This window comes from sulfur-oxidizing endosymbiont of Gigantopelta aegis, from assembly GCF_016097415.1.
Lineage (GTDB): Bacteria > Pseudomonadota > Gammaproteobacteria > GRL18 > GRL18 > GRL18.
Genome location: NZ_JAEHGE010000001.1, coordinates 254,817 through 312,487 on the forward strand (window position 1 = coordinate 254,817; position 57,671 = coordinate 312,487).

Annotated in this window: 50 protein-coding genes and 5 pseudogenes (2 of these 55 cut by a window edge); 17 read left to right on the forward strand and 38 right to left on the reverse strand. The window is 41.5% G+C overall.

Annotation, left to right across the window (positions count from 1 at the left end):
- Positions 1-420: the start of an alanine/glycine:cation symporter family protein gene (locus tag JEU79_RS01370; protein ID WP_198262656.1), read on the reverse strand. Its footprint begins 936 nt before the window's first position; the window shows 420 of its 1,356 coding nt (coding positions 1-420); it begins with the start codon at positions 418-420; its stop codon lies off the left edge, out of view.
- 305 nt (positions 421-725) lie between these two features.
- Here JEU79_RS01370 and nadC point away from each other — a divergent pair, with 305 nt between their 5' ends.
- Positions 726-1,577, forward strand: coding sequence for a carboxylating nicotinate-nucleotide diphosphorylase (gene nadC, locus JEU79_RS01375; protein ID WP_198262657.1), 852 nt, complete (start codon positions 726-728; stop codon positions 1,575-1,577).
- Positions 1,578-1,923: 346 nt separating this feature from the next.
- On the opposite strand, the gene JEU79_RS01380 is transcribed toward nadC, so the two are convergent.
- From JEU79_RS01380 to rplU, 23 genes and pseudogenes are all read right to left on the reverse strand, one after another.
- A complete protein-coding gene (locus tag JEU79_RS01380; protein ID WP_198262658.1) occupies positions 1,924-3,087 on the reverse strand; it encodes an ATP-binding protein in 1,164 nt (387 codons plus the stop codon).
- Between the two features lie 80 nt (positions 3,088-3,167).
- Positions 3,168-4,313, reverse strand: a complete 1,146-nt coding sequence (thiO, locus tag JEU79_RS01385) for a glycine oxidase ThiO (protein ID WP_198262659.1) — start codon at positions 4,311-4,313, stop codon at positions 3,168-3,170.
- A gap of 34 nt (positions 4,314-4,347) precedes the next feature.
- Positions 4,348-4,809, reverse strand: coding sequence for a type IV pilin protein (locus JEU79_RS01390; RefSeq protein ID WP_198262660.1), 462 nt, complete (start codon positions 4,807-4,809; stop codon positions 4,348-4,350).
- Between the two features lie 96 nt (positions 4,810-4,905).
- Positions 4,906-8,820 (reverse strand): pilus assembly protein, encoded by a 3,915-nt coding sequence (locus tag JEU79_RS01395; protein ID WP_198262661.1) that lies wholly within the window; start codon positions 8,818-8,820, stop codon positions 4,906-4,908.
- A gap of 130 nt (positions 8,821-8,950) precedes the next feature.
- On the reverse strand, positions 8,951-9,664 hold the full coding sequence (locus tag JEU79_RS01400; protein ID WP_198262662.1) for a hypothetical protein: 714 nt from the start codon (positions 9,662-9,664) through the stop codon (positions 8,951-8,953).
- Between the two features lie 3 nt (positions 9,665-9,667).
- Positions 9,668-10,222 (reverse strand): pilus assembly PilX family protein, encoded by a 555-nt coding sequence (locus JEU79_RS01405; RefSeq protein WP_198262663.1) that lies wholly within the window; start codon positions 10,220-10,222, stop codon positions 9,668-9,670.
- Positions 10,223-10,235: 13 nt separating this feature from the next.
- Positions 10,236-11,141, reverse strand: a complete 906-nt coding sequence (locus JEU79_RS01410) for a PilW family protein (RefSeq protein WP_198265799.1) — start codon at positions 11,139-11,141, stop codon at positions 10,236-10,238.
- Positions 11,138-11,614 carry a type IV pilus modification protein PilV gene (gene pilV, locus JEU79_RS01415; protein WP_198262664.1) on the reverse strand — a complete coding sequence of 159 codons (477 nt, stop codon included), beginning with the start codon at positions 11,612-11,614 and terminating at the stop codon, positions 11,138-11,140. The genes JEU79_RS01410 and pilV overlap by 4 nt, the downstream gene beginning before the upstream one ends.
- A gap of 20 nt (positions 11,615-11,634) precedes the next feature.
- Entirely contained in the window at positions 11,635-12,207 is a 573-nt protein-coding gene (locus JEU79_RS25890) for a GspH/FimT family pseudopilin (RefSeq protein ID WP_281400811.1), read from the reverse strand.
- 135 nt (positions 12,208-12,342) lie between these two features.
- Positions 12,343-13,281, reverse strand: a complete 939-nt coding sequence (ispH, locus tag JEU79_RS01425) for a 4-hydroxy-3-methylbut-2-enyl diphosphate reductase (protein ID WP_198265800.1) — start codon at positions 13,279-13,281, stop codon at positions 12,343-12,345.
- A 410-nt stretch (positions 13,282-13,691) separates the two neighbouring features.
- Complete coding sequence (locus tag JEU79_RS01430) at positions 13,692-14,147, reverse strand: FKBP-type peptidyl-prolyl cis-trans isomerase (protein WP_198262665.1); 456 nt, start codon at positions 14,145-14,147, stop codon at positions 13,692-13,694.
- 205 nt (positions 14,148-14,352) lie between these two features.
- Positions 14,353-14,826 (reverse strand): annotated as a pseudogene (gene lspA / locus JEU79_RS01435) (signal peptidase II); the annotation flags it as partial.
- A 39-nt stretch (positions 14,827-14,865) separates the two neighbouring features.
- Complete coding sequence (gene ileS / locus JEU79_RS01440; RefSeq protein WP_214660654.1) at positions 14,866-17,625, reverse strand: isoleucine--tRNA ligase; 2,760 nt, start codon at positions 17,623-17,625, stop codon at positions 14,866-14,868.
- A gap of 187 nt (positions 17,626-17,812) precedes the next feature.
- Positions 17,813-18,829 carry a bifunctional riboflavin kinase/FAD synthetase gene (gene ribF, locus JEU79_RS01445; RefSeq protein ID WP_198262667.1) on the reverse strand — a complete coding sequence of 339 codons (1,017 nt, stop codon included), beginning with the start codon at positions 18,827-18,829 and terminating at the stop codon, positions 17,813-17,815.
- A 62-nt stretch (positions 18,830-18,891) separates the two neighbouring features.
- The gene (gene murJ / locus JEU79_RS01450; protein ID WP_281400812.1) at positions 18,892-20,445 is read right to left on the reverse strand and encodes a murein biosynthesis integral membrane protein MurJ; all 1,554 of its coding nucleotides are present in this window, start codon (positions 20,443-20,445) and stop codon (positions 18,892-18,894) included.
- A gap of 292 nt (positions 20,446-20,737) precedes the next feature.
- The gene (gene rpsT, locus JEU79_RS01455) at positions 20,738-21,001 is read right to left on the reverse strand and encodes a 30S ribosomal protein S20 (RefSeq protein WP_198262668.1); all 264 of its coding nucleotides are present in this window, start codon (positions 20,999-21,001) and stop codon (positions 20,738-20,740) included.
- 129 nt (positions 21,002-21,130) lie between these two features.
- Complete coding sequence (locus JEU79_RS01460) at positions 21,131-21,937, reverse strand: hypothetical protein (RefSeq protein ID WP_198262669.1); 807 nt, start codon at positions 21,935-21,937, stop codon at positions 21,131-21,133.
- 34 nt (positions 21,938-21,971) lie between these two features.
- Entirely contained in the window at positions 21,972-22,310 is a 339-nt protein-coding gene (locus tag JEU79_RS01465) for a hypothetical protein (protein ID WP_198262670.1), read from the reverse strand.
- 8 nt (positions 22,311-22,318) lie between these two features.
- Entirely contained in the window at positions 22,319-22,585 is a 267-nt protein-coding gene (locus JEU79_RS01470) for a hypothetical protein (protein ID WP_198262671.1), read from the reverse strand.
- 278 nt (positions 22,586-22,863) lie between these two features.
- Complete coding sequence (proB, locus tag JEU79_RS01475) at positions 22,864-24,009, reverse strand: glutamate 5-kinase (RefSeq protein ID WP_198265803.1); 1,146 nt, start codon at positions 24,007-24,009, stop codon at positions 22,864-22,866.
- Between the two features lie 20 nt (positions 24,010-24,029).
- Entirely contained in the window at positions 24,030-25,160 is a 1,131-nt protein-coding gene (gene cgtA / locus JEU79_RS01480) for an Obg family GTPase CgtA (RefSeq protein ID WP_198262672.1), read from the reverse strand.
- Between the two features lie 147 nt (positions 25,161-25,307).
- Positions 25,308-25,565: a 50S ribosomal protein L27 gene (rpmA, locus tag JEU79_RS01485; protein ID WP_198262673.1), complete on the reverse strand. Its 258-nt coding sequence runs from the start codon at positions 25,563-25,565 to the stop codon at positions 25,308-25,310.
- A gap of 49 nt (positions 25,566-25,614) precedes the next feature.
- Complete coding sequence (gene rplU / locus JEU79_RS01490) at positions 25,615-25,926, reverse strand: 50S ribosomal protein L21 (RefSeq protein WP_198265804.1); 312 nt, start codon at positions 25,924-25,926, stop codon at positions 25,615-25,617.
- 369 nt (positions 25,927-26,295) lie between these two features.
- Here rplU and ispB point away from each other — a divergent pair, with 369 nt between their 5' ends.
- Complete coding sequence (gene ispB, locus JEU79_RS01495; protein ID WP_198262674.1) at positions 26,296-27,288, forward strand: octaprenyl diphosphate synthase; 993 nt, start codon at positions 26,296-26,298, stop codon at positions 27,286-27,288.
- Here ispB and folX read toward each other — a convergent pair.
- From folX to ycaO, 3 genes are all read right to left on the reverse strand, one after another.
- Positions 27,285-27,659, reverse strand: a complete 375-nt coding sequence (gene folX, locus JEU79_RS01500) for a dihydroneopterin triphosphate 2'-epimerase (RefSeq protein WP_198262675.1) — start codon at positions 27,657-27,659, stop codon at positions 27,285-27,287. The genes ispB and folX overlap by 4 nt on opposite strands.
- A gap of 13 nt (positions 27,660-27,672) precedes the next feature.
- Positions 27,673-28,212, reverse strand: coding sequence for a GTP cyclohydrolase I FolE (gene folE / locus JEU79_RS01505; RefSeq protein WP_198262676.1), 540 nt, complete (start codon positions 28,210-28,212; stop codon positions 27,673-27,675).
- 229 nt (positions 28,213-28,441) lie between these two features.
- Positions 28,442-30,184 (reverse strand): 30S ribosomal protein S12 methylthiotransferase accessory factor YcaO, encoded by a 1,743-nt coding sequence (ycaO, locus tag JEU79_RS01510; protein WP_198262677.1) that lies wholly within the window; start codon positions 30,182-30,184, stop codon positions 28,442-28,444.
- Between the two features lie 36 nt (positions 30,185-30,220).
- Between ycaO and JEU79_RS01515 the strand changes: the two genes are divergently transcribed.
- Complete coding sequence (locus tag JEU79_RS01515; RefSeq protein ID WP_198262678.1) at positions 30,221-30,850, forward strand: protein N-terminal glutamine amidohydrolase; 630 nt, start codon at positions 30,221-30,223, stop codon at positions 30,848-30,850.
- Positions 30,851-30,889: 39 nt separating this feature from the next.
- On the opposite strand, the gene JEU79_RS01520 is transcribed toward JEU79_RS01515, so the two are convergent.
- Positions 30,890-31,570: a thiopurine S-methyltransferase gene (locus tag JEU79_RS01520; protein WP_214660469.1), complete on the reverse strand. Its 681-nt coding sequence runs from the start codon at positions 31,568-31,570 to the stop codon at positions 30,890-30,892.
- A gap of 448 nt (positions 31,571-32,018) precedes the next feature.
- Between JEU79_RS01520 and topA the strand changes: the two are divergent.
- Positions 32,019-34,631: pseudogene (gene topA / locus JEU79_RS01525) on the forward strand (type I DNA topoisomerase); the annotation flags it as partial.
- A 121-nt stretch (positions 34,632-34,752) separates the two neighbouring features.
- Positions 34,753-35,967, forward strand: coding sequence for a flavodoxin-dependent (E)-4-hydroxy-3-methylbut-2-enyl-diphosphate synthase (gene ispG, locus JEU79_RS01530; RefSeq protein ID WP_198262681.1), 1,215 nt, complete (start codon positions 34,753-34,755; stop codon positions 35,965-35,967).
- A 123-nt stretch (positions 35,968-36,090) separates the two neighbouring features.
- On the opposite strand, the gene JEU79_RS01535 is transcribed toward ispG, so the two are convergent.
- On the reverse strand, positions 36,091-38,337 hold the full coding sequence (locus JEU79_RS01535) for a hypothetical protein (protein ID WP_198262682.1): 2,247 nt from the start codon (positions 38,335-38,337) through the stop codon (positions 36,091-36,093).
- Between the two features lie 96 nt (positions 38,338-38,433).
- Between JEU79_RS01535 and JEU79_RS01540 the strand changes: the two genes are divergently transcribed.
- Complete coding sequence (locus JEU79_RS01540; protein ID WP_198262683.1) at positions 38,434-39,489, forward strand: ChaN family lipoprotein; 1,056 nt, start codon at positions 38,434-38,436, stop codon at positions 39,487-39,489.
- A 133-nt stretch (positions 39,490-39,622) separates the two neighbouring features.
- On the opposite strand, the gene JEU79_RS01545 is transcribed toward JEU79_RS01540, so the two are convergent.
- The 3 genes from JEU79_RS01545 to fusA form a co-directional block, all read right to left on the reverse strand.
- Positions 39,623-40,870: a TraB/GumN family protein gene (locus tag JEU79_RS01545; protein WP_198262684.1), complete on the reverse strand. Its 1,248-nt coding sequence runs from the start codon at positions 40,868-40,870 to the stop codon at positions 39,623-39,625.
- 96 nt (positions 40,871-40,966) lie between these two features.
- Positions 40,967-41,221, reverse strand: a complete 255-nt coding sequence (locus tag JEU79_RS01550) for a YkgJ family cysteine cluster protein (RefSeq protein ID WP_198262685.1) — start codon at positions 41,219-41,221, stop codon at positions 40,967-40,969.
- A 165-nt stretch (positions 41,222-41,386) separates the two neighbouring features.
- Positions 41,387-43,477: an elongation factor G gene (gene fusA / locus JEU79_RS01555; protein WP_198262686.1), complete on the reverse strand. Its 2,091-nt coding sequence runs from the start codon at positions 43,475-43,477 to the stop codon at positions 41,387-41,389.
- A 501-nt stretch (positions 43,478-43,978) separates the two neighbouring features.
- Here fusA and JEU79_RS01560 point away from each other — a divergent pair.
- Positions 43,979-45,134: pseudogene (locus tag JEU79_RS01560) on the forward strand (IS3 family transposase).
- A gap of 37 nt (positions 45,135-45,171) precedes the next feature.
- Here the strand turns inward: JEU79_RS01560 and JEU79_RS01565 are convergent.
- Entirely contained in the window at positions 45,172-45,336 is a 165-nt protein-coding gene (locus JEU79_RS01565) for a hypothetical protein (protein WP_198262687.1), read from the reverse strand.
- A 223-nt stretch (positions 45,337-45,559) separates the two neighbouring features.
- Here JEU79_RS01565 and istA point away from each other — a divergent pair.
- The 7 genes and pseudogenes from istA to JEU79_RS01595 all read left to right on the forward strand — a co-directional run bounded on the left by istA (position 45,560) and on the right by JEU79_RS01595 (position 51,166).
- Positions 45,560-47,052 (forward strand): annotated as a pseudogene (istA, locus tag JEU79_RS01570) (IS21 family transposase).
- Between the two features lie 55 nt (positions 47,053-47,107).
- Positions 47,108-47,587 (forward strand): ATP-binding protein, encoded by a 480-nt coding sequence (locus JEU79_RS27250; protein ID WP_281401023.1) that lies wholly within the window; start codon positions 47,108-47,110, stop codon positions 47,585-47,587.
- On the forward strand, positions 47,571-47,801 hold the full coding sequence (locus JEU79_RS27255) for an ATP-binding protein (protein WP_281400813.1): 231 nt from the start codon (positions 47,571-47,573) through the stop codon (positions 47,799-47,801). Before JEU79_RS27250 ends, JEU79_RS27255 begins: the two co-directional genes overlap by 17 nt.
- Positions 47,801-48,007, forward strand: a complete 207-nt coding sequence (locus JEU79_RS01580) for a hypothetical protein (RefSeq protein WP_198262688.1) — start codon at positions 47,801-47,803, stop codon at positions 48,005-48,007. The genes JEU79_RS27255 and JEU79_RS01580 overlap by 1 nt, the downstream gene beginning before the upstream one ends.
- A gap of 482 nt (positions 48,008-48,489) precedes the next feature.
- Positions 48,490-48,843, forward strand: coding sequence for an START domain-containing protein (locus JEU79_RS01585; RefSeq protein WP_198262689.1), 354 nt, complete (start codon positions 48,490-48,492; stop codon positions 48,841-48,843).
- Positions 48,844-48,953: 110 nt separating this feature from the next.
- Positions 48,954-50,098 (forward strand): annotated as a pseudogene (locus tag JEU79_RS01590) (IS3 family transposase); the annotation flags it as partial.
- 300 nt (positions 50,099-50,398) lie between these two features.
- On the forward strand, positions 50,399-51,166 hold the full coding sequence (locus JEU79_RS01595; RefSeq protein ID WP_281401024.1) for a putative bifunctional diguanylate cyclase/phosphodiesterase: 768 nt from the start codon (positions 50,399-50,401) through the stop codon (positions 51,164-51,166).
- Between the two features lie 109 nt (positions 51,167-51,275).
- Here JEU79_RS01595 and JEU79_RS01600 read toward each other — a convergent pair whose 3' ends face one another.
- Together JEU79_RS01600 and JEU79_RS01605 are read right to left on the reverse strand one after the other, a co-directional pair.
- Positions 51,276-52,271: a VTT domain-containing protein gene (locus tag JEU79_RS01600; RefSeq protein WP_246539887.1), complete on the reverse strand. Its 996-nt coding sequence runs from the start codon at positions 52,269-52,271 to the stop codon at positions 51,276-51,278.
- 3 nt (positions 52,272-52,274) lie between these two features.
- Entirely contained in the window at positions 52,275-53,144 is an 870-nt protein-coding gene (locus JEU79_RS01605; RefSeq protein ID WP_198262691.1) for a sterol desaturase family protein, read from the reverse strand.
- Positions 53,145-53,337: 193 nt separating this feature from the next.
- On the opposite strand from JEU79_RS01605, the gene JEU79_RS01610 reads away from it, so the two are divergent.
- Positions 53,338-54,009: an ArsR/SmtB family transcription factor gene (locus tag JEU79_RS01610; RefSeq protein WP_198262692.1), complete on the forward strand. Its 672-nt coding sequence runs from the start codon at positions 53,338-53,340 to the stop codon at positions 54,007-54,009.
- 4 nt (positions 54,010-54,013) lie between these two features.
- Here the strand turns inward: JEU79_RS01610 and JEU79_RS01615 are convergent, their stop codons facing one another.
- Entirely contained in the window at positions 54,014-54,760 is a 747-nt protein-coding gene (locus JEU79_RS01615) for a DUF1499 domain-containing protein (protein WP_198262693.1), read from the reverse strand.
- Between the two features lie 281 nt (positions 54,761-55,041).
- Here JEU79_RS01615 and JEU79_RS01620 point away from each other — a divergent pair, with 281 nt between their 5' ends.
- Positions 55,042-55,620 (forward strand): hypothetical protein, encoded by a 579-nt coding sequence (locus tag JEU79_RS01620; RefSeq protein WP_198262694.1) that lies wholly within the window; start codon positions 55,042-55,044, stop codon positions 55,618-55,620.
- The gene (locus JEU79_RS01625) at positions 55,560-56,243 is read left to right on the forward strand and encodes an IS4 family transposase (RefSeq protein WP_198265806.1); all 684 of its coding nucleotides are present in this window, start codon (positions 55,560-55,562) and stop codon (positions 56,241-56,243) included. Before JEU79_RS01620 ends, JEU79_RS01625 begins: the two co-directional genes overlap by 61 nt.
- Before the next feature lie 254 nt (positions 56,244-56,497).
- On the opposite strand, the gene JEU79_RS01635 is transcribed toward JEU79_RS01625, so the two are convergent.
- Together JEU79_RS01635 and JEU79_RS01640 are read right to left on the reverse strand one after the other, a co-directional pair.
- Positions 56,498-57,253 carry a BamA/TamA family outer membrane protein gene (locus JEU79_RS01635; protein WP_246539889.1) on the reverse strand — a complete coding sequence of 252 codons (756 nt, stop codon included), beginning with the start codon at positions 57,251-57,253 and terminating at the stop codon, positions 56,498-56,500.
- Positions 57,254-57,671 carry the 3' portion of an FTR1 family protein gene (locus JEU79_RS01640; protein ID WP_198262696.1) on the reverse strand. The gene runs 389 nt beyond the window's last position, so the window shows 418 of its 807 coding nt (coding positions 390-807); its start codon lies beyond the right edge, outside the window; its stop codon occupies positions 57,254-57,256. It lies immediately after the preceding gene.

Genomic DNA, 57,671 nt, shown 5'->3' on the forward strand with positions numbered 1-57,671 from the left:
AATATAATACATAGGTCCACCGAGATAACTGCCATTTTCATCCACCTCTCGATAATGCACCGCGCAAACCGCTTCAGCATACTTAGTCGCCATACCAATCAAGGCCGTCAACCACATCCAGAACAAAGCCCCCGGCCCACCAATAAAAATAGCCGTGGCCACCCCGGTAATATTACCCGTGCCGATCGTTGCCGATAAAGAGGTCATCAAGGCATTAAAAGGCGAAATTTCCCCTTCTAGCTTAGCCGATGCATCCGACCTGCCCTGCCAAAGCAATTTAAAACTCTTAAACAAATTGAGCAAGGGCATGAATCTAAGCCCTAACATCAAAAACAGCCCCGTACCAAAAATCATCACCAGCATAGGCTTGCCCCATACAAATGAATTCAACTCACTCAAAAACCCCGTTATCAACTCCATCTTTTACCCTTAGATTTTTAATTTTTAAAAACACAAAAGCGGCTTAAATCTTCTTCGTGGGTTGGTGCTGAGCATAGCGATGCCCAACAAAGGTGCTTGATTCTACTATTGTTGGGCATCGCTACGCTCAGCACCAACCTACAAAGTTGTCGTAACATTAAGCTTGAAAAAGGTCGCATTATTGTGAAGAACCATAGGCTAACACAGTCAATTTAGAAATCACTCAAATTTCATTTAGTATTAACTTTGAAATCCATCCCCGAAGCAGATAAAATCACCTAACCCAAACCAGTTCAGGACATGACATGCTCCCCCACTCAATTATTCAATCCCAAGTTAGACAAGCACTCGCCGAAGACATCGGTTCAGGCGATCTCACCGCAGCCCTCATTCCTGAAAATAAGCAATCAACCGCCCATCTCATCTGTAGAGAATCCGCAATACTTTGTGGTACACAATGGTTCAATGAAGTATTTCAACAATTAAGCACAGCGAATGCAAGCACCCATATTGATTGGCATGTAAAGGATGGCGATAGCATTGTAGCAGAGCAATGTATCTGTACCCTCAGTGGTAACGCCCGACTCTTGCTCACGGGCGAACGCACTGCTATGAATTTTTTACAAACACTGTCCGGCACGGCCACAGTCACCGCCAGTTATGTTAAACAATTACAAAACAGCCCAATCAAATTACTCGACACCCGAAAAACCATTCCTGGACTCAGAGCAGCACAAAAATATGCAGTCACCTGTGGCGGTGGCAACAATCATCGTCACGGCCTATTTGATGGTATCCTAATCAAAGAAAATCACATCATGGCAGCAGGTTCGATTGGCCAGGCCATACATGCAGCCCGAGAAAACAGCCCTCATACCCTAAAAATTGAAGTGGAAATTGAAACACTGGAAGAAATAGAAGAAGCACTGCAAGCAAAGGCTGACATTTTACTCTTAGACAATATGAACAATACCCTGCTACAACAGGCCGTTGCCCTTAATCACCAACACGCACATTCCGCCAAACTAGAAGTGTCCGGCAATATCACCCATGAACGTCTTAACGAGCTTGCTCAAATCGGTATCGACTATATTTCAACGGGCGCGATTACCAAGCACCTGAGAGCCATTGATTTTTCCTTACGTTTTGAAAAATAGTGGCGACTCAGTGACCGCTAAACTTGCTTTACACTTCAAATGTAGGATGTGGTGAGGAACGAACCGCATCAATGGCTTTAAACCTAAAAAAATCAGTTGAACCTACTGCGACCGCCTTATGCACTGAATCTTAAGGGTTTTCCAGAACATTTTGACTTCACCCGTAGGGTGACTACGAATAAAGCCAAAATAACCTGTAAAACCCTTAATCTTTAGCACCTAAGTCGCTCTCGCTACGATTCAACTGATTATTTTAGGTTAAACAAACGTTTTTGATGTGCTTCGTTGCACTCATCGCATCCTACAAGTGTAAAGATAAATAAGCTTATTTGATCTGTCCAGCGACTCAAGCACCTGTATTTAGTATTTCAGGTAGCGTCATTAAGGCTTTTTCCATGGGCAATACAGTGATCTCTCCTTCATAAAAGCTGTCTTTCCCACCATAAATAAGATAAGCCTTGACCATGGGATAGTCTTTTATAAATGCTTTAAGCCCTTTGAGATCATTGCGACTATACTTAGACTTACGCTTTACCTCAAAGGCCAAAAGTCCCCTTTCACCATACAAAACAAAACCAACTTCAACTTGATCCGCTGTTCGCCAATAATAAATTTCATAAGCTAGTTTATGATACGCATTGATTGCTCTGAGCTCTTGAAGAAATAAGGTTTCTAATGCCGCACCGTCAATTTCTTCAGGCGAATCCAAGGGACCCTTAGGACGAATACTGCGATAAATTCCCACATCAAAATAATAAAATTTAGGGTGCTGCAATAGTCGACGTTTCGCTTTTTTAGTAAAAACGGGCACGCGTATAGCAAGCAGTAAGTCTTCTAAAATAATAAAATAACTTTCAACTAATTTACGATTTAAACCACACTCTCGTGCGACCGCAGTGATATTCAGCGTTTCCCCCTGAGAAAAGCTCGCCACTTGCAGAAAACGCGCATAAGCCTCTAAATTTCGAGTTAAACCTTCTTGTAATACTTCTTCTTTGAGATAGGTTGAGACATAAGAATACAAATAATCACGACTACTTTCCGCATCAGTACTCGATTCATGATAAAGACTCGGTAAGTGTCCATATTGCAATGAATGCTTTAAATTAAATTGTGAGCCCAGCTCCGCCACAGTCAAGGGATACATAAAATAAGTCAATGCTCTTCCTGCCAATAAATTAACACCCTGTTTGCGCAGCTTCCTAGCACTAGAGCCGGTCAAAATAAAGCGTATCGAGGTCGCTTCAATCAGACGATGTACTTCATTTAACAATGCAGGAATGCGTTGAATTTCATCAATAATCACGTCACCTTGATAATTAGGGGGGATATAGGAATTGAGTTGCTCAGGGGCAGCCAGCAAGCGAAAATAATGTTCAGAATCCAATAGATCGATATACACACTATCGACACATTGTTGTTTTAACCAAAACGATTTTCCCGTGCCTCTAGGACCCAGTAAAAAACAACTTTTTGATGGCGAAAGCTTAATGAGGCGCTCAAATTCCATATCAATATGACCTATGGCGTTAAAAACTCCATAATACACCTATTTATTGACTTATCAACTCCATTTTACAGACTTTAACATCAAATAGCCGTGCGTAAATCTATTTGACTGCAATCATTTACTAGGCGCTCTTCACTTAACAAGTAAGGCTTGGGATCCACAATACTCGCTTGAGATAAAAGCTGGTTGACCAATAGCTGACAGGAAGCTAGGCCAATGACAACGCCATTGCGAAAATGACCGGCATTGAGATAAAGGTTTTTAAGCTCTGGATGCTCGCCAATATAGGGAACACCATCAATAGAACCCGGGCGAAGACCCGCCCATTGTTTTTCCACTGGGTAATCACGCAAAGCAGGAATAATACGATAGGCTTCCTGCTTTAACTCCTCTAAAACTGTATCGCTGGTGGTTTTATCAAAGTCATTAAATTCCAGAGTGCTGCCCAAAACCACTCGACCATCTTTGCGGGGGATCACATAGCGGCCTTTACTCAGTACAATACGTGATACTACACCGGGTTTGGCTTTAAAGACGATCATTTGACCTTTGACCGGGGCAATTTTGGGTGCTTTCACCCATTGCTCCAACAAACGTGCGCTCCAGGCACCACCGGCAACTACTACTTGATCGGCATAAAAAGAGCCCTTATCCGTCAGCACACCTTTAACCACCTCCCCTTCAGAGATAAAAGATAAAGCTTGAGTTTGTTGTTCAATGGTTACGCCCAAAGCCAGCAAGTCTTCTCGTAAAGCTCTCACCAGTCGTGGATTACGCACTTGTCCGATAGAAGAAGTAAGCCAGCCCTGCTTATTCCCTGATAACGACACATCACTTAAACCTGGTTCAATGGCTTTTAAAGCATCGCCAGACAAGCATTCAAAAGGATAGTGAAACTTTTTTTCCCAGGCAAGCGCCTGCTCCAGTTCATCCTCAATGTCCAAATACAATAAACCGCTTTGTAAATATTCCGGATCAATCCCGGAGTTTTGCTGAATGTCCGCTAATACATCAGGATAGTGAGCTTGCCCCCATTGCGCCAATGCCGTTACCGGATCGCTATAACGCCAGGGGTAAAGAGGAGACAGGATACCGCCGCCAGCCCAGGAAGATTCCTGACCCGCATAGCCCTGTTCAATGATGGTGACAGAGACACCCGCCTGGCGAAGCAAACGGGCAGTGAGCATGCCGATAATGCCGGCACCGATAATAAGAGTTTTATTCATAGAGGATAGAATATCAGAAATCCTCCCCTTAAATCTAGCGCCAACAATCTGCCAAGGACGCTGTATTATTAGTAATCCCCTGAAAATTGGTATGCGTCAGGGTAAAATCACCACAATCATCTCCAGCCATTGAGCCCGCTCGTGCAGCCTCTAACGTATAAGTGTTGGCCGTCACTAATGAAATAGTCAAATCATAATAAGCAACTCCCCCATCAACAGGTACAGTGGCTGAGAAAGATCCTGGATCACCACCAGCAACACAAGTGCCTACAACTCCCCCATTTTCTGAACCACAATAGGTATTATTTTCTGTGTAAAAACGTTCCATGGTACTGGCTAACCCATATAAAGCCCCCTGAGCATCAGCACGTTTAGCTTTTCGTATATACTCTTGATAGGCTGGTGCTGCAATTGCCGCCAATATAGATATAATAGCAATAACGATCATCAGTTCAATCAAAGTAAAACCCAATACTTTATCTAATTTTTTTTTCATGTTAAGTAATCACTTCTTATATCAAATAAACATTAATCAAACTCAAAAATAGCTTCTAAATTAATCCAAATTTACTTAACTTAGAAGCATAGCACCTTAGAAGCTCAACTGTTTCCAGGAAACACGTCCCTCATAGCCTGGCCCTGGATTTTCACCCGTCACCATAATTCCCCCAGAAGAACCACTATTGTATTTATACTCAATACCATCACCGGCAATAATACCCGGCGTCGAAATAATACCTTCGTTTGAATGCTTACCACTGGCAGGCACTTTGATGGTAGTTGGAGTACCATTAATGATGACAGAAATAGTCACAAAGTCTGCTTGTCCAAAGGTACCACTGCCGTCAAAATCAAAAGGCGAGTAAGGTAGGCGAGCACCCGAAACGGCATCAACTTCCATTAACCAGCCTCCACCGCCATTATCACAAACATTAGCAGAAGGATGTAAGGTAGTGAAAATAATACGACCATTTCTTAATATGGAATCGCTGACCTGGCGTTCACCATGATTATTGGTATTACCACCTTCCTTATTATAGAGATCCATAAACCAGCCCATGTCCTCCGGTATTGCTGGTGCAGCAGAAGGATCACCTTCCCAGTCAATCGCATTGTCCGTCGTTACACGGGCATCAATAATCGAGTCACCATCAATATCAACTTCCTGAGTGATTTCCTGCTCCAGTAGGTCAGCCGCGACTATTTCGCCTTTGGCAGGGTCATTTTGATCCCAAATACCATAGTATGATTGATCAAGTTGGCCGCTCACAGCATTATCCGTGGTTTCGATATATTGACCAGTACCAAAATAAACCAGAAATCCCGATTGGTTAGGGTGAAAATTAACTTCTGGTCGGGTAGTAATCGGTTGACGACGAAAGGTATCAATACACTCAGTGGCAGTATTAATCGAACCATCAATAACCGACCCATCACTACCATCGACACAGTAACCATTTGCGGTTGTTTCACCCTGAGTAATAAATAAAGGCTTATCATTAGTAGGTGCTACGCTAGTACCACCATGGAAAATATTCCAATCGGCAATAGTGCCACTGTTCACATCAAACTTCCAAAGATTACCGTAGAGATCACCACCATAAATATAGTCTATTTTAGAATCACCATCCACATCAACCGGTGATACAGAGGCTAAGCCATTAGGACGTCCACTGACAGTGATATTACCCGCAGCATCAGTCGCCTTACCACTGGCAGGGTCACTTAAGCCAACCCCCGTATCGATTTTTTTAAGTAACACACCATCAGACAATCTGACGATATATAAAACCGCGTTACCCGTAGTGCTCACATTAGCATCTGAAACTGTATTATTGTAGCCATTGCCAAACACTGCGGCCCAGTCGCCATTTTGCATACGGACAATGTTGGGGCGACTATAGGTATAACCTAAGTCTTGGTCATCCGCATCATTAAATTCCCATAGCACTTTAGCAGCCAAATCAGCTTCTGAGGTGATTGCACCTGGATCGGTTACATCCAGTGCATAAAGCCCCTGACCACCGGCTCTCAAGCCTCCGACCAAAACAGTATGCCATGCGCTACTAAAAAAAGCATCGACAACCACTGGAGAACCATCCACCGTGTATTGATGGCTATAATTAGGTTGTGCCAGCGCGGGTAATTTTTTCAGCACATCACTGGGTACATAGGCAAATAGTTCTGAACCAAAATTAGACGAGTCAATCACATCGTTTTCATCGCAATCCAAACTATTGGCATTAAAGGCATGTAACATGCCATCGTTTGAACCCACATAAATCACCGGTAGGCGGCCATCAGAGGTAATGGGTGTGCCACACTTCTTACCATCATTTTGCGCAACAACACTCGCCACAAAAGTTGAATACAAATTACTATTGCCTTCTAAGTTATCAGGATAATTAAAATCAGGCTTACCACTGACATAAACCGGCGATGAATTCACCATATCACCTAAAGGAATTCTGTCCTTTAAGCCACTATTGAGTGTGGCATTACTTTTAGAAATGCTATTTTCCACCTTAGGACGGTCTCGATAAGTGCCGCCATTGCTCTGTTCATTTGAATCATCACCGCGTAGATAGTCCAGTAAATCACTACTGACTAATAATGTCGATTGTACCGTAGTCAGCTCAGATGGAGTCGGGCTTGCGGTATTAGCTGGCCAACGAAATGGAACACCAATCGTGCCATTATGCGTAGCAATAATGCGAGCCCCATGAGTAGTAGGCAAATAACTGGCAGTGATACCCGTGCCCAGAGTACCGTCATTGGGGTTAACCAAAAAGGCCAGCATTTCACCTGTCCAGTCATTACTGGAAAAACGTGCCTGGAACACCGTAGTATCACTGCTTAAACTACCCGTATTGACACTGACCGCAGAAGACGAACTGTCATTGATTGCGGCCGTAAAAGCGGCTGTTAATGCGGTTTCTAAGGCCGCACCATCACCCGCTAAATAGGCTATACCACCGGCATTATCCGCCGTATCCTGTAATACTTGTGGAATACTATTAGCACCAAAGGCAACGGTATAGACTTTAACAAATTGATCACCAGCAATATCAGTACGTAAATCTCGATCGCCATCACCGGTTACCGGGTCAGCACAATTGCCTGAACCACCACCTACAGTCGCACAAAAGCCATAATAGGCAACATCATCGAGTAAGTCCGATTTGTTAGTAATCAAGTCATCAGCATTTGAATCACCATCAAAATCAAGCGGTGTAAAACCTGGTACCGTTGAATCTTGGTATGGTTCACCATCAGTGAAAACAATGACACTGGTATCAATACATTCCAGCGTTCTTCCTTCAGTGACATCATAATAGGGATCATCCACAGTATTAGGATCAGGATCAAAGTCATTCACTCCACCAACAGCAGTATACCTTGGAGGCTCCTGTTCTAGGTAACGAATTACTTCCCATAAGTTCTCAGCTAAAGGCGTGGTTCCCCATACCAGCGGGTAATTTTCCAATAAGTCAGCGGCAGCATTGGCACTCATACCCATGCGATTAGAGACATCCCTATAGCCTTGCTCTGCTGCGGGCATACTCGTGTTGGTTGGTTTTTTTACAAAGGGATTATTAGGCAATTTAAAGTTCATCGTACCGCCATTGACATTCTGATTATATATGTCATTAGCATTCGGATTATAACGATAGAACGATACACCTAAGCGTACCTTACTCTCAATATCATGCAATAAGCCTTCAGGCTTATTAGCCACAACTAATGCCATATTAAATTCTTTTATGCCTCCGGAGAATGCAAAAAAGCCAACCTCTTCGTTACCATGAGTCACTTCAGAATCACATGATTTTTCTTCTTCTACAAACACTTTTGCAGACGTCGCACTGAGCGATTTTAATCTCAAAACAGCCGTATCCTGATCATTATCTGTTTGCATTGAAGAAATAAAGAATGGTGCACTTGGAAAAGCAGGGCTAATAGCAAAGGTATTTGTCTTATCGGCATTACTCACACCGCTAAACTTAGCCACTTCAAGCTGCCAATTAGGTAGATTGCTCGTGTCATTCACGATCCCCTTTTCAATGGCAATGAAATTGACATCAGTCAAGCCGCGACCACCTAATTTTTCCTCTTCTTGTAAAAAAAGCTTAAAATTCGAACTGCCTACAGAGTGTACTCTAGAGGTAACAGTTCGAGTATTGCTATAACCAATAACGGATGAAACAACAATGGGATCTGTCAGCGTATTACCATAATTAACTGTTACACTATTCGTATCGTCAATAAGACAGGAGCCATCGAAAGTATATTCTTTATCGGTATTCTCCTTGCCCGCAACAGCCTTTATACCGCCAGGCAAATCATGAGACCCTAACTCCATCACCGTATAGTAAACGGTTTCCTTGATATGATTACCATCCTTGTAATACCATTCTTGCATATTCACTTCAAATCCCGTCGGCGTAATATTTCGAATACGTACAACACTGGGATCTCCACCATTAACCGTAGGGGTTTTAGCCACTACTATCGGATTAGAATAACTATTAACAAATGAAACAGACTTCCACGAAGCGTTAGTAAGCACTTTGCCCGCACCGACTTTCGGATCTACAGTAGCAGAGCCAAATTCACCAATGGTATTACCCGAATCATTATATATAAGCCCCCCCTCCAGCAGTCGTTAACTTGGCATAGGGATCATAACTTGTTTTAATGCCTCCACCTGCAGCAGGTGAAATCATTTCCATACTTGAACCATTTGGTACTGGTGAAAATTGGCTACTAATACTTGAGCTCCGGCTAATGGTACTACCACTGTTATCATCTCTGGGCTCATTATTAGCAATGAGTTTAAAATTCAAGCCTGAACCATAGGTATAAGACGTACTGGATTCAAGCTTCCCCCCCATTAAGACCTTACGACTGGCATCAATCCGTCGAGTCGTCATCCAGTTTAAAAAATTACCACTCCAACAGGTGAAATTATTAGTCGCTGGGGTACAGCTAGATTCTTTAAACGCACCCGTTTTAGTGGTATCAATGGTTGTCATTGGCGCATAGCCTGCGGCATTAACCGGAATTGACGGATCATATTCATAGTTTTGCGTACTTTCAAAAATGCCATAATAAGCAATACTATTATTAAAGCCTCCACCATACATTTTAGATTTCATACTGCCTGAGTTATCCAGCATCACTATTACATTCGGTTTTGCACCGGTGGTTAAGAACAAGGGTTCTTCAGCCAGGCCAAGAGGAACGGCACGCACCGGTGTTGGAATTAAAGCCGATAAACTCACAACCAGCCCTATTAAGACAAGACTAGTGTGTTTCATCATCAATGGTTTTATATTTAGTCTATTCATCGTTTAATACCTTCTTGTAAAAGAGGTTTGTAATAACATTCGGGTTAAATCACTACCACCGGTACCCTTCGAGGTCACACGATAGAAGGTGCGACCTGCCTGTTTACCCTGCCCCGTCGATAAGCTATCCGGAACAAATTCCTGCTCTTCAATCACATACCGGGGAGCAGTAGCAACTAGGCTGGAGCTTAAGCCGGTAGCCGCTATTGAGTTGGTCGCTGTTGCCCACCAGGAATTAGCACACTGACGCCACCACATATCATTACCCGTGCAAACAGCACCGGCTTCCATCAACGACCAGACCTGGGATGTGGATGGCGATGAATTATCATCAGGCCTGTTGACCTGGCTTTGCAACCAACCTTCACCAACACGCACTGCAAACTCAGCTGCCTGAAAGGCTCGATTTGAATCGTTAAAATTGCCCGCCATTTTTTCTTCCAAAATGGTTGTTTGCATACCACTAATACCCAGAAGGGTTAGAATTAAGAGAAAAATCAAACTGACAAAAAGCGCCACGCCCCGTTGATTAGCAGTCTTTACATTAATTGTTCGCATAAATATAAACGTCCTAATTTAATCGATTTCGTAGTGCAATGGTGGCCGAATAGTCTTTACTAATTCGATTATCTGTCGCACCATTATAAGCACGGGAATTGAGTGCAACATTATCATTAATTGTTCGTAGCGTTAGCGTTAGTTTAACGCTAACAACCGTAGACATATCTAAGCCTGCTGTGCCTGCAGCTACATAATAATCCGCGACCATATCTGAATTACTATCACCGCCGAATAAGATTTGCATATTTTCCACGCCTTCAATTAAGGGCTGCGCGCCTGTCCCATCATTCATAAAGAGAGTTGGAACGCCCCCACTCACACCGAGAGCATAGGTCGTTTGTTGTAATTTATGCACTGAGGCAATCGTATAGGACTGTTTCAGTGCATCTGCAATCGTCAATGTATTGCCTGACACATTAGTAATTGAAGTAATTTGTGCAGATTTACAATTATTAATCATGATATCATCCCCCACAGCAAAGCCGCTGGCATCATCCATCACAATAGAAGAACCACTTGCACTCACAACACTACTGGCATCTTCAGAGGCCGAAATCAAACGAATAGTATCACTATCTACTAATCCTGTTACTGGTTGATCATCTTGCGCAGATAAGCCGGGGGAAGATTCTGTGGCTGTCCCGCCGCCATAACCCGCCACTAAAAAACCTGCATCAGCCACATTATCCCAACGTCCTGCACAGCCCCAGTGGTCAGCGCCACGAATTGAGCGCGTCATAAACCCAATAGCAAAGCGGGCATTTTCCTGCATTCTTGACATGGCTTCTGTCACACGATAGGTTTGTTTATTTGAAATATATATTTGCCCAACACCGGCCAATAAAATCAAACTGATGGTCATAGCAATCATAATTTCAATCAGCGATAAGCCCTTTTGGGATACTCTATTTTTCATGGCTGAAACTCCGTTATAAATGCCACTGTGGCGTTGTTATTTCTATCATCCAACCAAGTTATTGTCACTGTAAAAATATCACCGGTACGAGCAGTCGTGCCTACACCATCGGGTAGTCTCGCTGCCACATCAGTTCCCCAATCGACAATACTGGTATCCGCCATTTCAGTGGTTGAACAAGTACCATTTATGGTTCTACAATTCGGTTCCACTGAAATGCTTAAATTTGAAGTATCAAACGGCCCATCAAAATCACCGGCATCAACAGCCGTTTTGTTGCTCCTTAAAATATCTCCAAATTCAGAGGCTAAAATCGATGCCTGAGTTCTTAAATTAGCACTATTATTGTTGCGCATCCCTGTGACTTGCAAACCTGCCACTCCTAGCAAGCCAATTGATAAAATGACGACAGCAACAAGCACTTCAATCATTGTCAGGCCAGCACTTGCCTTGGTATTATTTAAATTTTTCATTATGATTAATTAATTCCTTACTAACAATTACTGGATGACACATTGGCTCGACCCGTTGGACTCACTGTAATAGCACGTTGCTCACCTGCCCCACAGCCGGTTGCATTTAATGTCAGCGTTAAAGTGCTCTGTGGCAAACCTCTTGCGGTATAGATAATACGAGTGGCACTGCCCGTTAAGCTCAAAGCACCATTCAAAGCTTTATAACTTCTTAATAAGCAGTCTTCAGAGGCCTCATTATTGCTAACTTCACATAAATTCACATCGGCATCATCATCAAAAGTGCCGTTAGCATTCAAATCCTGAAAAATTATCCAGCCGACACTCCAATCATTTGCGCCACTACATGAACGTGGTGAGGTCTGATCATTGCTGGCACAAACAGTGACCGCCGAAGAACGTTTAATCGCTTCCGAACGTGCTATATTTAAAGCAGTATGTACTGAATTTGCCTGTGTTGTCGTACGATTTGTACGAAGAGTCCTATCAAAAGATGGCAGGGCTAATGACAACAAAATTGCTGCAATTGCAATCGTTATCATCAATTCAATCAGAGTAAAGCCATTTATGTTTTTATGTGATTTTATATTCATAGTTTATTTATATACTTAAGGTTTTAAAAAGTCATCCTGATTACGACCAATGCCAAGCTATCACAGACAAACGGTTAAAAATAATATTATTTTGTAAACAGCTTCACATACTGCGATTCAACAAATCTTCCATGATTAAATATTCTGTAATTCTTTGGGCAAAGAAAAAACAACCGTTTCTTTTTCTCCTATCTCAACACTATCGGCTTCAACTCCTTGTTTTTTTAGAAAATCAACCACTTCTTCTACCAAATATTCTGGTGCTGAGGCTCCTGCTGTTACACCAATTTTAGCTCCATCCACTAGCCATTGAGTTTGAATTTCATCAGCAGAATCAATCAAATAGGCTCTAGCGCCCTGTTTTTCTGCCACTTCACGCAAGCGATTTGAATTTGAACTATTGGGCGAGCCTACAACTAAGACCAAATCTGAACTTTGTGATAAAGTTTTTACTGCATCTTGACGGCTTTGTGTGGCATAGCAAATATCATTCTTCTTTGGCCCGGCAATTTTAGGGTAACGTTCTTTCAGAGCATTAATCACCTCCGAGGTATCATCCATGGACAGTGTTGTTTGGCTCACATAAGCCAATTTATCCGGATTTTGCACCGCTAAATGCATAACATCAGCAGGCGTTTCAACTAAATAAATTCCTCCGCCCTGCTTATCGTCATACTGCCCCATAGTACCCTCTACTTCGGGGTGACCTGTATGGCCAATAAGAATACACTCTGTACCTGACTGACTAAACCTCGACACTTCCAGATGTACTTTGGTGACTAATGGGCAGGTCGCATCAAACACTTTCACATCTCGACTCTCTGCTTCTTTTTTTACCGCTTTAGACACACCATGGGCACTGAAAATAACAATCGTACCATCGGGCACATCCTTCAACTCTTCGACAAAAATAGCACCCCGGTTTTTTAAGGATTCAACAACAGCTCGGTTATGAACAACTTCATGGCGCACATAAATAGGCGCACCAAATAGCGTCAGGGCACGATCAACAATTTCAATAGCACGATCAACACCGGCACAAAATCCTCGCGGATTGGCTAATTTTAATTGCATCTCTTTAGCAGACATTTTTTTTCCTTTATTATGACTATCTTTTTCTGTACTCATTTCTGTAAGCACTTTCCGACATTTGAATCAGAAAATTCTTACAATTCTATCAGATGTTTCTTGCTGTGTAATACCACACATAAGATTATACTCTTTATCAGCTTGAAAAGAGCCTGAAGGAACAGGACAGATTAAGCAAGGAGCATACTGCAACAGGTTAAGATGCTTGAAATAAGAATAGTAAGCCAGGGAGGTTTGCTTTCGTAGTATCGTGAAATGATATAATTTTATTAAAACTTGAAAATGGACTTGAATTGCGGGAATTTTAGAGGGAACTCATTTTTTTTGGCAGGATGCCATTACTTTAGAAAAAGGATATTATTGAAGTAATAATATCCTTTTTTTATGCCCATGATTTACTTTACAGCCACAACCTCAACAGCAAAAACCACTTCATGACCGGCCAATGGATGATTAAAATCCACTAGCACTTTATCTTCTTTTATCTCCATCAAAATACCGGGAATTTGTTCACCTGATGGGGTGCCAAACTCAACCAGCAAGCCTTCTTCAAGCTCAACATCTAGATCAAACTCAGCTCTCTCCATCCAATGCTTATTGGCTTCATCGGGAAAACCAAAGGTATCACGCGGGTCAAGACTGACCTGTTGCTTGTCGCCTACCGTTAAATCCATTAGCACTTCTTCTAAGGCGGCGATCATAGAACCATCACCCATAGTAAAGGTCATCGGCTCACCATCTTGGGTGCCATCAACGGCTGAACCATCAGCCAGAGTAAGGCTGAAATGCATCGTTACTGTGCTATCAGCGGTTATTTTTTTTTCAGATGTTGAATTTGTCGAATTTGTCAATGTCAGACCTTTATTTTAAAAGAAAGGGATTAAATAGGAGAATTAATTAATGGGGGGTGTTTTTTGGCTCTTCTTTTGGCTCTTCTTTTGGCTCTTCTTTTGGCTCTTCTTTTGGCTCTTCTTTTGGCTCTTCTTTTGGCTCTTCTTTTGGCTCTTCTTTTGGCTCTTCTTTTGGCTCTTCTTTTGGCTCTTCTTTTGGCTCATCTTTAGAAAAAATGGCATCAATGATCAGCATAAATGCCCCCACACTGATCGCCATATCAGCCACATTAAATGCCGGCCAATGTTTGGCAGGGCTTTGAGGATTGGCCTGGTAATAAAAATCCAGAAAATCGACTACATAGCCCAGAGTCAGTCGGTCCCACAAATTACCTAAGGCACCGCCTAATACCAGCGCCAGTGAAATAGCCACCCAGCGCTCATGATCTTGCAAGCGTTTCAGCCAGAGCAAAATCACTACACTGACCACAAAGGCTATGATGGCAAAAAACCAGCGCTGCCAGCCAGACTCTTCCGCTAGAAAACTAAAGGCTGCACCGGGGTTATGCGCCAAGGTCAAATTAAACCAACCCGGAATAACGGTCAACGTTTCATACAGCTCAAAATTTTGACTCGCCAGTGCCTTAGTGCCTAGATCCAGGATCACAACCAATAAGGTCAGCCATAACCACTTTAACATCCGGCAATCACTCGTCTAAGCTTATGTATAACGACGCACTTATGCATAACGACGTACTTCGCCGTCACCGGAGACATTATCCACACAGCGACCACATAATTCCGGATGTTCGCTATGGCTACCAACATCTTCAAGGTGATGCCAGCAACGCACACATTTCTCATGCCCTGAGGCCTTAACGTTGAGTGCCAGACCGGCAACATCTTCAATCTCAACCGCATCAGCAGGCTTATCTGCCAAGGGATGTAAGCGCACCGCCGAAGTAATCAGGACAAAACGCAATTCATTGTCTAATTGCGCTAACACTTTAAGCAATGCATCATCACAATACAGGTCAACCTCTGCATCCAGTGAAGAACCAATGGTTTTGTCTACCCGCAATTTTTCCATTTCTTTACTACAGGCAACGCGCACACTGAGCACTTGCTGCCAGAAGGTATTATCCATAGCCTCTTTTGTCTGCGCAGGGAATGCATACCAGGTTTCAAAGAATACTGAATCGGTATGTTCACCGGGGACAAATGGCCATAATTCTTCTGCCGTAAAGGTCAAAATTGGCGCTATCCAACGGGTCATGGCTTCAATAATGTGATATAAAGCAGTTTGTGCCGAACGTCGCGCCACGCTGTCTTCTTGTGTGGTGTATTGACGATCTTTAATCACATCCAGATAAAATGCGCCTAAGTCCATAGCACAGAAGTTATGGACTTTTTGGTAGACAATATGAAAGTCATATTGCTCGTACGCACCAATAATTTCCTGCTGTAACTCTTCTGCTGTCACCATAATCCAACGATCCAGTGGTAACATTTGTTCTGTACTTAAGCTATTTTTTTCTGGCTCAAAACCATCCAGATTTGCCAGCATAAAACGGGCGGTATTACGAATACGGCGATAGGCATCCGCGGTACGTTTTAAAATCTCATCAGACACGGTGATTTCACCGGTATAATCCGTTGATGATACCCATAGGCGTAGAATATCTGCACCTAAGGTTTTCATGATTTTTTGTGGAGCCACGACATTGCCCTTGGACTTGGACATTTTTTTGCCCTGTGCATCCACTACAAAGCCATGCGTCAGCACTTCTTTATAGGGTGCGACATCGTTCACGGCCACCGAAGTTAGCAAGGACGACTGAAACCAGCCACGATGCTGATCCGAGCCTTCCAGATACAAGTCCGCTGGAAATTGCAGTTCTTCTCGCTCATTGATCACACAAGCATGAGTCACACCGGAGTCAAACCAGACATCCAGGGTATCAGTAACTTTACTATAGTCTTTGGCATCATCGCCAATCAGTTCTGCTGCATCTAAATCAAACCAGTCATCAATACCCTTTTCGGCGACGCGCTGAGCAATGGTTTCGATCAATTTCGGGGTATCAGGGTGTAATGCCTGCGTTTCGTTATGAACAAAAACCGCAATCGGCACACCCCAGGTACGCTGACGGGAGATACACCAGTCCGGACGATTTTCCATCATGCCTTCAATGCGTGCCTTGCCCCAATCCGGTAGCCAGGTGGTTTTTCTCGCGGCATCAATCGCCAAACCACGCAAGCCGCTTTGATCCATGCTGATAAACCATTGTGGTGTCGCACGAAAAATGATCGGGGTTTTATGTCGCCAGCAATGAGGATAGCTATGCAATAACTCATAATGATTCAGCAATGCGCCTTTTTCCCGCAAAACTTCCAGCACCAGCGGGTTAGCTTTAAAGATATGCTGACCTTCAAATAATTCTGTCCCGGTGACGAAACAACCATTGGGACCGACAGGATTATCCACTTCCAGGTCATATTTCAGACCCACAATATAATCTTCCTGACCATGACCCGGCGCAGTATGCACTGCACCCGTACCTGAATCAGCGGTCACATGCTCGCCGAGAATAATAGGTACTTGACGATCATAAAAAGGATGTTGCAATAACTGCATTTCTAAATCAGCACCCTTACAACGCCCTAGTACTTCGTAGTCTTCAACGCCATAGCGCTTCATGGCTCGTTCATACAAATCTTCTGCCAGAATTAATATCCCGACTTCTGACTTCACTAGCACATAGTCAAATTCAGCATGTAATGCAACTGCTTGGTTAGCGGGTAAGGTCCAGGGTGTCGTGGTCCAGATCACGGCACTGATAGCCATGTCAGAGTCATCACTGGCAGCAAACTTCTCTAGCACTGCTGATTTGTCTAACACCTGAAAACGCACATCTATCGCAGGTGAATTTTTATCTTCATATTCCACTTCGGCTTCTGCTAAGGCAGAAGCACAACTAGTACACCAGTGAACCGGCTTAGAGCCCTTGTGTAAGTGTCCTTTGTCGATAATTTTACCCAGGGTTCGGATAATATTGGCTTCAAAGTTAAAGTCCATGGTCAGATAAGGATTATCCCAATCACCCATCACGCCCAGACGTTTAAAATCTTCTTTCTGGCCTGCCACTTGCTTTTTAGCATAGTCACGACAACCATTGCGGAAGGTTTTGGCATCCACTTTAACGCCCGGCTTGCCCATTTTTTTCTCAACATTGAGCTCGATGGGTAGGCCATGACAATCCCAACCGGGAATATAGGGTGCATCATAGCCACCCAAGGTCTGAGATTTGATAATAATATCTTTCAAGATTTTATTGACCGCATGGCCAATATGAATATTGCCATTGGCATAAGGAGGGCCATCATGCAGAATAAATTTAGGCCGACCCGCCGCGATTTCACGCAACTTCTGGTACACACCGTTTGTTTCCCATTGTGCCAACATACCAGGTTCCCGCTGTGCCAGATTGGCCTTCATGGGGAACTTAGTCTTAGGTAAATTCAGGGTCTCTTTGTAGATATTCTGCTTGCTCACTTGCTTCTCACTTTTTAAGCTTTTTTGCTGAAATTTTTACTATTTACTTTATAAACATTTAAATTATAGTGATTCAATTCATTACAACACACCATAGAGTATCAGGTTGAACCGTCTGTCTTTACAGGCTTTACTTTGAAAAATAGCGTTTAGCCTCAACCACATCATTTAAAATTTGCTCTTTTAACAAATCAAACGAGTCGAATTTTTTTTCATCGCGAATTTTGTGTAAAAAATCCACATGAACTAATTTGCCATATAAATCGCCATCATAATCAAATAAATGCACTTCTAATAAACCTTTTAGGCCATCAACCGTTGGCCGATAACCAATGTTTGCTATACCATCCATGCCTTGCTTATCTGAGTCAGGGCTGTGTTTAATGGTATTCTTGCACACACCTAAATCACGTCCCCAAAGTCGAACGGCAAACACGCCCGACACCGCAGGTGTTGCTCGATGTAAGGGCACATTAGCCGTAGGGAAACCAATGGTTCTCCCCCGCTTGGCGCCATGCTGAATGTGACCCGACATCCAATAAGGCCGTTTCAGCAAGCTCTGAGTCAATTCCATATCACCCGCTTCAAGCGCTTGACGAATACGGGTACTACTGACCCGTTCACCGGCAAGAGAAAATGTTGCGGTACTTTCAACTATAAAGCCAAAGTCTTTGCCACTTTCTAATAGGGTCTTAAAATTTCCACAACGATCCTTACCAAACTGGAAATCATCGCCCACTTGCAAGTATTTTACACCCAGCTTATCAACCAGTACTTGTTGCACAAACTCCGGCGCACTTAATTGAGAAAAAGACTGATTGAAATGAATCACCAGTAATTTATCAATGCCACAATCCGCAATGACTTCAGCCTTGTCTCGAAAACGTGTTAAACGTGCGGGACTTTGTTTAGGTACAGAAGGTTTAGGTACAGAAGGTTTAGGTACAGAAAGTTTGGGCGCAAAAAATTCCTGTGGCTGTGGTTCAAAGGTGATCACAATTGCCGGCAAATTATTTGCCCGCGCTTTGTCACACAATTGCGCCAATATATGCTGATGCCCACTATGCACACCATCAAAATTACCAATCGTAGCGACACAGCCATTTTCTTGCTGGCTTAAATTATGTAAGCCACGAATTATTTCCATTGCTTTCTCTCAATAAAACCTAGGATTTTACAACAATTTGAAAGCTTAGAGTAGAGATGTTTTTATTTCGCGGGGAAAAAATTTCGTTTTCGCACACCCAGAGCAAACAAGCAGACAAAATAAGCCCCTATTGCCAGTCCAATGGCCAATAATAACTGCCCGATACGCTCAGTACCTGACCAATTTAACCATTGTTCCAAGTCATGCTGAGTCTGCCATAAAACGGCTAACATCACCCCATTGGCAACAGCGACTTGCAACCAAACCTTGGGCCAGCCTTTGGATGGCCAATAGACCTCATGCTTGCGTAACCAACGGTATAATAAAAAGGCATTACTAAAGGCAGAAATGGATGTCGCAATCGCTAGACCAGCATGCGCACCCGGATAATCAAGTAAAAACCAAGGAAGGACGATAGCAATATTAAACAGCATATTGATCACTAAGGCTTTAATGCCAATTTTAACCGGCGTTTTGGTGTCCTGACGTGAATAAAAGCCCGGTAATAGGACTTTGACTAAAATAAAGCCCACCAAGCCCACACTATAGGCCATCAGACTCATGGCTGACATTTCTATATCGTTCTGAAGGAATTTATCACTGCCAAATAAAGTGGCAATAATGGGTGCAGCAAGCATAAATAAGCCCACTGCCGATGGTACGCCCAGATAAATCACCCAACGGATCGCCTTATCCAGCGTGGCCGAGAATTCTTCTCTGGAGTCTTTAACATGTTGCTTTGATAAACTCGGTAGGATCACCGTTGCCAAAGCAACACCCAAAATACCTAAAGGAAATTCCATGAGACGATCAGAATAATACAACCAGGAAATACTCCCCGTCGCCAACATAGAAGCAATAATGGTATCGAGTAATAAATTAATTTGCATCACAGAAGCCCCAAAAAGAGCGGGCACCATCAGCTTTAGAATTTTTTTAACCCCGGCATGTCGCCAATTCCACTTCGGCCAACTTAAAAAGCCCATGCGGGCAATAAAGGGCAGTTGAAAGAGCAATTGTAATAAACCTGCTAAAAACACCCCGATAGCCAGGCCCATTACCGGTTCAGCCATAAGCGGTACAATCCAGAAGGTTGCTGAAATCAAGACTAAATTAAGAATGACCGGCGTAAAAGACGGTACCGCAAATTGCTCATAGGTATTTAAAATGCCTCCGGCAAAAGCCACCAGAGAAATAAATAAAATGTAGGGAAAGGTAAAGCGTAATAAATTGACCGTCAGTTCATATTGCGTCTGATTGGCCTGATCCAGATAACCGGGTGCAAAAACCATAATGACAATCGGCGCAGCAATGACACCAAACACAGTAAAAAGAAAGAGTATGCCACCCAAAGTGCCCGACACATGCTGAATTAAATCTTTAACCGCAGCCTTATCCTGAGCCTCTTTGTATTCACCTAGCGTTGGTACAAATGCCTGATTAAATGCCCCTTCGGCAAATAAACGACGCATAAAATTAGGAATTTTAAAGGCAATAAGAAAGGCATCCATACCTGCAGATGCAGCAAATTCACGAGCAAAGACCACATCTCGCACAAAGCCGAGGATTCTGGACAGCAGTGTCATCGCACTGACAATGAGAGTGGATTTAAACAATTTTCTTGCTACCTTTTATTCTTCTAACTGTCTGCATAATGCCAGCATTTAGCTTGAAGAGCCTATATTTACATTTGTAGGATGTGGTGAGGAACGAACCGCATCAATGGTATTAAGCAAACATCTTTGATGCGGTTCGTTCCTCACCACATCCTACCTTTGATTTGTAAAGTGGGTTTGAGCTGTCACCCAAAATAGATATTCATAAACAAAAAAAGCCGGACTCATTGAGACCGGCTTTCGTAGTATTTAGCCTTAAGACTTCACGCTCGTAGTAAGAGCAGCGAAAAGCTTAGCCAAGCGCTTTAACTCTAGCGCTTAGACGGCTCTTATGACGAGCGGCCTTATTTTTATGAATAAGACCCTTACTCACCATGGCATCAATGATAGGTATCGCTGATTTCAATGCGCTTGCAGCTGTCTCTTTTTCACCAGCGTCAATTGCATAGGTAGCTGTTTTTAATACTGTACGGAACTCGGAACGTTTTGCAACGTTTCTGGTACGACGTTTAATTGCCTGACGTGCACGTTTTTTAGCTTGTGGTGAACTGGCCAATGGTCTTACTCCTGAATTTTTCTGTTTATCTTAAGGCTAATTTTGAAAGCAGGCGATTATCCGACATTATGAGAAAAAGATCAAGTTTTAGACCGTTTTCCCAGCAAAACTCGGTGAAGTAACTTATTCTTATGAATTAAGCTGAAAACAGCATTTTTTGTTTGCCTGATGCTTTTTAAAATTTTTTTTGTTCTTTCTTTCTAAATAGCAGGCACGGGAGATGCTGCGTTTAATCGACGCATTTTCCCTAAAATAGGTTTGTTTTCTTATTTTTACAGGTCTCATCTCCTCATAATCGTCTCTGTACAATAAAAAATCCATTAAATGTTCCCAGGAGTCCATCACAAAAAAGGTAATAACCCCTCTGAACTTTTCCCACATTAATTTTTTAGAGCCAAACTTTTTACGACAAGCTTGATAAGCCCCATCGGTTAATTCAAAAATTTGATGGAAATAAAAAGCCAGCAAGGTTAACAGATACATATTAAAGCTCAGGTGCTTCTTCCCATGACCATAATTATGCTCAATGTGATAGCCTTGGTTCTTTAATGTGTTGAAACATTCGTTTTCTATTTTCCAACGACATCGACCCGCCTGGGTCATTGTTTGAATATTATGTTCACTGATCTTTATGTCGGTGACCCAGCTATTTCGGTAGATAATTTTCCCTGCGGTATTGGTGAGGGTATATTCAAAAAAGTTAACTTCAATGGCATTTTTTTCGCCATGTAAAGGGACATTATTTTTCCATCGATAATGATGTTGGTGCCCTTTTTCGTCAATCCAGTCCATTGATGGGAGTTCAGAAAATGCTTCAAGCCATTCAAATAAATATGTGTGATCACCAGGTTTGGCAACCAATAAATAATGCATCATTTCTTCAATTATATCTTCTATCATAGGTTGATGTGACATCAAACCATCACCACAAATCATAAATCCTTGTCTTGGATGTGCTTTTTTAGATTGGCTATAAAACGTTTGGCTGCATTACTTTCACAATCCTGTTTTTTGTACCATCCGTATTTTGTATTGCTTCAGGCATGACAGGGAGCACTTGTTTTTTATCGGGGTGCATAATGGCACCTTGTAAAACAACATGACTGTAGGTTATTTCACCCGTTCTATGTTCTTTATGAAGACAACAGTCACAATGGATTTGCTTAGAGGAATAATATTGCGTGCCATCAATAACACAAAGCAATGTGTTGGGTAATATGGCATACTCTTCAAGATGCTTATGTCGTCTGAGTCGTTCAAATAAATCTTTAAATGCAGGTGCAAATGTTTTAGAGGGTATGAGATCCAAAATGTCTCTTAGTTGACTATTTTTAGGAATTTTTCAACATTAAAAAGAGTGCGTAAATTATTTTGATTCTGTTCCTCTTCCATCTGTTTCTGAAATTCACTTAAAGAGGGATCTTGAAAATACATGCAGGCAAAAGCACTCATAAGCACATCATGTTGACTGTAATCACACTTTCCTTGTACTCGGCTATCTTTGATTGCATGAAAGTGCAATGAGATGGCCTGTTTCAGGGCAGAAAAACTTAAATGTTTTTTTTGCTGACTTAAAGAGGCCAAAATTCACAGTACCAAGCATATAAAAGGGAAATATTTTTTAACATGAAGTCATTCAACCAATTGAAAAACAAGAGTTTGATCTCTTGTTTCTCAAAATGCAAGCTTTTTATTCGATTTTTTTAATTTTGCTAAAGTTACTGCGAAAAGTTTTTTTATTTCTGCTTGGTAAGTACCACTACAACTCAATTGTTCATCTCAGCGAGAATTGCTGCCGTTTTCCAGCACTTTTTATCAATCTTGCTTAGGGCATTGCTTAAATAAAAATTTATATAACTATTTTAAATAACGATCAAGTTATCCCGATGGATCAATTCTGGCTCATCCACATAACCCAAAATAGAAGCAATTTTACTGGTGGCATGGCCTTTGATACGACTCGCCTCATCGCTATTGTAGTTGATTAAACCACGGGCAATCTCCTGACCACTCTCATCCCGACAAACCACCATATCGCCTCGGGAAAAATGACCTGAGATGGATTTAACCCCGACAGCCAATAAGCTTGAACCTTTATTTTTCAAAACGGTCGCCGCACCGGCATCCAACACCAGCTCACCTTTCATCTGCAAATGCCCTGCCAGCCATTGCTTTCGAGCCAGCAAAGGCGTGTCATTAGCCAGTAACAAAGTACCTATGGGCTCCCCCTGATAGACCCGACTCAGCACGTTGTTTTCTTTGCCTGAGGCAATAATGGTCGCTGCACCTGAACGCGCCGCCAAACGAGCGGCACGCAGTTTTGTTGCCATACCACCACGACCTAAAGCACCTTTACTGTCACCTGCCATATCATCGAGTTCAGGAGCAAGCGCCTCAACTTCGGTCAATAATTTTGCCTGAGGATTCTGCCGTGGATCACTATCAAACATACCCTGCTGATCGGTTAAAATCACCAATAAGTCAGCATCAATTAAATTGGCCACCAAAGCCGCTAGGGTATCATTATCACCAAAACGGATTTCATCGGTCACAACGGTATCATTTTCATTCACTACTGGGACAATCCCCAAGGTAATGAGTTTTAATAATACTGAACGGGCATTTAAGTAACGGGTTCGATTCGATAGGTCGTCATGGGTCAGTAGAATTTGTGCCGTATGCAGTTTATGTTTCTGAAATTGTGACTCATAAGCCTGAACCAGACCCATTTGACCAACTGCCGCTGCGGCCTGAAGCTTATAAACCGAATCAGGACGTTCATTCCAGCCCATTCGTTTCATCCCTTCGGCCACTGCACCGGATGAAACCAGCACGATTTCAACGGCATGATCAGTATTTTGTTCGCCTGCACCCATCAAATTGGCAATCTGTTTGACCCAAAGCTTAATGGCTTCATAATCCAGCCCACTACCTTCATTGGTCAATAATGCACTACCGATCTTGACGACCCAACGTTTGGTTTTTTGTAAGTGTTGGCGTTGTTTTATTTTCACTGTTTTATCTCGACTTACGGAATTATCTTCCCCGTAACAACATCATACGTCCCACTCGTAATTTGTTCATAATCCTCTTCAATAATATCACCATCAGAATTCCCCTTAAAGCCAACCTGGGCTTCAAGATGATCCATGATAGCAAAACACAATTCCCGAGTACCCAGTTTATTTATCGCTGAAATCTGAAAAACCGGCCCTTGCCAGTTTAAATCATCAACAATGCCCTGACATTTTTCTTCTCGTTCATCATCACTGAGTAAATCAGTTTTATTGATCACCAACCAGCGTTCTTTATCAACCAGTTTATTGACTCGCTCACTGGCACTGGCCTCACTGAATTTTTCCATTTCTTTTTCAATGGCACGGAAACTATCGGCAGGATCACAGCCATCATAAGGCATTACATCCACAAAATGCAGTAATAAACCCGTACGAGCCACGTGTTTAAGGAAACGAATACCTAAGCCTGCACCTTCCGCCGCTCCTTCAATCACACCGGGGATATCGGCGACAACAAAGCTACGATGTGGCACCACACTGACCACACCTAAATTGGGGATCAGCGTTGTGAAAGGATAATTGGCCACTTTAGGTTTGGCTTCAGAAATAGCACGAATAAAAGTCGATTTACCCGCATTAGGCATGCCTAACAAGCCGACATCCGCTAATACTTTTAATTCCAGTTTCAACTCACGACGCTCTGCCGCTGAACCCAGGGTGCATTGCCGTGGCGCACGGTTGACACTACTTTTGAAGCGCGTATTACCCAGGCCATGAAAACCACCACGAGCAACCAGTAGTATTTGGCCGGCATCAGTTAAATCGCCCAACACTTCATCGGTATCAATATCAATGACACTCGTGCCTACGGGTACATCAACGTATAAGTCATCACCGCCATGACCGGTTTTTTCTTTACTCTGACCTGCCTGACCATTTTTTGCCTTATAAAAGCGCACCATACGAAAGTCTGCCAGAGTATTCAGGCCTTCGCTGGCACGTAGGTAGACCGAGCCACCATCGCCGCCATCACCCCCATCGGGACCGCCGAATGGAATGTATTTCTCACGGCGAAAACTGACAATACCCTTGCCACCCTGTCCGGATTCAACTTTTATAGTCGTTTCATCAACGAATTTCATTTTTTCGCCCTGAGCCTATTCATATAACAAATAAAAAACAAAAAGGCTCTACCAGAGACTGGTAGAGCCTTTTTATGTTAGTTCATCAAGCTTTAGAATTCTATTTCTCTCGATAAAGGAACTAGCGATTCAACTCGATTGCAGTATTTACTCTGCGATGACGCTAACAAATTTACGGTTTTTAGGACCTTTTGTTTCAAACAAAACGCGTCCATTAGCCTTAGCAAATAAAGTGTCGTCTTTGCCAATACCAACGTTCAAACCTGGGTGAACCTTAGTGCCACGCTGACGGATAAGAATATTTCCACCAACAACTATTTCACCACCGAATTTTTTTACACCAAGACGTTTCGATACCGAATCACGTCCGTTTCTGGTACTACCACCAGCTTTCTTATGTGCCATTTTTCTACCCTACTTAATAAATAATACTGATAATTTCTTTACTAAGAAATTATGCAGAAATCTTTTCAATTTTAAGCTCAGTATAAGACTGACGGTGACCCATCTGCTTACGATGATGCTTTCTACGTCTGAATTTGACGATCATGATTTTCTTGCCACGACCATGTGAAGCAATAGTTGCTGTCACTTTGCCGCCATCAATGAAAGGTGCGCCAACTTTAATGTCGTCACCATCAGCGATCATCAGAACTTCATTCAGATCGATGCTAGCACCTTCTTCTGCGTTCAATTTCTCAACTTTAAGCGTCTGGCCTTCGCTTACTTTATACTGCTTACCACCAGTTTTTATTACCGCGTACATACGTTTACTCCAAACATACCAAAGTAAATAATAAGGCTCTTGTACTAAGCAAAAAAACAGCACACACAAAAACCATGAATCCAAGACGATCAATTTTAGCTTGTTTTTATGATCACTGTCAAATGCTATACCCTGTTTTTTCCTAAAAAAACAAAATAAAACTAATTTCATCATGAAATGCTTGACACAATACAACGGGAAACTTACGATCCCTCAGTTAAACCCAAGTATCACGGGTTTAAATCGCTTAGATTGAATAATATAAGTCCAATTGGGTCTGATATTGTAAATCAGTTGATAGCAGATTGGGTTGATTTTTAAACCTTTTTTTTAAACCACTTATAGAATATGAACCATTTTTAAAAGCCAATGACCATAGAAGACGTTTTCACACTCATTAAAGGCGACATGGACAAGGTGAACAGCCTAATCCAAACCAGCCTGTATTCTGAAGTGGTATTGATCAACCAGATCAGCCAGTACATCATCAATAGTGGCGGGAAGCGCCTGCGCCCGATTCTGGTCTTGCTCAGTGCCAATGCCTTTGCCTCACAAAAAGCGGCTCTAAAAGCGAACGACAGCGCTCATGACATTACACTAGCGGCTGTTATTGAGTTTATTCATACTGCTACTCTCTTACATGACGATGTAGTGGATGAGTCTGAATTACGCCGGGGCAAGGACACAGCCAATGAGTTGTTTGGTAATGCCGCCAGTGTGTTGGTAGGGGATTTTCTCTATTCCAGAGCCTTTGAGATGATGGTTGGCGTGGGCAGTATGAAGGTGATGGAAATTTTATCCCATTCCACCAATACCATTGCGGAAGGCGAAGTACTGCAATTATTAAATTGTAATGATGCATCGACTACCGAGGCTCGCTATCTTGAAGTGATTCATTTTAAAACAGCAAAGTTGTTTGAATCCGCCTGTCAGCTAGGGGCTGTGATCATGGAGCAGGATGATGCCATTGAGCAAGCGATGGCTAATTACGGTATGCACCTTGGTACCGCATTTCAGCTGATTGATGATGTCTTGGATTATAGCGCCAGCAGCGAAGAAATGGGTAAAAACGTCGGTGATGATTTGGCTGAAGGTAAGCCCACTCTGCCATTAATTTATGCCATGGCACATGGTTCGGCGACTGAAGCTACTCTTATTCGCGAAGCGATTGAGCAAGGTGGTCTGGATGAGATTGAGGCGATTACGCAGACGATTGAAACCACTGGGGCTTTAGATTACACCCGTGAGATTGCCCGAAAAGAAGCTGATTTAGCAATTGAGCAATTGCAGACGATTCCTGATTCACAGTACAAAGAAGCGATGATTAGCCTAGCAAACTTTTCGGTTGATCGAAGCTATTAACGCCGATATTCTACCGCTACTGAGACTGAATCAGCAAACCTCAACGCATGGGGCTTATCAATTTCAACACTGGCTGAAAGCACTTTTTCTGATTTGGCAATCAAAACAATAATATCCCCGGCCATTTTTTCCAACAAGTCAAACGAACGTTCTTCTACCAAAGCAATAATTTCCTTCGTCAATACCTTATAATTGCAGGCATCATCGACTGAATCACTGACCATGGCTTTACGCGCATCATAGCGTAAAACAATATTAACAATCACGTCCTGTTTTTTGGTTTTTTCTTCTTCATTAAAACCAATAAACGTCCTTAAACGCAGGTTTTTAATATGAATTTTAGCCAACTCAGCCCCTAAATCAGATGCCATTCGATACTTGTCCCTAGCGTATTAAATGTAAAAATTCAGAGCGCGTCGCATGTCCTTCACGAAAGGCACCAAGCATCATGGAAGTGGTCATCATGGAATTTTGTTTTTCCACGCCACGCATCATCATGCATAAATGCTTGGCTTCGAGCACCACACCCACACCTTTTGCACCCGTAACCTGCATAATGGTTTCGGCAATCTGCTTGGTCATATTCTCTTGAATTTGTAGACGACGCGCATACATATCAACGATACGAGCAATCTTTGATAGCCCAATGACTTTTCCCTGAGGCAAATAAGCCACATGGCAACGGCCAATAAAGGGCAATAAATGATGCTCACAGAGCGAATAGACTTCAATGTCTTTGACCAGTACCATTTCATCATTATCTGATTCAAAAATAGCCCCATTGACGACTTCATCAATATCCTGATTATAGCCTCGAGTTAAAAATTCAAAGGCCTTTGCCGCACGTGCCGGGGTATCTCTCAGACCATCTCGTTGCAGATCTTCACCGACTGCCGCAATAATATTGGCAAAATTTTCTTTCATGTTGTCTCAACTTTAAAATAATATTTAGTGACTTTATCAGCATTTTAAATAATAACTGAGTAAATTACTAGGGTATTAATGGTTTCTCTGTGAAAATAGTAGGGTGGGCGTGGCTTTATCTGCCCACGCTGATTCAATACCTTGTATTCACACTTTCAGCGTGGGCACAAAAAGCGTGCCCACCCTACGATCACAATTATCAAATAATTCTAGAATAAACGAATGGACACTAGTTATAAAAAGCACGCTTCGCTGCCTGTAATTTTTCATAGGCTGCTAATAGGCTCTGGTGACGCTCGAAACCCTGTAGCGTCATGCCTGCATCAAATAAACCATCATAGCTTGTCTGACCATCAATCAGGGCGATACAGCGCTCCATCGTGTCCTCACCATACAAGGTATTGAGACCATCAAGATACATATCCGGCTGTTTATCATCAGCCAGTTCAACTTCCAGCATGGCGAGCAAGGCACGGTAGAATTTTTCTCGGAGCATAGGCAATTGCTCTAAGTCTAATAGCCATTCTGACCATTCCAGCGCTTGTTCATAGTCTCCGCAGTATAACGCCAACATCCCTTTGAGTTCACCCACACGCAGGCTTTCCCAGGCACTTTGGGGATCGGGGGCGATACCAATCAGACTACAGATCTCGGTATGATCACTATAATCACTCTCTTCCAGTGCTTGTAATAAATCACTGGCCTGGGTTTTATCCAGTGTGCCCAAAGATAAAATAGGCTCACGTAAATTCATGCCTTCGTTGTTATTTTGCCATGTCAGTTCTTCAACCGGATAGATTTCTGATACGCCCGGCACAATAATGCGGCAACCATAAACACCGAGATGCTCATAATCAGCAATATAAACATCCTTATTTTCTTTTTCCAACATGGCCATTAAAAATTCAAACTCGGATTCGGTATTATTATCAAAATCCCAATAAACAAAGTCATAATCTTTTTCTGTTTTGAAAAAATCATAACTGATCAAACCACTGGAATCGATAAAATGCGTTTCTAAATTCACCGGATCAGCAACCGCTTCATTATCGAAGCAAGGGGTTTGAAAACCGTCTAAGGACTCCAATCTACGTCCCTGAAGTAATTCTGTCACGGTGCGATCCAGAGCCACTTCAAAGCTGGGATGCGCACCAAAAGAAGCCAGACAACGACCCGACTCCGGTTCCATCATCATTACGGACATCACGGGATAACAACCACCTAATGAGGCATCTTTCACTTCAATGATAAAGCCCTCACTTTGAAGTTCTACAATCGCATCATAGGATTTGGGGTACATTTTGATAATTTCGTCCGGCACCAAAGGCAGACTGATACACTCGGAGATAATACGATTTTTCACATAGCGCTCAAACACCTCAGATAAAGCCTGGGTGCGGGCTTCCATTTTACTATTACCTGCCGACATACCGTTGCTGACATAAAGATTGCCAATGATATTCATCGGAAACCAGGTGCTTTGTTGATCTTGCTGACGCACAAAGGGTAAGGCACAAATGCCACGTTGTGCATTACCGGAATTGGTATCAACTAAGAGTGCTGGAGTGACGTCCCCATCGGGATCATAATGCGCCCACAGACTATCATTCAATAATTCCGCATGGATTAATTTATCATCCAAAGGAAACCATTTTTCATCGGGGTAATGAACAAAGTCCGACTCAGCTATTTCCTGACCTAGATAGAAATCGGCAAAGAAATAATTGCAATTCAAGCGTTCGAAAAATTCCCCTAGCGCACTGGCAAGGCAGGCATTGTGCGTACTTCCCTTACCATTGGTAAATAATAAGGGGCAATTTTTATCACGAATATTCACAGAATAAATATTGCTCACTGGATTCAGCCAAAGCGCTTCTTCGATATCAAAACCCAGATTCTGTAATTGCATCTGCATTTTCTCTATCGAGACTTCCAAAGCCTCGTCTTTACCTTTAATATAGGTTTTTGTCATTCTGACTCCATCACTCCGCGCTTGAAATTAACGAATTTGAAAACTTTACATAAAAATTTGCTTAAAGAGTATAACAAATCAGACTATCTTTATACTGCTTTGTTTTGTGAAGAAAACATTTGGCAATTGTTACGTACTTTAAGTGACAATTGTAACAATGAACTTAGCACAAGCAAATGTATAACCACAAATAATTTATGGGTTCTATTTCTCAGCAACTCAGAACAAAAAATTGCCCTTCTGAATCAACAAGCAGCAGAACCGGGACAGCCCGTTATCTGGGATTATCATGTCATTTTGATGGCCGAAATAGCTCAGGAATTTTATATTTTTGATTTTGATACCCGCTTAGATTTTGTGATGCCATTGCATGACTATTTGCAATTGACGCTGATCGCACCGGAAAAATTACCCGAGGGTTTTATTCCTGCTGTCAGAAAAATACCGGCACAATCTTATTTAGATTATTTTTATTCTGATCGCAGGCACATGCTGGGACAAATAGAGGCATCCGATTTTCCGCCTTGGGGACTGATTAATGTTGATTGTGAGCAACGGATTGCGTTGGCTGAATATTTAGATTTTAAATGTGAAGCTCATGATGCGGGATCGATTTTTAATATTCATTCTTTGTCTGAATTACAGGCTTGGTTAGAGTTACGTTAGTATTAGTATGAAATCAAGCCCATCACCTTTGCAGCACCATTACCTTTGCAATAAAAATACCCGCTCATTAAAATAACTCATATTCTGCGAGCGAGGACTGCGATCATCTGCCACCACATCCTTCATCGCTAATAATTCAATTGAAAAATCTGCCCCATACAGCCGGTGTACCTCCTCTTCAGGCACCGAAAAAGGCGGTCCCTGCTTCTCAGTTTCGTCATAATCCAGGGTCAAAAGTAACATGCTGACTTTTTCAGGCAATATTTCCAACATCTTTTGCACATATTTTTCCCGCATTTCCGTTGGTAAGGCCACCAAGGCAGCGCGATCATAAACTGCTGAAATATCAGTCAGATAGTCCTTTTTAAGCGCAAAGAAATCACCACATAAAATATCCACTTCATCACTCTCCCAGAGACTCAGCTCCGGCTGTTCAGAAATATTATTTTCACTAGAAATGATTGTTTTGCTTGCATTTAGCTGTCGTTCTGTATAAAAATCTTGCACCGCAAGGGTGCTTAATTCATTACCAAGCACCCTAAGCCCCTGCTCATGGAAAAAATGCAGGTCATGGCTTTTACCACATAAAGGCACAAACACCCGGCTCTTTTTAGCAATGCCGAGTTTAGGCCAATATTCTGATAAATAAGGATTAATGGTATCAAGATGAAAGCCGATACGTTGCTCTTGCCAGCGTTGATGCCAGAATGAATGTTGCATAGAAAGTGCATTCCTGTTGGTTAAAAGATGGTAGTAATTAGTCTGTAAATGGTCATACAGATAGTGTTCAAAACAGAGAACCAATGACGATTTACAAAATATTTTGCCTAGAAAACTTGACAAGACAAGTGTCTAAGCATTATTCCTTAATAGGGATTCAAGCAACTGATTTAAAGTCTCTACCCGTGATGCTGAGAAAAAACACATGGGAGCTTTGCTGAATTATTACGTTAATTTCACGTCATAATTCAGCTTATTGTAACGTATCCATAGAGTGTCCGGTTGAATGGCTTGTCTTTACAGGGTTTTGAAAACAGGATGTTTTCATAAAGCGTCACAGGAATGTGCTCGAGCGCCTCTGTAAAGACAAGCTATTTAATCGGATACGGGAATTATACTGAACAATTACAATTTAACTTAAATTAAAGAATATAGAAAATTAAAAATTATGGGTAAATCACTGGTCATTGTGGAGTCTCCGGCTAAGGCTAAGACGATAAATAAATATCTGGGCAAAGACTTTGTCGTCAAGTCCAGCGTGGGACATATTCGTGATTTACCCACCAGCGGTAGCACTCGTAAAAATGCCATGACGCCGAAAGAAAGAGCGAAGTTAGCGGCACAATCGCGAAAGTTAGAACCCGAAGAACGAGAAAAACGCAAACGAGCACGTGCCCAAACCGCCTTAATTGAACGCATGGGCATCGACCCCGAACATGGCTGGAACCCTCAATACGAGACCATGCCGGGAAAAGAAAAAGTCATCGCCGACCTGAAAAAATTAGCCAGAAACTCCGAAACTATCTATCTCGCGACCGATTTGGATCGCGAGGGAGAAGCCATTGCCTGGCATCTGCAAGAGACCCTGGGCAATAAAGACACGATCTTTAAACGGGTAGTGTTTAATGAAATTACTGAGAAGGCAATTCAAGAAGCCTTTTCCAAGCCTGGCGAACTCAATATGAGTCATGTCAACGCCCAGCAAACCCGTCGTTTTCTGGATCGGGTTGTGGGCTATATGGTGTCTCCCCTCTTATGGAAAAAAGTCGCCCGGGGCCTTTCTGCGGGTAGAGTACAATCTGTTGCCGTTAAATTAGTCGTTGAGCGTGAGCGTGAAATTCATGCCTTTAATCCTGAAGAATATTGGGAAGTCTACGCCGATCTACTCAGCGAAAAAAAAATCGATATACAAGCCCAGGTCCTTAAATATCAGGGCAAGGAATTTCGTCCCGATAATAAAGCCGATACCGATAAGGCTCTCAGTGTTTTAGAGCAGGCTGATTATGTCCTGACTAAACGTGAAACTCGCGCCACCAGTAGTCGTCCTCGAGCACCATTTATTACTTCCACATTGCAACAGGCGGCCAGTACCCGTATGGGCTTTGGGGTGAAAAAGACCATGATGCTGGCACAGCGTTTATACGAAGCCGGTTACATCACTTATATGCGTACTGATTCCACTAATTTAAGTGCTGAGGCAGTGGCCAGTGGTCGCGATTACATTGCGGCAAACTTTGGTAAAAAATATTTACCTGAAAAACCCATCGTTTATAGCAGTAAAGGAGGCGCACAAGAGGCTCACGAAGCCATACGCCCTTCTGATGTGACTGTGAGTGCTACTGACATCAATGGTGTTGATCGTGATGCACAGCGTCTTTATGAATTAATTTGGCGACAGTTCCTCGCTTGTCAGATGACTCCGGCAAAATACGAAAATACCACCCTAACCATCAGTGCTGCCGACTATGACTTAAAACTCAAAGGTCGCACCATTATTTTTGATGGTTGGACACGGGTCATGAAAGCCATTGCCAAGTCAGCCGAAGAAGTTATTTTGCCTGCGGTCAAAGAAGGCGAAGTCTTTAAATTAAAAGAATTATTGCCTTCGCAACATTTTACCAAGCCACCACCACGTTTTTCAGAAGCCAGTCTGGTGAAAGAATTAGAAAAACGTGGCATTGGTCGACCATCAACCTATGCCAGCATTATTTCCACCATTCAGGATCGTGGCTATGTCACCACCCAGAATAAACGTTTCTATGCTGAAAAAATTGGCGCGGTGGTCACAGAACGCTTGAGTGAAAGTTTTAATGAACTGATGACCTATAGTTTCACTTCTGAAATGGAAGAAAAACTGGATGAAATCGCTTCGGGCAATAAATATTGGCAGGACGTATTAGATTCTTTTTATCAGGATTTTAAAGCGCAATTGCTCAAGGCCGACTCCGATGGCGAAGAAGGCATGCGTCCGAATGATCCCACGCCCACCGACATCCCATGTCCTGAGTGTGGTCGTGACATGATGGTACGCACCGGCTCAACAGGTGTTTTCCTCGGTTGTTCCGGTTATAGCTTGCCTCCAAAAGAACGCTGTAAGGGTACTTTGAATCTGATTTCAGGTGATGAGGCCGTTGATGCCGAACAAGATGAAGAAAGTGAAGCCAAGGCGCTGATTGATCGCAAGCGTTGTCCTAAGTGTGATACTTCAATGGATAGCTATTTAATTGATGAGCAACGCAAGTTACATATTTGCGGTGACAATCCCGATTGTGATGGTTTTATTGTCGAGCCCGGTCAGTTTCGCATCAAGGGCTATGACGGCCCCATTATTGAGTGCGATAAATGCGGCACCGATATGCAGCTTAAATCCGGTCGTTTCGGTAAATACTTTGGCTGTACTAACGATGAGTGTAAGAATACCCGCAAGTTATTACGCAATGGCGAAGCTGCACCTCCAAAGGCTGACCCTATCCACATGAAGGAATTGCCCTGTAAAAAATCAGAAGGCTATTTTGTTTTCCGCGACGGGGCTGCCGGTGTCTTTATGGCCTCCAGTGCTTTTCCACGTTCACGGGAAACCCGTGCACCCTTGATCAGTGAGCTATTACCTCACAAAGATGAACTTGATCCTAAGTTTCTGTATTTTTGCGAAGCCCCTATTGAAGACAATAAGGGCAGACCGACTATGATCCGTTATAGTCGCAAAAATAAAGAACAATACATCATGACCGAAGACAAAGATGGCAAGGCAACCGGTTGGACAGCGCATTATCGTGATGGTAAATGGGACATAGAACTACCCAAGCCAAAGAGAAAATCCGCGAAAAAGAAAGCGGTTAAAAAGAAGGCTGTGAAGAAAAAAGCCGCCAAGAAGAAAGTGGCTAAAAAGAAAACCTAAGCTCATGAAAAAACCAACCATCCCAGTCAAAGTAGGCAACATCACTATTGGCGGTGACCACCCAATTGTCGTTCAGTCTATGACCAATACTGACACTGCTGACGTTATTGCCACGGTCAAACAATGTGCTGAATTATCCAAGGCCGGTTCGGAATTGGTACGCATCACGGTGAATACCGAAGAAGCGGCTCAGGCCGTGCCCAAAATCCGTACGCAACTCGAAAAAATGGGGCTGAACATACCACTTGTCGGTGATTTTCATTTCAATGGTCATAAACTACTCAGCAAGTATCCAGACTGCGCACAGGCCTTAGAAAAATACCGCATTAATCCCGGCAATATTGGCCGTGGCAATTCCCGCGATGATAAGTTTGCCCAATTAATTGATATTGCCGTAAAAAATGATAAGGCAGTAAGAATCGGTGTCAACTGGGGCAGCCTGGATCAAGAGTTAATGGCACGCATGATGGATGAAAATAATCATCTCAGTGAGCCCAGAGAGCCGACAGAAGTCATGCATGATGCTTTGATTACTTCAGCACTTGACTCCGCACGCCTTGCTGAACAGCAAGGTCTGGCAAAAAATAAAATTGTTTTATCCTGCAAGATGTCAGGTGTTCAAGATCTGATCAAAGTCTATCAGGACTTAAGCCAACGCTGTGATTATGCCTTGCATCTGGGCTTAACTGAAGCAGGCATGGGTAGCAAGGGAATCGTTTCCTCTACTGCGGCATTAGCCATACTCCTACAACAAGGGATTGGTGATACCATTCGTATTTCTTTAACCCCTGAACCCGGTGCATCACGCACGACTGAAGTACAAGTGGCTCAGGAAATATTACAGGGCATGGAACTGCGCACCTTTACTCCAACAGTGATCGCTTGCCCCGGTTGTGGACGCACCAGTTCTGAAACTTTTCAACATCTGGCTAAAGACATCCAACATTATCTGAAAGACTCGATGCCTAAGTGGCGTGATCAATATCCGGGCGTTGAAGCACTGAATGTCGCCGTTATGGGCTGTGTGGTCAATGGCCCGGGTGAGAGCAAACATGCCAATATTGGTATCAGTTTACCGGGCAATGGTGAAAAACCCGTTGCACCGGTTTATGAAGATGGCGTTAAGACAGTGACCCTAAAAGGCGCTCATATTGCAGAAGAGTTTCAAACCGTGGTGAGCAATTATATTGAAAGTCATTATCATAAGGCTTCTTCATAAGGCACAATGTCGGGTGGGTATGGCTTTATCTGCCCACGCTGACCACCCTATGTTCACACTTTCAGCGTGGGCACAAAAAGCGTGCCCACCCTACATCCTACAATCATCATGGCTCTATACAAATCACATACGCTTATTTAGCGACTTATTGAGTACCCCGTCATCCCATTGATACAAGCATGAATAATTACCTTCAGCCTCTGGCCTTAAAAGGCAAACGTCATTAATATAGGCTGCTTTGGGTACTGACCAGGCGGTAAATTCATTGTTACATTGCCCTTCAGCACGACTACGTTCACTGAGATATTGTACCTTTAATTGTTCAGCCTCATGGGTCCAACGATAACGGGTTTCAAAAATAAAGCATTGTTCATCATCAGAATAAGCTTGATATAGACCACTGCCATCTGCGAGTAATTCATCTTGTCCATCCTTTTTCCATTGACAGCCCTCTGCCAATAGATAGCTGGTAAATTTTCCAGGAATTTGATAATTCATTTGTTTGGCAGCTTTAAACTCCATATCAACCGTCAAAAAATGCAGCCAACCCTGCTCAGTGAAGTCATTTTTGTAATCAATAAAACCTGAATACCGTGATAGCATCGCAATACTTTCGTCAAAATCAATACAGGATTCTACGCTCATTGGCGCTTGAGATTGCAATAGACCATTGTTTGAGAATGAAACCGCATTGCTGAGCAAATAACGTAATTCTTTCATCGCATGATTTAGGTGGGTGTAATTGATTGACTCTTGAAAGAAACCATTCGCATGTATTTTTTCTATCGCAAGCTGCTTAATCATACGCTCTTGCTTAATATTATTTTTGGCGTCGTTTTTGGCATTATTGCTAAACAAAACCAAATGCTGTCCTTTAATGGCAACCGATACATCAAGTCCCAAATTGTTCAGTTCAGGTAGGTTGAGTTTTTGCGCTGACGCTGTAGGCGAAATCATAGCAATTTGAGGTACAAAGGCCGACATCATCTGCCAGACTTTTAGCGGATTTTCTGCGGATAAGGTCAATAAAGATGACAACTCAAAAGCACGATTATTTTTTTGCTCTGCTTTTGTCCGATTGACTTTAAAATTCTGTATAGCAAAGCTCAGCCCATGCACCCCGTCTAAGACACCCGCAAACATGGCAAGCGTCAAAGGGTTTAATTGGGCAGTATTTTTTTGTAATTCTTTAAGCGGCTCACATTGAAAATCACTTTCTCTGATTGTTTTTGTCACATAAACAAAAAACGGTGAGATTTGCGAGAGGTTAACCCCCAAACCCAGAGCAAAAATATTCTCTTCTGCACCCTCTCTCACATAGCTTGGAATAAAACCTCTAAATTGATTCAACTCCATTTTTATATTTTTATTTTTTAATTCCAGCAAGGCTTCAAACTGAATTTTCATGCTTTGCCCTTGCAGCTCATACTGTGTATAACCACCAACCAAAAGAGGTACTTCTTGCACAAGTTTTAATATATCTGCTTTACACTCTGAGTTTTGCAAGCTGGCCAAAAGCGGGCTTGGTTCACCCAATAAATCACCCCATGAGTTATTAATGTTTTTCGTATCCGGGGTGTTTTTTGTTGGAAAGATTGATTGGATGAGCAACTCAAAATCAATAAAACTAATGGATATAGGCATATATCCATTGTTCTTTTCCAGTTGCGTCACTTTTTCTTTGATTGATTGCTCTGCTTGACGTAAACCAAAAATCAATTGTTTTTGATAGTCAGTTGAGTGCTGATTGAGCAATGCCAAAGTGGCAATTTTATCGCCGTCTTTGTCTTCGCTCGCTTGAATGGCTACGATAATTTGATAGTTGTTATCAAGAGAGTAAAACCAATATTTTTGTTGCTCAAACATGCCTTCCTGATGTTGTAAGCCTGATTTCTTTTCAGCCTGAGTAAGCACCGCTAAAAAAGCCTGTTCATCAGCCAGTGTTATTTTCAGTACGGGGTTAAGGTTCACACTATATAGCGCCAAAGCCATCTTTTTTGCCAAACCATAATGAGTTTGTAGTGCAGTATTTCCCTTTACAGCAATATGCTCAAAATCGTCTGACAGCGCTGATAAAAAGGCTAAGCCCGATCCTAAATTATTTTTTGCATCCTGATTAAGCGCTTGGCTGAATGGATTGCTCGATGCTTGGTTAAATTGAAAAAAGGGAAAATCATCCAGATTAAATCGCTCACTATTACCTGAAAAGAAAATACTATCAACGGGGACATATTTTAATAAGGGGCTATTGTTTTCACTATTGTTTTCACTATTGTTTTCAGTATTGTTTTGGCTATTCTGTGCAAAGTTATTGGTGTTAAATAAAAAGAGTAAAATACCGATAAAAATAACAAATCCATAGTTTTTCATTGCTCATTCCCTTATAGTAAAGTCTGTAATTTCAGTGGGCATTTTATGCCACTTTAACATTGAATAATATGCACTGTACTTCATTATGAGACGTCCATGAAAAAATTATTGTCATTATTTATAGTCATCAGCCTTGTTATTAGTTTGAATGCTTGTCAGAGTTTGTCAAACGATAGTTTTTCACCCTCTTTTGCGATCACCGAGCACCCTCTCGTTGATACTATCTGGTCCGTCTCAGAGCAACAATTTGTTACCCTTGATAGCCTGAATTATGAAGCAAGAAGAAGCAATGTCATTTTATTGGGTGAAACCCATGACAATATCAGACACCACCAGTTACAGTCACATATCATCGCGGCTTTCGTTGCGCAACAGCAATTTCCTGCTATTGCTTATGAAATGCTTAACCACAACCAACAAGAGAGCATTGATCAATTTCATGCTGATTATCTAAAAAGATTACAGCAAGGCGGTGCTAGAAGTACTGAGCGGACACTGGATGCTTTTGCAAAAAAGATTCAATGGGAAAAGTCCGGCTGGCCTGAGTGGTCCTATTACCAGCCGGTATTTTTTCAAAACTTCTACAATGACCTGCCTATTATTGCCGCGAATCTTGATGCGAAGACCATACGCGAAGCGATTAAACAAGGCCCTCAAGTCTTGAGTGAAGACTATCAACGACAATTAGAGCGCTATCAGTATCCACCAGAATTAAAAAAATCATTACAAGCAGAAATTCTTGAAGCGCATTGTAAGCTCTTACCTGAAAAGATGTTATCACCCATGCTGATGGGACAGCAGCTACGTGATCTGGCTATGACCAAGGTCATAGCAGACTATATGGCCAAGCAATTTGCCCCACAAGCCTTTGTGCCTCGTACTAGAGATTTAGTATTAATTGCCGGTTCTGGCCACACCCGAACAGATTATGGTATCCCCTATTATTTACGCCATGAAGCACCTAATTTAAAAGTGCTCAGTATGGCCTTTATTGAGGTGAGCAAGGATAAGCTTAAACCGTCAGATTATGCAAAGAATTGGAGCAAAACAGCACAGCAACTTCCCTTTGATTATGTTTGGTTTACGCAACAAGCCGAGCGGGAAGATCAGTGTGAAAAAATGCAGACGTATATGAAAAATAAAGGTAACTAAGCTGAGTTCTGAATAATACAGATGCCAAGTTAACTTAATATAGTGATGCGCTTCGTTCCTCAGCAGCATCCTACAATGCATCGCTTGCAGCCAAACGTAGGATGCTGCTGAGGAACGAAGCGCATCACAGGTACTAGCCAACCAGGCTATTAAATATTTTAAAGCCCGCCACATAAGTACCTATTGCTGAACCTATGGTGGAAAAGAAAAACACTAATAAAGTTCGCGCCACTTTGTTTTTCCACCAGCCCGAAATGTGCGTCGTGTCTTTTCTGAGAGCGCTAAAATCACCGACATTGGGTTTTCTTAGGTATAATTCGATGGCGGCTGTCACCATGCCAGCACCAATTGTTGGATTGAGTGACGTTAAAGGTGCGGCAATAAATGCCCCAACAACCGTTAATGGATGTCCCTTGGCCAATGCTGCACCCAGTGCGGATAAAGAACCATTGATCAATACCCAGTAAACAATCAGCTGCATACCTAATTCGGTACTTTTGCTAAAGCCATAGGCAAAACCGGCAATTAAAATGGCCACAATAACCCAAGGAACGACCTTAGGCCAGCGACTTTTTTTGGGCAGTTCATCTAAGCGATCAATTGTTGTTTGAGCTTTTTGATGTAAGGCTTCCGGTGTGGTAATTTGCTCATCTTTAGCAAGATAAGATTCAATGCCTTTTAGATGTCCCGCACCGACTACGGCCAAAATGGATTTATTCTCTGAGCGACTCACAATTTGTTCTAAACGAGCCGCCATGTATTGATCACGTTCATCAATTAGGGGCTCAAACAACTCTTTAGCTTCTTCTGCAAACTGGGCAAAAGTGGTTTCTAACATATCACCGTCTTTTAGACGCTCGATTTCATCTTCAGAGACTTTTTCATTGGACACGACACTGCCCAGTAATCCACCAACGATACCCATGCGTTTCCACCATGGGACATTATTGTAGACTCGTTTAAGGGTCGTGCCCACTTCACGGTCAATCAGGTGGACTTCACAGCTCATTTTCTTCGCCTGATCGATTGCCATACGCATTTCTGCACCCGGCTCGATGCCAAATTCATCAGCCATTTTTTGCTGGTAAGCGCCTAGTGCCAAAGAAGCGATAACCATCGAGGCCTTGCCTTCTTTAAAGACCTGAAACAAGTCCATTTTTGCCAGGCTATCGGGATCAATCATACTATTGTAGCGACTGGGGCAAAGCTCAATGGCTACACCATCATATTCACCGGTCTCAAGTAGCTCTTGTACTTTTTCAGCACTGGTTTTAGACACATGCGCCGTGCCTAATACGGTAATTGATTTACCCGCCAGTTGATGCCGAAAAAGAGGCTCATCCTGTGAATTATCTGTTTCTGGTGCTGCTTGCTTTTCCACGTATGTTATTAACCTTTAAAAATGTTCGCTGAATTTGACTCAATATTGGGGTGCATTATACGGACTTATACAACAAAAGTTTATAGGAAGAACCCTTCAAGGCATACTTTCTGTCTCTAATTCACTAATGCGTCGCAAAGCGAAGGCGTTATTATCACCACAAAATTCTTCGCTAGCCTGAAATTTTAGGCAAACTGCCGGTCTTGATGACCGGCCAAAGAGCTTACAGGCATTGCTTTCATCCAATTGAATACAGCGAATTCCCGCTGCTTTGCCCTCTGGCATACCGGGAATGGGGGTGCTAATTGATGGTGCGATACAGCAAGCACCGCAGCCTTTACGACATTGCATGATTATTTCCAAGTGAATGATGCGCTTCGTTCCTCAGCAGCATCCTACGCTCCATTGATTGATAAACCTAGAAACCTCAGTTGAACCTAAAATAAAAAAGGCCGGGGATTCCTATTGAATCGCCGACCTTTTTAAGTTTACTAAAACGCTTTAAACTACGAAAAATTACTTTTTCTTAGCTTCTTTACGTTCTTTAGTCTCTTTAATCACTTCTTCAGCAACATTCTTAGGACATGCGCTATAGTGAGAGAATTCCATGGAGAACTGACCACGACCGGAAGTCATCGTACGTAAGTCACCAATGTAACCAAACATTTCACTCAAAGGCGCTTCCGCTTTAATGCGAGTCCCCATTGGGTTTGACTCTTGATCCTTAATCATGCCACGACGACGATTCAAATCACCAATACAGTCACCAACATGGGCTTCTGGCGTAAACACGTCTACTTTCATGATAGGCTCAAGTAATTGTGGACCGGCTTTCTTCATGGTCTGACGATAAGCACCATAAGCAGCTAATTCAAACGCCATTGCGGATGAATCCACTGCATGGTATGCACCATCTTGTAATTCAACGTGGACATCAACCACAGGGAATCCAGCCAAAACACCTTCGCTCATCATACGGCCAAAGGCTTTATCAATCGCACCCCAATATTCACTTGGCACGTTACCACCAGTTACTTTTGATTCAAAGGTATAACCGCTATTAGGTTCACCTGGTGTGATGGTATAGTCAATTCGACCATACTGACCTGAACCACCTGATTGCTTCTTATGGGTATAAGTGTCTTCAATTTCCTTAGTGATCGACTCACGATAGGCAACCTGAGGCTTACCAACGGTTACGTCAACACCATGAGTACGCTTTAGGATATCAATTTTAATATCCAGGTGTAATTCACCCATACCCTTAAGAATGGTTTCACCACTTTCTTCGTCTGTTTCAACGTGAAAAGAAGGATCTTCTTTCACCATCTTGTTCAGAGCGATACCCATTTTCTCAGAACCTCCTTTATCATTCGGTGAAATCGCAATGGAAATAACGGGATCAGGGAAAACCATTGGCTCTAATGTCGCAGGTTGCTTAGGATCACAAAGCGTGTGACCGGTTTGAGTGTTCTTTAAACCAACAAAAGCAACAATGTCACCCGCTTGACAAGAATCTAATTCTTCACGTGAGTCAGCATGCATTTCAACAATACGACCGATACGTTCTGTTTTACCGGTAAAGGTATTTAATAAAGTCATACCTTTTTGCACAGTACCAGAGTAAATACGAATAAAGGTCAATGCACCAAAACGGTCATCCATAATTTTGAACGCCAAAGCACGTACTGGCTTATCAGCATCAACAATGGCAAATTCGCCGGTCTCATTACCATCTAAATCAACTTCTGGCTGAGGCTTCACTTCCGTTGGGCTAGGCAGATAATCAACAACCGCATTCAATACTAATTGAATACCCTTGTTTTTAAATGCTGAACCACAAAAAGTTGGGAAGAAATCTAAGGCGATAGTACCCTTACGAATACAATGTTTGATATCGTCAATTGATGGCTCTTCGCCTTCTAAGTAAGCTTCCATCAAATCATCGTTTTGCTCTAAGGCAGTTTCGATTAATTGTTCACGATATTCTTCAACCTTGTCTGCCATATCAGCAGGTACGTCCATCACTTCGTAATTAGTGGGATCACCTGAACCATCCCAAACCCATGCTTTACGCGTCAGGAGATCAACCACACCAGCGAAATCATCTTCTTCACCAATAGGTAGTACCATCACCAAAGGAGTGGCTTGTAATACGTTTTCCACCTGATCGACAACACGGTAGAAATCAGCACCTAAACGATCCAGTTTGTTGACGAAAATGACGCGTGCAACACCGGATTCATTCGCATAACGCCAGTTAGTTTCTGACTGAGGCTCAACACCACCAGAACCACAGAAAACACCCACACCGCCGTCTAATACTTTTAAAGAACGATACACTTCAATCGTGAAGTCAACGTGTCCTGGGGTGTCGATGATATTCATGCGGTGACCGTCCCATTCACATGAAGTCGCAGCAGACTGAATGGTAATACCACGTTCCTGCTCCTGCTCCATGAAATCAGTGGTTGCTTCACCATCATGTACTTCACCAATCTTGTGGGTTTTACCCGTCAGATTCAAAATACGCTCTGTGGTGGTGGTCTTGCCCGCATCAACGTGTGCGAAGATGCCTATGTTACGGTACTTGCTTAAATCAGCCATAATATTCTCTGGTTAAACTAAAAAACGGGTTATTCAATACAAAAGTGCTCTTTAAAAAAGTGAAAAAAGCATCGTCACCAATGATTTCTCTTGGCGTGGTACTAATTATAGTACTGGGTATAAATAATCGGAAAATTACTTCCGCAGACTCAGATTGCAATAATATTCTGATCTGATTGCTGAGAAGCATAGAAAATTAGTCGCGATTTTAGTTATTTTTCACCTAAACATCAACAAAAAAATGCTTTATTGCCTAATTTCCTTAAAAAAACAGGTAAAATTCAGTCATAAAGTACTTAATAGGTCAAAATTTTTGATTCATTGTCCTATTTCTACAGTGGACCCCATTGTCAAGATAGCTTCCTCAAATATTAAGATATAATTCTGTTGGTTATTTATAGTATTAGTCTTATCCACATATCCACAGGTCTGCCAGTATAGTGGACCCCAGAAATCAGACAATAGGTTAAGATATAAAGATCAACCTAATGGGGAACCAAAATGAGCACAAAAAGAAAATCATTCAGTAATACATTTAAAGCAAAAGTTGCCATTGAAGCTTTGAAAGGTCAGAAAACAGTGGCTAAATCGCCTCAGAATTTGAAGTTCATGCCACTCAGGTGAACACTTGGAAAAAACATCTATTGGATGGTGCAGCCGATACTTTTTCTAAGAAATTAGAGAATAAAGAAGCTGAACATGAAAAGGAAAAAGAACACCTTTTCAGTCAGATAGGCCAATTAAAAGTAGAGGCTGATTGGCTATCAAAAAAGTTGAAGATGTTCAACTGAGCATTGATGAGAAACGGTGTTGTATTCAAAAGGAACACCCTCAGTTGAGCATCAAAAAACAATGTAAGCTTATTCATCTTAATCGTGCAAGTTATTACTATGAACCCAAAAAACCTTTGAAAAATAAGGATTTGAAATTAATGAATCGTATTGACGAGCTGTACACAAAGCATCCCTTTTATGGCAGTCGTCAAATGCGTGATGCCTTAAAATTAGAAGGTTATAAAATTAACCGAAAAAAAGTGCAGCGTTTGATGCGCATTATGGGATTAGTCTCAGTTGCACCAAAACCTAATACCAGCAAGCCTTGCAAGGCAAACAACATATACCCTTATTTGCTTGGAGGGATTGATATTAACCAGAATAACCAGGTCTGGTGTACCGATATTACCTATATTCGGATGCCACATGGTTTTGTTTATCTCAGTGCTGTCATGGATTGGAACAGCCGATTTGTCCTGTCATGGGAAGTATCCACCAGCATGGAAGAAAGCTTTTGTATTAGCAGCTTAGAGACAGCGCTACGTCAATATGAAAAGCCAGAGATATTTAATACTGATCAGGGATCTCAATATACTGGTAGAGCATTCACCGGCGTCCTTAAAGCCAATGATATCAAAATAAGTATGGATGGCAAAGGCAGAGCAATGGATAATATCATGATTGAACGGCTTTGGCGGAGCGTGAAGTATGAAGAAATTTATCTCAAAGATTATCAAAGTATTGATGAGTTAAAAAGCTCATTGAAGGAATATTTTGAGTTTTATAACCATGAACGACCACACAGTACGCATGGTGGAAAAACGCCAGCAGAAATATATGGCGTGAAGAAAGCATTCACTCCAGAATTTAAACTGGCTGCATAACAGAAGAAACAATGATGAATATTTTATATCTTATTTTTTAACTGGGTTGTCTTGACAATGGGATCCACAATAGTCCACTATACTCCAATATTGGAATAGAAAGCTCGCCATTACCTAGGCCAATTTCAAGAATATTTTCTCCTCGACCGGGTTGTAAAGCCTCAATAGCTTTTTGGCTAATGAACGTGTTTAAGTCATTCATTATGATGCCAAGGTCTACCCCTCTTCTCCCTTGGGGCAGGCCAATTGTGCCGCTAATTTTTTAACTCATCTACTTCCATGTTGTACCCCATTTGAATTTCTTATCATATTTCAATAGCAGCTAAAATAATCCCTTTTATTAGGCGACAATTAACTTGTCCGGTCGGCGACAACTAGCTTGGCCGGTTTGATACACTCAGACACATTAATCGAGAAGGATTTTTATGTCTGGAAAATCAATTACCCAAGAACAGGTCAAGTTATACATGTCACATCGAAAACAACCGAATCACACTCAAGCTTCATCAGCAGCCAAAGCAGGATTTTCAGAAAGATCAGCGCGACGCATTGATACAGGTAAGCACCCCGGCGGCACCACACAGCCCAGACAGTACAAAACTCGAAAAGATCCCTTAAATGGTGCTTTTGAACAACATTTAGTGCCCTTACTTGAGATTGAGCCCAAACTACAGCCCATTACCTTATTAGAAGCACTGGAAGAGCTAGAACCCGGTCAATTTGACAACACTCACCTAAGAACACTGCAACGCCGAGTCAAACGCTGGCGTGCTCAGGAAGGACCGGAGCAAGAAGTTATTTTTCAACAAAAACACATTGCCGGTGATATGGGTGTTTCAGATTACACCTGGGCTAATGAGCTTAAAATCACGATTGACGGAGAAGATTTTAAACACAAACTTTATCACTACCGATTGGTTTATAGTGGCTGGACTTATGTTCAAGTTGTCTTAGGTGGAGAGAGCTTTGAATCTCTTTCTTCAGGCTTACAAAATGCGCTATGGCAATCAGGCGGTGTCCCTGTAAGCCACCGAACCGATAGCCTAAGTGCTGCATTTAACAATCATTATGAACAAGAAAAGCTGACCGAGCGTTATGAAAAATTATGTCAATACTATGGTATAAAAGCCACTCGAAACAATAAAGGCATTGCCCATGAAAATGGAGCCATTGAATCCCCTAATGGTCATTTAAAACGCCGAATCGAACAAAAGCTACTCCTTCGTGGCAGTCGAGATTTTACCGCCTTATTGGATTATGAAGCCTTTATTGATGACATCGTTCGCCAAATAAACATACGCTGTAAAACACGATTTAATGAAGAAAAAGCACACTTAAAACCGCTTCCCAGCCGCCGCACCAATGGCTTTAGTGAGCTCTATGTTAAAGTCACCACAAGGAGTACCATTTCAGTTAAACGAGTCACTTATACCGTACCCTCCCGATTGATTGGTACCACGTTATTGATCCATATTTATGATCAACATTTAGATTGTTTCTATGGTCATGAATTGACCTTAAGTTTAAAGCGTATTTATGCACACCGCCATATCCGTTCGCGTTCAATCAATTATAAACATATCATTCACTCGTTAGCCAAAAAGCCCAATGCCTTTAAATCATCGGCTTACCGAGATGATATTGTCCCAGAAGGTGATTTCACCCTGATTTGGGAAAATCTCAAACAAACGGGCATTCATGATGATGATTGCCGTTACATGGTGAGCTTGCTGTCCATTGCCGATGCCTATGATTGTGAAGCAGCGCTGGGTCGTTTTGTCTTAGCCTCGTTAGAAGCCGGCAGTCGAGTTTCCATCAAAGCGTGCCGTGACTTTTTGCGCCCATGTCGGTTGATAGACCTCAGTACACCAGTCAGCAACATGACTTATCGACCTACAATGTATTACTGGGGAATTAATATGGCCAATGCACAAAGTTTACCGTTTTTACTCAAAGAATTACGTTTAACGACCATGGTCAAACAATGGCAGCAGGTTTCACAAAAAGCCATTGAATTAGATTGGGAGCCTGAATTATTTTTAGCCCATTTATGTGAATTAGAAACCAGTTACCGGCATGACAATAAATTAAAGCGCTTATTAAGAGAAAGCAAACTACCCATTGGTAAACAGTTATCACAGTATGACTTTAATGAAATAACCGGTGTGACAGCCCAACAGCTCAAACAAAAAATCACTCAGTTAAACTGGCTCAGGCAAGGACATAATCTGCTTTTATTTGGTGCCAGTGGTCTGGGGAAAACGCATTTAGCCGCCGCTATTGGTTACGCACTCATCGAGCAATCAGTGCGGGTTAAATTCATGAGCAGCACTTCATTGGTGCAAATGCTTCAAAAGGCAAAAGAAGCGTTATCTCTGGAATTTGAACTGAAAAAGCTGGATAAATATGAGTTACTTATTCTTGATGATATTGGCTATGTCAAAAACCAATAGTGAAAGCCAGGTACTATTTGAATTAATTGCGCACCGATATGAACGCAATAGCCTGCTCATTACCTCAAACCAGGCTTTCAGTGAATGGGATAGTATCTTCACTGACAATATGATGACAGTGGCTGCCATTGACCGACTCATTCATCATGCGTCTATTTATCAAATTGAAGGCGACAGTTATCGTAGAAAACAAGCGATGAAAGGCTTAGATTAATGGCTAACTCATTGATCGCTGAACATTTTAAAAGCAAGATAAAAAGCATAGAGCGGGCGAAAAGCCAAAAGCTCAAAGTGGCCTCGTGCAAGAGCAAAGCCGCACATCGGTCGCTTTTCGCCCTAGAGCCAGATCAAGAGCAGCGACTAAAGAAAAATCAAGTTAAAAAGAAGAGCAGACAATTAAAGGAGAATAATCGATTGTAAAAAACTCACTATGAATAAAATAATAAATTAGAAACCGGCTAAGCTAATTGTCGCCAACCGGACAAGGTAGTTGACGCCAGATACCCTTTCTCTGATACTCGTCAATGAGATTTTTGAGTATTATTTTATAATAAAAACAGTTAAAAAGGGGAAAATGAGCAAGTTATAGTTTGGAGATGTTCTAATGAGAACAAAATTCAAATTTATACTGATGTTGCTATTGTTTCTTTTAACATCAGTCACTTATTCTAGTTCTGAATATGACTGGCAACAGGTCAGGGATGAGGATGGCATTCAGGTTTATCTAAAAAATTCTGGGCAGATGATATTAAATCATTTCGAGGTGTCGTTCACATCCCTTCCTCTTTGGCTAATGTCCTTGCAATCATTATCGATATCAAAGCCTGTACCGACTGGGTACATCGGTGTAAAAACCCGTTTTACTACTGAGAAAATCTTTTTCCGAGTGTTATCACTATCAAGTGCACAGTCTGCCTTTTCCAGCCATAAACCGAGAGTTTATCTTCCATTCAAAAATCACTCGGGATGCTAAAACAGGTGCAATAAAAATTCAGATGGATGCTATGCCCGAATTCTGTCAAAACAATGCTGACCTATGCGTCTTTAATAAAGAGTCATCACTGGTGAGAGTATCACATTCCCATGGCCACTATTTACTCGAAGCCATCAATAAACATCTGACTCGTGTCACCTGGACACATCATACGAACCCAGAAGGTCATTTACCTAAATGGATGATCAATTCATTGATTCAAGAGATGCCCTTTAAAACCTTACAAGGCCTGAGAAAAAAACACTCGATACAAAAGACCTGAATAATAGAATAATGATTGACTCTAAAGGGGAGATAATGTGGCTATACTTAACCGGACACACAACTTAAAATAACTAAAAGATAAAAAGTGTGACCTAAAATGAATGATCAAACAAAAAACCGAATAAAAGCTATACATCAGAATTTAAAGAATCAGCTGTCAAATTAGCTAATGAGACGGATCAACCTGTTTCTCAGACTGCCAGGGAGCTAGGTGTTAATGTAAATACTCTACATACCTGGATCAGTAAATATTCCAAACCGGTGAAGACGGTAGCCAATAGAAGTGATGAACACATTTATGATGAAGTAAAACGTCTGAAAAAGAATTGGCAAAAGTGATTCAGGAGCGTGATTTATTAAAAGGCCACAGCGTACTTTGCAAGGGAAACTTTGTGAAGTACGCATGGATAACTGATCAGGCTAAAGATTACCCGGTAACGATTCTGTGCCGTTTTATGGATGTTTCCGTAGTTGCTATTATGATTGGGTTAGCTCTCCTAAAACGGATAGAGAGAAAGAAAATGAAGCGCTTACTGAGCAGCTAAAAAACTGTTTGAAGACAGTCGCAAGACTTATGGAACCCGTCGTCTTAAAAGAAAACTGGCTGAAAAAGGCGTTCATATAAGCCGCCGGAGAATTGGTCGATTAATGAAAAAGCCGGTTTGTTTTGTAAAACGAAGAGACGCTTTAAAGCGACGACTAATTCCAAGCATAATAAGCGTATATCTCCAAATTTACTGGAAAGAGAGTTTACTGTCTCTCAACCTGATCGCTACTATGTGGGTGATATTACCTATATTGCCACCAAGGAAGGCTGGTTATATTTAGCGGTTGTCATTGACTTATTCTCTAGGCAAATTGTTGGCTGGTCGATGGATGAGCGAATGAAAGCCAAGCTAGTCAATGATGCTTTACTGATGGCCATATGGAAGCGTAAACCAATGGATGGATTGCTTTGGCATACTGACCGAGGTAGCCAATATGCCTCTGATAGTCATAGAAAAATATTGTCGGATCATAACATAATTCAGTCTATGAGCCGCAAAGGAAATTGCTGGGACAATGCTGTATCAGAGAGCTTCTTTCATAGTTTGAAAACTGAATTGACGCACCATTGTCGATTCAAAACCAGAGTAGAAGCAAAGCAGGCAATATTTGAATATATTGAGGTATTTTATAATCGGGAGCGACTTCATTCGGCTAATGATTATTTGTCACCAGTCGATTATGAAATACAGCAGGAAATAGCTTAAATCGATTGATTGAAGAGGGGTAAAAGGCGACATAAATGCCGCCCATTACCGTTGACGGCCATCGGCTCCTCAGCCTGTGCCGTGAAGATATTGTAACAGGATCATTACCGTTGTGAAAATACCTTGGGTGAATGGAACGGCTCTATCGTTCCAGAGGGCAAAGCCCTTTCTCTTCATCTGTTTAAAGTTAACATGAGAAACTAAAATGATAGGAAATACAAAATGACAAAAATCACTTGAAACAGCCAAAAAAATATTTAGAAAACTGTCCGGAAAAGTGTTGACACATCAGCCCCCACTCTGGATGAATTCAAAGCAGCCTTAAAAAATAATGAATTGATCGTTTTTTATCAACCTAAAATAGGACTTGATAATAATAATATTGTCGCTGTGGAAGCATTGGTTCGTTGGCAACATCCCAGTTATGGCATAGTAGCACCTGATCTATTCATCCCTCTTGCAGAAGCAAACAACCTCATTGATAAACTTACCTGGGTCGTATTTGAGCAAGCCTTATCGCAATACAAACGCTGGTTTGAACAGGGTTTGAATGTTCAGATTGCCATTAACATGTCAGCTAGCACTCTAAAAGAATTAACATTGCCCGATAAAATTGATCTTTTATTGAGTAAACATGGTGTGAAAGCCCAACAAATTGTACTTGAGATCACCGAGTCAGCCTTAATGTCCGAGTTAATTACTTCGTTGGATATTCTCACTCGCTTACGTATGAAAGGATTCAGACTATCCATTGATGATTTTGGTACCGGTTATTCTTCTCTGTTGCAATTACACCGTGTGCCTTTTTCTGAAATTAAAATTGACCGCACCTTTGTTTCAGAAATGGAAAATGACAAAGAGGCAACTGCCATTGTTGAAACGATTATTATGCTAGGTCAAAAGCTAGGCATGAAAACCGTCGCTGAGGGGATCGAAACCAAAGAAACTCAAGCAAGGCTAACCGCTTTAGGATGCAACCTTGCACAAGGTTACTTATTTTCAAAACCCATCCCTGGTAATGAGGTCTTTGCCTGGTTCTCCCATTATAAAGAAAACTTAAAATCTTAAGTTGTAGGGTGGGCATGGCTTTATCTGCCCACGCTGACTTAAGACCTTATATTCACACTTACAGCGTGGGCACAAAAAGCGTGCCCACCCTACTATTTACGGATTGACACTAGTTTACACTTTGTACGTTTGGATAGCCTTTTTTATTCCAATCCGTCATGCCCATTTTTACAACTTTAACATTATTGAAACCATTGTTTGTTAAAATTTCGGCCGCTTTTGTCGATTTTCGATCAGTTCGGCAAATCGTTACGATACGCTTCTCATAATCACCCGCTAATCTATCCTTCAATTCCGCTATACGTTGTTCTAATTGCTCTACTGGTATTTGCACCGATGTACTAATATGCCCTTGTTCACCCACATAATCTTCATCCGTACGTACATCCAGTAATAAAAAATCATCACCATTGTCCATCGCTTGTTTCAGCACATCAATGTCAATCCTATTTTTCTTGGCATTATTACGCATTTGACTTATAAAACGAGGCAAAAAAGCAGCAACTGCCAATAGAGCCAAACCTAAAAGACTTTTTTGAATCAGGCTTTCCCCTCCCGTTGCTGCCTCACGCCCTATATACCCCAAATACGTATAAGCAATGGCTCCCGGCAACATACAAATGTAAGTAGCCAAAGAATAATCAAGTAATTTAATTTTTGTCAGCCCCAAAGTATAATTTAGCAAATTAAATGGGAATATCGGTACTAAGCGTACAAAGGCAACGAAACGCCAACCTTCATTTTCAACCCCGTTAATTAATTGTTTTAAGCGCCCTGCTGATTTCTTCTCTACCCAGTCTGATGCCAGATAACGCGCAGCCAGAAATGATAAAATTGCACCTATTGTCGCAGCCGTTAAATTATAGAACACTCCTACTACCGGGCCAAATAAAGCACCGCCTGCAAGCGTTAGCACCGAACCCGGCAAAAAGAAAATGGTTGCTAGAATATAAATCAGCATAAATAACAGTGGCGCTAAAGGCCCTGACTGTTCGATCCAATGCTGTAAAGCCTCCATATCCAGTACATCACGATAGATAACGGCTATAGCAATGCCTATAGTAATTAAACCAACCAAAAATAGCCGTATAAATAATGTTTTCAATGCTTAATCCTCAGTGTTCTTTTGGCTATTCCAATTACGGGTATTAATCGCATATTCACTGACCTTGCCTTTAAAGGGTAATAACATCATGCCCAAAATCCAGTTAGTCTGCTTAACATCACGGTATTTATTGATACCAATAGTAAAGCCTAGTTGACCGCCACGAGGCTGATCACGATAGGTACCAAATAGTCGATCCCACCAGGTCAAATTAAACCCGAAATTACTATTGGTTTCATCATCTTCAACCGAATGATGCACACGATGCATATCCGGTGTCACTACAAACCAGCGCAAAAAAGTGTCCAATGACTTTGGCAAGCCCACATTACCATGATTAAACATGGCCAAGGCATTTAACACCACTTCAAAAATTACTACCGCAACCACGGGTGCACCCAAAACAATAATAGTGGCAAATTTAATGAGCATTGAAAGAATGATTTCAATGGTATGAAAACGTGAACCCGTGGTCACATCATAGTCCAAATCAGCATGGTGCACACGGTGAATACGCCATAACAGCGGTACGGCATGCACCATGACATGTTGTAAATAAATAATAAAGTCCATTGCTATAATGGCAAGAATCACAGCTAAAAAGCCAGGTAATGAGTAATAGTTCAATAAGCCCCAGCCATGTGTCTCAGCAAATGCAGCCACACCAACAGCTGCTGCAGGGAATAATAAGCGTAAGATAAAGCTATTAAAAAAGACTAAACCCAAATTATTAGCCCAACGTATCGTTTTAGAAACAGTCAAAGCACGTCGAGGCGCAATCACCTCCCAGATAGCCATAATGGCAAATACACCAAAAAAGAAACTTAGCCTGATGGTCACTTCGTTAGCCAAAATAAATTCATTAAATGTCATTGTGGTTCCTCAGAATTTTTTAATCTACAGGGCTAAATGTTAACCCTTTTATGTTAATACATTCTTTGATGTAAAGAAGGTAAGTATTAATATCCACTTATTCTCGTTATAATAAATAATGTAATTGATCTATTATTTAACTAAATAGTATTCAACTAACTAATTGAATACTATTATAGAAGGATTTAGTACCATGTCAAGTCAGCATTTTAAACAAGATTTATTTACTCAGTTTGCCCGAGTTGGTAAAGCCATGAGCAATGGAAATCGTCTAGAGTTACTGGAGTTTATCGCTCAGGGTGAACGCAGTGTTGATGAACTTGCCAAGGCATCTGGATTATCTGTAGCGAATACCTCTCAACATTTACAGCAACTACGTCAAGCTGGGCTTATTGATTGTACAAAGCGTGGTCTAAAAGTTTTTTATCGTCTCAGTGGTAATGATGTCATTGATTTATTTAATTCTCTGAGAAATGTGGCAGAACGCCATTTAGCCGATGTTCAACAACTGATTAATACTTTCTTAACGGTTAAGGATGATCTCGAACCCATCCCGGCAACTGAACTACTCGGCCGTGTTCGTGATGGTCTTGTCACTGTACTAGATGTCAGACCCCCAGAAGAATATTTAGCGGGTCACGTACCGGGCGCTATTAATGTACCGCTATCTGAACTAGAAGCTCATTTAAATGAACTTGATTCCAATCAGGATGTCGTTGCCTATTGTCGTGGGCCACATTGTGTACTTGCTTTTGATGCTGTAGCAAGGCTTAGAAATAAGGGCTTCAACGCACATAGAATGGAAGATGGTTTTCCTGAATGGAAATCTGCTGGTCTACCGATTGAATCAAGCAATAAAGAATAATCATTCATTCGTTATTATTAAACGCTTCTATAAATTTCAATATACGCCGGGCATTTGCTCCACGGTCTATCTTCCCAACCCTTGAGCGAGAACGCATGTCAATTTTTGCTCCACCATCAACTGCTTGAACTCGTATTACAATATCATCCTTAAATCCATATAAAAAACTTGAGTCTGTTGCTTCAATTTGTCCCTCTGTTTTATCAATACTCACAATTTCCCATTTGTTATTTTTAGCCAGTGTAAGAGCACGGTCAAATGCCTGATCAACCGTCATCGATAACTTGATAGGAGAGATTTCTGGATAAGCTGTAATTTGTAAATTTGCTGTTTTTATACCAGGGTAATCTACTGGATCAGGCACTTCCCAAAATGAAGGTGGCTCTTCTATATCAGTTGTTATATCGTTTATGGGAGGATAAAAATCAGATGATTTTTCCCAGTATACAGAAAAAGCAACAATAGGAAATACGAGGCAAATACTAAGTGTTGCCACAAAAAATCCTCTATTCACTCCCTTTATCTTTGTTTTGTATATGCCAATGATTGCAAGACCTAGGCTAATTAAGGCCGCCAATACAGTCCATTCAACTATAGAAAAACCGGTACTAAAATGCCATAAACCCAAACGATAACCTACTCCCGATATAATAATTGCAATAACACAGGTAACACTTATTATTAAACTAACAACACTCGTTATTAAACTAACAACACTCGTTATTGAAAAACGTTTATTAAAATTATTCATAATTTATACCTCTTCCAGCAAAGCATCAATCAAAGCTTCTAATCGTTCATTAAGATATTTCATATCACAATTTTCAAAGCCATTTTTATTAAGAAAAAACAAAATATCATTAGGATATTAGGATCAATAATAAGACCATCTGCTGGTTTTATAGGTACATTATCAAACCTGAGTTATCCCCACGAATTTTTTTAGTAACTCGTTGAAATTTTAGAAATTGATCGACTTTCATGGCGAACTATGATCAAATTAGTTCACCACAAAGCAATTTGGAGAACGCCATGAAAGCAACACAATTATTACATAAAAAATTATTATCTGCATGCCCTGATATGCATAAAATCAGATTAAAGGCACTCATCGCAGGTGTTAATTCAGCAATATCTGAGCATCAGGTAACAGTGACTGGCTTGGGCAGAAACTTGAGGGCTCATTCAAAAACGAAAACAAAGCATGATATCAAAAGAATGGACAGATTAATTGGCAATATACACCTGCACAATGAACGTAAAGATCTCTATCAGTATTTGACATTGCAATTGGTTGGTGAACAAAAGCACCCTGTTCTTATAGCTGATTGGTCGCCAATACCAGGTAGTGAAATTTTTCAACTACTCAGAATATCCATACCAATGGGTGGTCGTTCACTTACTATTTATGAAGAATGTTTCGAAGAAAAGAAATTGAATAATACTCAGGTTCATAATACTTTTCTGGATGAACTTGAAGCAATATTGCCAGAGGGTTGCCAACCCATTATCTTATCCGATGCAATTTTTAAAACCCCTGGTTTGAAACAATTGAAGCAAAGGGATGGTTTTGGGTTGGTCGAGTTCGGGGCAATGTACAGATCTCATTAGAGGGTGAAAAATTTGAAGGTTGTACTACTATAATGAAGCAAGCGACCACAACGCCAACAGGATTAGGTACGATCTTCTATAGCAAAAGCACAGCATTTCCTTGTGAGGGTACTTTATTTCATGGGACTGAAAAGGGAAAACATAAAAAGAAAAAACGTGGAGGAATTTCTCAAGATGCAAAGAGCCTTTACTATTCTAAAAAAGCAAAACAACCCTGGCTATTAGTTTCTCATTTACCTAAAGAAATCAACAAGCCAAAGAAAGTCGTTAGGCTGTATAAATTTCGCATGCAAATTGAAGAAGGTTTCAGAGATACAAAAAATCAACAGTATGGTATTGGTCTTGCACAAGCAAAATCTAAATCTGCAAAGCGATATAATAATTTATTATTAGTCGCAGCACTGACACAGTTTTTACTTTGGTGTATTGGCAAAGTTGCTGTGAATAAAAAATATCACTATGACTTACAAGCCAATACAATCAGGCATAGAACTGTGCTTTCTAACGTTTATATTGGGATTCAAATTATTCGAGATAAACGGTATAAAATTAAAAAGAAGGAAATTAAAATGGTTTTTGAAAATATTTCAAATTTTACGCAACAAGTTGTTGACATTTGTTAAAAAATTCGTGGGGATCCCTCAGTATTTAAACTGGACAATATCTGAAGGCGGAAGTCCGATTAATTCTCCAATGCCAGCATTCAAAAACCAGTTAAATGAACAGCAAATATGGCAGATTATTAGCTACTTGAGAACATTATAGGTTATTTTTCGGTTCTTCACCTTTTTGTTTACTTGTGATTAACACCCAAGTAAACAAAAAACGATGAAGATTTTTTTATTAATACTTGTTTTATTAATGCAATAAAATCAAACTAAAACTCAAACTCAATTAACATTTTTAGAGTTTGATCAGCAGTTTGATTATCCAGGCCAAAAATAACACCGGTTTCCCAGTGAATTTTTTTACGACCAGCGAGCTTAATGCTACCCATTAAGACAGGACCTATGCCCTCACTGGTATCACTACTATAAAATTCGATGGCAGGTTCAAGCGCCTTTGAATAGCGATAACGTCCTTGTAAAGCCATAGCGGTTTCAAATTCATTATCTATTTTATTTCCCCATTCATAAATTAAATAGAGATTAGCCGTACCTACCCACCTGCCCCATTCCTGCTCGACTAATAAGGCAGAAGACACTTCGGTAATGTCGAGTTCACGTTCATGTTCCAATTCAAATAACATGCCCCAGTCTTGATCATACTCACCTTGCTCAGTGATCTGCCAGATGGCTTCTAATTCAACTGAAGTTAATTTAAAGTCCTGATTTTTATTTCGCTCACCGACCAAATAGCCTTCTAAAAACCAACGATCATTAAGCGATTGTCCATAGGCAATACGATGCTGTTGGGCGCCATCTCTTAGTTTAGCCTCTTCTGATTTTCCGGAATCGTTTTTATAATTCCAGCGCCATTCGATTTCTTTCTCATTTGGTTGAACATAGGGGTGATACACTTTATCGATGAATGAACCATCCGCATAAACGCTGTCAGGTATATAGATTGTTATACCGATGAGAGATAGCAAAAATAATTTTTGAATGATTTTGATTTGTTTAAAAAACTTCATTTATGATTCACTCAACTGATATTTTGTGCCTTTAAGAGAAGCATATCGCACTACAAAAATCAGGCCTATTGGCAGTAGAAAACCGATTAGATATAAACTGGCCTGAATCGCTGTAGGTGTCGATTCATAACCGATAAGCGCATAGAGTAGTTGCCCTGTTACAGATTGCTCTGATAAGAGATTTGAAGTATTCCACAAAGGTAATTGTCCGGGTAACCAATCAGCTTGAATGAGCAACAAACTCGCTTGTGAAACCATACCTGATGAAACCAAGAGTAATAACACCAGACCAATAAAAATAGAACGTTTTAGTTTGAGGTTGCTAAGAAGGTAATAAAACAGCAAACCCACACTCACGCCAATACTCGCACCAATTGTCATACCAATCACAACGGGCATATAATAAGTACCACTGCGT

What these genes read in the sequence shown, in the direction of transcription:
- nadC (WP_198262657.1), top strand. Translation starts at nt 726, where the DNA reads ATGCTCCCCCACTCAATTATTCAATCCCAAGTTAGACAAGCACTCGCC.
- JEU79_RS01380 (WP_198262658.1), bottom strand. Translation starts at nt 3,087, where the DNA reads ATGGAATTTGAGCGCCTCATTAAGCTTTCGCCATCAAAAAGTTGTTTT.
- thiO (WP_198262659.1), bottom strand. Translation starts at nt 4,313, where the DNA reads ATGAATAAAACTCTTATTATCGGTGCCGGCATTATCGGCATGCTCACT.
- JEU79_RS01390 (WP_198262660.1), bottom strand. Translation starts at nt 4,809, where the DNA reads ATGAAAAAAAAATTAGATAAAGTATTGGGTTTTACTTTGATTGAACTG.
- JEU79_RS01400 (WP_198262662.1), bottom strand. Translation starts at nt 9,664, where the DNA reads ATGAATAGACTAAATATAAAACCATTGATGATGAAACACACTAGTCTT.
- JEU79_RS01405 (WP_198262663.1), bottom strand. Translation starts at nt 10,222, where the DNA reads ATGCGAACAATTAATGTAAAGACTGCTAATCAACGGGGCGTGGCGCTT.
- JEU79_RS01410 (WP_198265799.1), bottom strand. Translation starts at nt 11,141, where the DNA reads ATGAAAAATAGAGTATCCCAAAAGGGCTTATCGCTGATTGAAATTATG.
- pilV (WP_198262664.1), bottom strand. Translation starts at nt 11,614, where the DNA reads ATGAAAAATTTAAATAATACCAAGGCAAGTGCTGGCCTGACAATGATT.
- JEU79_RS25890 (WP_281400811.1), bottom strand. Translation starts at nt 12,207, where the DNA reads ATGAATATAAAATCACATAAAAACATAAATGGCTTTACTCTGATTGAA.
- ispH (WP_198265800.1), bottom strand. Translation starts at nt 13,281, where the DNA reads ATGCAATTAAAATTAGCCAATCCGCGAGGATTTTGTGCCGGTGTTGAT.
- ileS (WP_214660654.1), bottom strand. Translation starts at nt 17,625, where the DNA reads ATGAAGGCCAATCTGGCACAGCGGGAACCTGGTATGTTGGCACAATGG.
- ribF (WP_198262667.1), bottom strand. Translation starts at nt 18,829, where the DNA reads ATGGAAATAATTCGTGGCTTACATAATTTAAGCCAGCAAGAAAATGGC.
- JEU79_RS01460 (WP_198262669.1), bottom strand. Translation starts at nt 21,937, where the DNA reads ATGATTTGTGGTGATGGTTTGATGTCACATCAACCTATGATAGAAGAT.
- cgtA (WP_198262672.1), bottom strand. Translation starts at nt 25,160, where the DNA reads ATGAAATTCGTTGATGAAACGACTATAAAAGTTGAATCCGGACAGGGT.
- rpmA (WP_198262673.1), bottom strand. Translation starts at nt 25,565, where the DNA reads ATGGCACATAAGAAAGCTGGTGGTAGTACCAGAAACGGACGTGATTCG.
- rplU (WP_198265804.1), bottom strand. Translation starts at nt 25,926, where the DNA reads ATGTACGCGGTAATAAAAACTGGTGGTAAGCAGTATAAAGTAAGCGAA.
- ispB (WP_198262674.1), top strand. Translation starts at nt 26,296, where the DNA reads ATGACCATAGAAGACGTTTTCACACTCATTAAAGGCGACATGGACAAG.
- folX (WP_198262675.1), bottom strand. Translation starts at nt 27,659, where the DNA reads ATGGCATCTGATTTAGGGGCTGAGTTGGCTAAAATTCATATTAAAAAC.
- folE (WP_198262676.1), bottom strand. Translation starts at nt 28,212, where the DNA reads ATGAAAGAAAATTTTGCCAATATTATTGCGGCAGTCGGTGAAGATCTG.
- ycaO (WP_198262677.1), bottom strand. Translation starts at nt 30,184, where the DNA reads ATGACAAAAACCTATATTAAAGGTAAAGACGAGGCTTTGGAAGTCTCG.
- JEU79_RS01520 (WP_214660469.1), bottom strand. Translation starts at nt 31,570, where the DNA reads ATGCAACATTCATTCTGGCATCAACGCTGGCAAGAGCAACGTATCGGC.
- ispG (WP_198262681.1), top strand. Translation starts at nt 34,753, where the DNA reads ATGAAAAAACCAACCATCCCAGTCAAAGTAGGCAACATCACTATTGGC.
- JEU79_RS01535 (WP_198262682.1), bottom strand. Translation starts at nt 38,337, where the DNA reads ATGAAAAACTATGGATTTGTTATTTTTATCGGTATTTTACTCTTTTTA.
- JEU79_RS01540 (WP_198262683.1), top strand. Translation starts at nt 38,434, where the DNA reads ATGAAAAAATTATTGTCATTATTTATAGTCATCAGCCTTGTTATTAGT.
- JEU79_RS01550 (WP_198262685.1), bottom strand. Translation starts at nt 41,221, where the DNA reads ATGCAATGTCGTAAAGGCTGCGGTGCTTGCTGTATCGCACCATCAATT.
- fusA (WP_198262686.1), bottom strand. Translation starts at nt 43,477, where the DNA reads ATGGCTGATTTAAGCAAGTACCGTAACATAGGCATCTTCGCACACGTT.
- JEU79_RS01565 (WP_198262687.1), bottom strand. Translation starts at nt 45,336, where the DNA reads ATGAATGACTTAAACACGTTCATTAGCCAAAAAGCTATTGAGGCTTTA.
- JEU79_RS27250 (WP_281401023.1), top strand. Translation starts at nt 47,108, where the DNA reads ATGGTCAAACAATGGCAGCAGGTTTCACAAAAAGCCATTGAATTAGAT.
- JEU79_RS27255 (WP_281400813.1), top strand. Translation starts at nt 47,571, where the DNA reads ATGTCAAAAACCAATAGTGAAAGCCAGGTACTATTTGAATTAATTGCG.
- JEU79_RS01580 (WP_198262688.1), top strand. Translation starts at nt 47,801, where the DNA reads ATGGCTAACTCATTGATCGCTGAACATTTTAAAAGCAAGATAAAAAGC.
- JEU79_RS01605 (WP_198262691.1), bottom strand. Translation starts at nt 53,144, where the DNA reads ATGACATTTAATGAATTTATTTTGGCTAACGAAGTGACCATCAGGCTA.
- JEU79_RS01610 (WP_198262692.1), top strand. Translation starts at nt 53,338, where the DNA reads ATGTCAAGTCAGCATTTTAAACAAGATTTATTTACTCAGTTTGCCCGA.
- JEU79_RS01615 (WP_198262693.1), bottom strand. Translation starts at nt 54,760, where the DNA reads ATGAATAATTTTAATAAACGTTTTTCAATAACGAGTGTTGTTAGTTTA.
- JEU79_RS01620 (WP_198262694.1), top strand. Translation starts at nt 55,042, where the DNA reads ATGAAAGCAACACAATTATTACATAAAAAATTATTATCTGCATGCCCT.
- JEU79_RS01635 (WP_246539889.1), bottom strand. Translation starts at nt 57,253, where the DNA reads ATGAAGTTTTTTAAACAAATCAAAATCATTCAAAAATTATTTTTGCTA.